The following is a 57671-nucleotide window of genomic DNA, read 5'->3' on the forward strand; positions in this document are numbered from 1 at the left end:
GCCGGTGTGCCCCGGTGGGTGAAGATCGCCGTCATCGTCGCGGTAGCCGCGATCGTCGGTGTGGCGAGCGTCCCGCTGAGTCAGCTGGGCAGCGGAACAATCACCGTGACAGCGCAATTCGCCGATGCCGCCGGGCTCTACAACGGAAATCCCGTGGAGGTGCTGGGAATTCGGATCGGCAAGATCGACAGCATCACGCAGCGTGGTGATTTCGTCGAGGTCCGGATGACCGTCGATCGTGCGATCCGGATCCCCGCGGACGCGAAGGCGGTGACGGTGTCGGATTCGGTGCTGACCGACCGGCATATCGAATTCACGCCCGCCTATCGCGCGGGTCCGGCGCTCAGGGACGGAACCGCGTTGTCCCTCGATCGGACTCGTACACCGGTCGAATTCGACAGCCTGCTGTCCACGGCGGACAGATTGTCCCGCTCGCTCGGGGGTGACGGCAAAGGCGGTGGCCCCCTTGCTAATATGGTCGATCTCGGTGCATCGGTGACCGCGAACAACGGCGGGGATATCAAAGCCGCGCTGAATGAACTGTCCCGGGCGTTGCGCATGGGAGATGACGGCGGTGCGGCGACCGAGAACGCCATCACCCGGATCGTGAACGATCTGAATTCGTTGACGACCACCGCCGCGAACAACGATCAGAAGATCCGTGCGTTCGCCGCCGCCGTGCACCAGATGAGCGATGTGCTCGCCGCCCTGAATCTCGGTTCCGGGGACACCGGGGCGAAACTGGACCAGATCCTTACGCAGACAGCGGATCTCATGCAGCAGCAACGCGGTACGGTGTCCGGCACGGCAGCCGGGGCGAACGTGCTGTTGCGGAGCCTGGCGGATTATCAGGGCAGTATCGGCGAATTCCTGGATCTGTTCCCGCTCGTCACCGACAACGCTTACTACGCGATCGATCAGCAGGCCGGCGCCGGACGCGTGCACGTGAACGTCGACAAGATCGCCCTCGACGGCCAGATGGTGAAACAGGTGTGCAATCTGCTCCAGCTGAAGCAGTTGGGGTGCGCCACCAGGAAGGCGTCGGATATGGGCCCGGATTTCGGAGTGACGGCGCTGCTGGCCGGAATCGCGGGTATGCGGAAATGACGACGACGAATATTCGGAGTCTGCGCCGCGGCGTGACAGCGGCCGCGATGGCCGGAGTGCTCGCGACGACCGCATGTTCGGCCGGGCTGGATTCGCTCCCGCTTCCGGCGCCGTCGGTCGGAGCGCACACCTATACGATCACCGCCGAATTCGCCAATGCGCTCAACCTCCCGACCAAGGCCAAGGTGAAGCTGGAGGGCGCGGATGTCGGCGATGTCGAGGATATGCACGCGCGCGATTTCACCGCGGTGGTGTCGCTGCGAATCCGGTCGGGAGTGCGGCTTCCCGTCGGCACCAACGCCGAATTGCGTTCGGCCACACCGATGGGCGATGTCTTCGTGGCATTGACACCGCCCGCCGCCGCGGGATCGGCTGTGCTGCACGACGGTTCGGTCATTCCGGAGTCCTCGACCTCGGACGCGGCCACGATCGAGGCCGTGCTGAGCCGGGCGGCGCTACTGGTGAACGGCGGTGCGGTCCGCGACTTGGCCAAGGTCGTCAACGGGCTCGGAGCCGATCTGGACGGCCGTGGAAATCGGTTGGCGGAATTGATTTCCCAGACCACGACTCTGGTGCGGACGTTGTCGCAGCGCTCGGATCAGATCCGGGCCGCGATCCGCGACACCGGGACGCTCACCGATACGATCGCCGCCCAGCAGTCGACGGTGAACGCGGCGGTGGCCGCCGCGGAACCGGCCGTGCGGGCCGTGGGAAGCAATACGCAGAACATCGTCGATCTCGCGGCCCGGTTGAGCCGGATCGCCGGGGAGCTCGAGAAATTCCCGTCGGTGAACGGGACCGGGAAACGCAGTCTCATCACGGATATGAACAATCTGTCGGCCGGTCTGAACGCCGCCGCGAACCTGCCGAGAATCGATCTGAACGTGCTGAACGCATCGATCGGGATCGTCGGTGGCAAGGTGGCCTCCTCCGCCGGTGCGGTCGCGGACGCGGATATCGCCAAGATCGCGGTCGGCCCGGTGCCCGATCCGAACTTCCCCGGAAACGAGTATGCCCGGATCCCGGACCAGACCGATTGGGCGAACTTCGTCGGATCGTTGGCATATACCTTGCAGCGCTTGCACGATCGAGTGATCGGACCCGGACGATGAACGCCGCGTTGTCGACACGGGGACCCGGGAAGTGGTCGATGGTCGCGCTCGCGAAGTACGTTTCCAGGCATCGGCTGACCGTCTCGTGGCTGGCGCTGGTGCTGACGACGGTGCTGGGCGCAACCTATCTGATCTTCGGGTCGTTGCAGGCCGATCCGTTCCGATCGACGTACGTGGTTCGCGTCCGGTTCGCGGAATCCGGTGGGCTGCAACCGCATCGGGATGTGACCGTGCGCGGGGTTCGAGTCGGGGAGGTGAAGTCGGTGGATATCGCCGACGGGGTCGTGGTGGCCGTGGCCGCTATCGACAGTTCGGTGAAGATACCCGCCGACAGCACCGCCCGGGTGGCCGCGCTCTCGCCCGCCGGTGAGCAGTACCTGGATTTCGTGCCCCGGACCTCGGCGGGACCATATCTGGCCGACGGCGCGACGGTGAGCGTGGACCGGACCTCCGCGCCGGTGACGCTGGCCCGGCTGCTCGGTGATATGAACGGCGCTGTCGTGCAACTGGATCCGGCGAAACTCGCCTCGATCGTGCACGAGCTGGGCGGTGGTCCGCAGGCCCCGGAGAAGCTGGCGGCGATAATACAGGGCGGCACCTTCATGATCACGACGCTGAGTTCGGTTCTGCCGCAGACGGTCAGCATGCTGCACAACAGCGAAATCGTCCTGTCCACGGTTCGCGACCTGTCTCCCGGCCTCGCCGCCACAGCCGCCGATCTGGACCGCACCGCCACGGGAGTGGACCGCATGACCGGCGGATATCGGACCCTGGTCACCGAGAGCCCGCGGGCCCTGCACGCCATGGATCAGATCATCGCGGACAATTCGCCCACGATGGTGCAGTTGCTCGGCAATCTCGCCACCGTCGCGCAGATGTCGTATCTGCACGTGCCGGCGATGCGGGAATTCTTCTTCCCGCAGCAGCGCCCCGGCTCGTCGATGGATGCGCTGGCGAAGGCATTTCACGACAATTCGGTGTGGGCGATCGTGAATCTGTATCCCCGCAAACAATGCGATTACAACCTGCCCCGGAAACCGATCACCGTACCGAATTACCCCGAGCCGTATCTGTACACCTATTGCACGGATCCGGATCCGAGTCTGGTGGTGCGCGGGGCGCGCAATGCGCCACAGCCGCCCGGAGACGATACGGCTCATCTGCCACCCGGGGCGAACCCGCTCGCGACCACCGACCCGGCGCCACAGGGCAAATGGTCGATCCCCACGCCGTACGGCGGTGTGCCCGAGCCGTACCTTCCGCCCAAATAATCGGCCCGGCAACATATTTCAGGAGTGGACTGATGTCGACATCACAGCTGGAGTCGGAGGTCGCGCAGACCGATCCCGACTCGACCGTCACCGAGAATTCCGAGGCCGACGAATCCGAGAGCGACGAATCCGAGAGCGACGAAATCGTGTCGGAGGAAACAGGATCCGACGAGGTCCCCGGGCAGGGCGGTACGAGACGGTGGATCGTGCGAGCCTGTGCCGCACTGATCGTCGTCATCGCGATCGTATCCTCGGTATTCGCCGGGATTTTCGGCTGGAAACTACGGGAGCGCGGTGAGGTCGATGCGGCGGCCCGGCGGGCGCTGTCCACCGCGCAGACCTATGCCGTGACGCTCACGAGCATCGATTCCCAGCACATCGCTGACGATTACGATCACGTCCTGGCCGGGGCCACCGGCGATTTCAAGAATATGTATTCGCAGTCGAGCGGCCAATTGAAGAAGATGCTGATCGACAACAAGGCTCGCAGTGTCGGGAAAGTCGTGGACGCGAGTGTGCAGAGCGCGTCCACCGAGCAGGTCGTGGTCATGTTGTTCGTCGATCAGGAGATCACCAACAATGTGAGCCCCGATCCGCGGGTCGATCGGAGCCGGATCATCATGACGATGCAATCGGTCGGGGGCCGATGGCTGGCCGCGAAGGTGGAGATGGCCTGATGACGGTCACGGCGACGGATCTCAGAGGCTGGGGACGCGGTTATCTCCGGCGGCATCCCATCGCATCGCTCGACACCGTGGGGGCCCAATTCGTGTTGGGAATTCGCGCGGTCCAATACCTGGTCTCGGATATCGCGACTGGACGGTTCGTATTCCGGGAATTCGTGCAGCAGGCCGCGTTCATGGTGAAGACCTCGTATGTGCCGACCATCGCGGTCGCGCTGCCGATCAGCGCGACGCTGTCCATCCAGTTCGGGCTGATCGCCGGTCAGGTCGGCGCCGATTCGCTCGCTGGTGCGGCGAGCGGGCTGGCCGTCATCCGCCAGGCCGCGCCGGTGGTCACGGCGATGCTGCTGGCCGCGGCCGTCGGGTCGGCGATCTGCGCGGATCTCGGGTCGCGCACGATCCGCGAGGAGATCGACGCCATGACCGTGATGGGGGTCGAGGTGATCCACCGGCTCGTGGTGCCGCGGGTGGCCGCCGGTGTGGTGGTCGCGGTCGGGCTGACCGGATTGAGCGCCTTCGTCGGATTCATCGCCGGATATCTGTTCGACGTCTACGTCCAGGGCGGGACGCCGGGCAGTTTCGTGGCGACGTTCTCCTCGTTCGCGACCATCGGGGACATGTATCTGGCGGTGGTGAAATCCGTCGTGTTCGGGCTCATCGTGACGGTGGTCGCGTGTCAGAAGGGGCTCAGTACCAAGGGCGGTCCCAGTGGTGTGGCGGATTCGGTGAATGCCGCCGTCGTCGCCTCGATCGTGCTGCTCATGGTGGTGAACGTGGGCTTCACCGAGATCTACACTCTGCTGTTCCCGCGAGAGGCGCTGTAGCGATGGCGACACCGTACTATCCGATCGGGCTCGGCGCTCTCGTGCGGGTGAGCGCTGCCCCGCTGCGGCTGGTCATGCGGTTCGGGCATATGGGGCGGTTCTTCGTCCGGGCGGTCGTCTCGATTCCCGTTGTGCTGCGGCACTATCGCAACGAGTTCCTGCGTCTGGTATCGGCCGTGGCCTGGGGAAACGGGTCGCTCATCGTGGGCGGCGGGACCGCTGGGATCATCATCGTGCTCGGCGCCAGCGCGGGCGCGCTGGTCGGCATCGAGGGATACAGCGCGTTGAAACTGCTCGGGTTGGGCCCCGCGACAGGGCTGATCTCGGCGACCGCCTCGACGCGGGAACTCGCCCCGATCATGGCCTCGATCGCCTTCGCCTCGCAGGCGGGGTGCCGGTTCACCGCGCAGCTCGGCGCGATGCGCATCTCCGAGGAGATCGACGCGATGGAGACTCTGGCCATCCGATCCATTCCGTATCTGGTCACCACCCGGCTGATGGCGGCGGTGGCGGCGATCGTCCCGCTGTATCTCGTGTGCCTGGCGATGAATTTCATCGCCGTCCAGATCGCCATCGGCGTCGCGGGCAGCCGGACGCCGGGCACCTACGAGCACTACTTCACGATGGTGCTCAGTGGCACCGATATCGTGTACTCGCTGTCGAAAGCCATTGTGTTCGTGGTGATCACGACGACCATCCAGTGTTATTACGGGTATTACTCCAGCGGTGGCCCCGAGGGGGTCGGAGTGGCCGCCGGTCGCGCGATGCGCGCGAGTATCACGGTGATGATCTGTGTGAATCTGCTTCTCACGCTGGCGCTTTGGGGATTCGACTCGGGCGCGCGGCTCAGCGGTTAGGGAGGGGTGAAAGTCACCTCGGGGCTATCGCGCACAATCGTCACTGTCCGCATGATTCGGGACGGCCGATTGTGGAAGGAGCAACCGATGGGCTCGCGTGTTTTGAGTCAGTGGGAGGAGATCGCCGCGGCGGATCCGATGCATTCGACGCGGTACGCGGAGCGGTTCCGGAAGCTCGCGGCCGAGGGTCAGGACATCTTCGGCGAGGCACGGATGATCGATGCGATGCTGCGGCGAGGCTCGCGAGTGCTCGATGCGGGATGCGGCGCCGGGCGACTGGGCGGATATCTGCATCGGGCCGGACACGAAGTGGTCGGCGTGGACGTCGACCCGGTGCTGATCGACGCCGCCGAACTCGACTTCCCGGGCCCACGCTGGCTGGTCGACGACCTCGCCCAACTGGATCTGCCCGGCCAGGGCGTAGCCGCCGGATTCGACGTGGTGCTGTGCGCGGGCAATGTCATGGGCTTCGTCGCGGTCTCCACACGGCGTGATGTCCTGGCCGGATTCGCCCGCCACATCGCCCCGGACGGCCGGGTGGTCGTCGGATTCGGCAGCGGCCGCGGATACGAATTCGACGCCTTCCTCGCCGACGCCGAATCCGCGGGTCTACACCCCGACATACTCCTGTCCACCTGGGACCTGCGCCCGTTCACTCCGCAATCCGATTTCTTGGTGGCGGTGTTCTCCCGGGCCGCCTGAGCGATCACAGCGAGCCGCGCCGCCGCTGCCTCGGTGCGGGCGATGCGGTGTGGATCAGGTGGTGGCTTGGCGCACGATTCCTTGTCGAACCTGTGGAACAATCGCACCGAGAGTGTCTTCCCGAACTGTTGGTGATCCTTACCTGAACAACATCGATATTCGGTTCGATTACACCTCCTGGAAGGCAGAGTGCCGTGACCCCCACCACGCCCTCGTTCTTCGAGGCACAACTTCCAGCCCTGTTGAGCAGCCGAAGGGACGCACCGGCATTTTGGATGCTCGACCTGCTCTGGATTCCGCTGCTGGAGGCCCATCAAACCGGGGGTCTGTTTTCGGTCACCGAGCAGTTGATGCCGAAAGACTCTGGCGCACATACCAAGCACGTGCACAATGTCGACGAGTGGTTCTACGTCCTGGAGGGCACTGTCGATTTCGAACTCGAGGGCGAAACGTCGTCGGGGCAGGATGGCGACTCGCTGTGGATTCCTCGGGGCACCGTGCACAGTTTCAACGTCACGAGCGATGTCTGCCATGTACTCAACGGCTATACCCCGGGCGGATTCGAGCAAGTGATCAAGGGGCTTGCGAGGCCGGCACCGAAGCGTGAGCTTCCGCCGAGAACCGCTGAGCCGGCACCGGAAGACATCGCGGCGGCACAGTTCCTGTTCAGCAACTACTGGACCGCACGAGCCGAGGACCCCTGGGCGAAATTCTTCACGCGTTGATCCCGCGCTCGGCGTCCAGCCGAACTCCCGGTAGCGCGCGTTCGCACGGCTCGACGGGATCGGAGTTGGGTCACAGTCGCTGATCGGGCTCTAGGTCGTGTCTCCCAATTGGATTTGTTGATCAGCCCCGCTGCGCGGGGCTGATCGGGCATCCTGGTCGTCGTGGTGATGGTGGCTGGTGATCGGTATCGAGTGTTGACGGATAGGCAGTGGGAGCTGTTGGAGCTGTTGTTGCCGAAATCCGAAGGGCGCGTGGGTCGTAACTTCGCCGAGAACCGCCGGGTCGTGGAGGGGATGCTGTATCGGCTGCGCACGAGTGTGCCGTGGCGGGATCTGCCGGAGGTGTTCGGGCCGTGGCAGACAGTGTGGAAACGGCATCGGCGTTATGCCGCCGACGGCACCTGGGACCGCGTGCTGACTGCGTTGCTAGCGCTGGCTGATACTACCGGTGACCTGGACTGGGTGGTGTCGATCGACTCGACGATCGTGCGCGCACACCAGCACGCCGCCGGTGCCCGAGCCCAGGCACGGGAGTGTGATTTATGAACCCGCCGATCACGGGCTGGGCCGCTCGCGGGGCGGGCTGACCACCAAGGCTCACGTGGCCACCGACGGCAACGGCCGAGGTCTGGCGGTGCTGATTACGCCTGGCCAAGCCGCGGACTCGCCGATGCTGCCCATGGTGCTCGAGCAGGTGGTGGTACCCCGCCTCGACGGCGGCCCACCCCGGTGCAACCCTGACACGGTCATCGCTGACAAGGCGTACTCGGCAGCATCGAACCGGACTTTGCTGCGCCGCAAGCATATTCGGGTAGTGATCCCCGAGCGTGCTGATCAGATCGCCAACCGCAAACGCCGAGGACGTGCCGGTGGGCGGCCACCGGGTTTCGACACCGTTGTCTACAAACGCCGCAACGTCGTCGAGCGCGCGTTCAACAAGGTCAAACACTGGCGCGCGGTCGCGACTCGCTACGACAAACTCGCGATCACCTACCGCGGCGGATTCGCGCTGGCCCTCATCGTCGGATGGCTCAAATCATTGGGAGACACGACCTAGGCGGGCGGTGGACAGGTCCGGGAAGACCTGGATGGCTTCGAGGGCGGCGGCGAACTCGGCGTGTTTGATCGGGTTGTCCAGGGCGATGCCGAGGCGTTCCTCCACGCGACGCATCCGGTAGCGGACGGTGTTCTCGTGGCAGTAGAGGGCGCGACCGGCTTCGGCGGCCGAACCGTGTGCCTCTAGCCAAGCCTGCGCGGTAGACAGGAGCGTGCCGCGATCCTCGTCGGGTAGTGCCAGAATTCCGCCGAGGACGCGTCGCACGAAACGGCGAGTCGTGTCCGGGTGACTCAGGACGAGTTCGCCCAATGGGGTGTCGGGCAGTTGTTTCATACCGGTGGATCCGGCGGGCATCGTTTCCAGAGCGATGCTGGCGAATCGCGCGCCCCGGGAGGTTCGGTCGAGGCAGGAGTACTCGGGGCTGACTCCGACCCGGGACGTCGCGGTGGTGGAGATCAGTTCGAGAACGCCCTCGGTGGTGTGGCGGCGATTGCGGTGGACGATGCCGATCTCGCGATCGGGCTGCGAACGCCAGGCCGATCGAATGTCGCGCAGCGAAAGGTGATCCTCCAGGTGCGGCAGGGCGCGGTCGCCGGTCGGCGGGGTTTCCGCGACGACCACGAGGAACGCGCCTTCGAACGGCATATCGAGCAGTTGCGCGATCTCCCAAGGGGTCTGGTGGTCGCCGAGTGTGCCGTCGATGAGCCCGGCGACCAGTGCCGAGCGTCGGCGATCCAGCGCCACGGCCTGTCTGGTCTTCTCTCGGCGGTAGCTCTCGGTCACGGAGGTGGAGAATTCGTCGCTCAGCGCCCAGAGTTCGGCGACCGTATCGATCAGCGCGGTGACCGCGCGATCGTCGCGTTCCCGGGCGGCGAGGAGCATCCAGTTCCAGAAGCAGACGAATCCGAGCCGGAAGGCGCGCAGCACCTCCGGCAGCGCGACATCCTGCGCCGCGCGCTCCTGACCGGTGCGCCGAGCGGCGCTGATATCGGCCTCCTGGCCGAATTCGAGGAAGTTCAGGATGCCCTCGAGGTTGCTGCGCGCCGATCGATGCAGCAGGGCCGTGGGAACCACGGCTTCGTCCCGGTACATATCGATGTTGTCCCGGATCATCGCGACCAGTTCGTCGGCGACCTCGTCGAGCCGTCGTCGTTCCGATACCAGCAGCTCTCGAAGGTCCGGATGTGGTTCACGACGGCGCACGTAGGCGATGCTACCGGCTGCCACCGCGGCCGGGACCTGACGACCGCGATGGCAGCGGCGGGCGTCCGCGTGTGCGAGGCCGCCGACGCTGAATTGTTGCCCCCGACAAAATCCGGCGGATCGAGTTTGTCGGCGTCGATATGGGGTCCGGGCGGCCGGTCCACGAGAATTGAACTCGCACGCGGAGGTCGGCAGAGCACTGAGCCGCCCGGCTGGTCTTCGCGGGCAACGGGTATGTATTTGTGCCGTCGAAACATGTTGGTGTTCAACGGTATCGGCGGGACGTGCGCTGGCCGGGCCCTTATCCGAGGGGCCCGGCCAGCGCACGTTCGGGGGTGATCACGCAGGCGGATTCCCGTAGGCGCGCAGGAACGTGTCGACCGCGCTGTCGGCGAGTCTGCGCAACTCCGCGACCGCGAGTTTGCGGGTACCGCTTCGGGAGCGGATCTGCAGCGGGCCGGTGAGCAGGGCGAGGAACTGTTCGGCGGCCGTGGCGGGGTCGGCCGAACGCAGGCGGCCGGCGAGCATCAGGTGCGCCATTCGATCACTCAGCGCCTCGGTGATCCTTCCGGACGTTCGATCCTGCACGCTGTCGAGCAGGTCGGGGAAGACCGGTGTCTGGGCGGCGGTCAGCGAGCGCAGCGAGCGTGACTGGTCGCTCGCGCAGATCCGCAGCAGCCGGAGTGCCGAATCATTCAGCGCCGCAGGCAGATCCGCGCCCGGATCACGCAGCGGCGCGATCGCGGCCACACATTGCGCCCCGACCGCGTCGCCGACTGTCTCGATGGCGTGCCGGAACAGGGTCTCCTTGTCGGTGAGGTGGTTGTAGACCGTGGGCTTGGCGACCCCGGCCTCGTCGGCGATCTCCTGCACACACGCCTGGCTGTAGCCGCGCCGGGCGAAGACTGTGAAGGCCCCGTCGAGGATGGCCTGCCGCTTATCAATCCGGCCGTGTGCGCCCGCAGCTTTCGTCACTTACACAGATTATCCGCTGGTGCAAACCCTTGAACCAGGCGGTGCAGACCGGCTATCTTCTAGATTGGTTCATAAGAATGAACCAGCAGGTTCAATTCAGGAGGTAGTCATGATCGTCCATCTGCTGCGTTTCGGATTCCGGGACGAGACCAGCGAGAAGCAGAAGGCTCAGGTTCTGGCCCTGATGCGGCGCACCGCCGCCGTCGACTCCGTATCGTTCTCGGCCGTCGGCCAGCACCTCGGCGATCCCGTCGAGGGATACACCCACGGCTACTGTGTCGGCATCGCCGACCTCCCGGCTCTCGAGCGATACATGTACGACCCGATCCACCTCGCGGGCGACCCCGACATCATCCCGCACCTGTCCCGCCTCGCCGTGGGGCCGACCGTATCCGACGACCTCGATCCCGAACTGGGCACGAAGATCATGGCCCTGAATGACCGCAAACTGGCCGACTACCCGGAGTGGGCCCAGCTGATGAAAACCATCCCGGACTTCCGAATCGCCTGATTCCGGAGAACTTCCAGAGGTGGACCGCTGCGGGCAGACAAGCACGGTTGCTGGGTAAATCGAACCGGCCGCTCGTTAATGCCCCCATTCCGGCGGCAATGTGGCTGCCGATATAGCCGATATAGAGGTATGAATGCCCTAGAGCCACAGCGGGTTTGATCAATACGTTGGTCGAGTGAAACTAGGAATCGGTCTGGGCGCTTTCGGGCTTCGCGCTGGTGTGTCGACCCGCGGCATCGGACTCGGCGCGGGCCCGTTCTCGGTAGGGCACTCGTGGCGCTCGGGGCGGCGTGGCGGGGGCGGCTGCCTGACGCTTCTCGGGGCTTTGTTCGTCCTCGGGATAATTGCTGCGTTCCTGTTGTGGCCGTATGAGCTGGGAACTGCTCTCGCGGTGAGCCTCGGAGCGTCGAACCCCTCTGCTGCAAGAACTTTCGTGGGCTGCCTATTCGAATGGCCCTGGCTGACCCTGTTGATTTTTCTGGTCGTTCAGGGGGCGCGGAGCAGGCGGCGAGCGGCCATGATCCCTCCTGTTCCACCGGCGGCATGGCAATCGACGCCACCCCGCGGTCAACTGGCACCCGGACAGATGGGGTGGCCGTCCGGTGGATATCCGCAAGGGATTCACCCGATGCCCGCGGCCAGTAGGAGATCTCGTTCCCCGGGCACCGATTCGTTGTTGATTGCGGCCGCCATCTCGGCGGTGCTGGTGGTCTTCGGTGGGATTGTCGAGTTCAAGCCGAACCACGGTGCCGTGGTGAACGTTGCGGCTGTCCCGATCTCGGCGGCGGACGATGACGCGGTAGCTGAGGCGACGACGGGCCCCGAGTCTGGGATGCGATCGGCTTCCGCTGCTCCGGCCCCCTCTTCGATGGGAAATGTCGATGATCCCGGGATGGACATCGACGGGCAGGGCTTCGTCGCTCATCCGGGAGCCCGCTGCGATTTCACGAATCCGGCGGTGGCCATCGGTCGCACCGCCCGGTCACTCGTAGTGATCTGTGAAACCGGGGTCGGCCGCCTGTATTACAAAGGGTTGCGTCTCGGTACCGGGACGTCGGTCGAGATTGATGACCCGGTGCGGACAGCTACCGGATTTCGTGTGACGAATGCGGGAGTGCAGTACGCGCTGTCTCCTACCGCGCTCGTGATCACCTCGGGTGCAACACAATTAGCGGACGAGCCGATGCTGAGTTACTGGTCGGGGTAGGAGTTCGGACAACCATCTCGAACGGCCGGCGAGCGAGGATCCGGCGGCATGGGCGGCCGCATGTTCGAGGGTGCCGCCACGGCGATCGAAGTCGGCTCGAGGCGGCTGTCGGGCACAGGCCGGTCACCTGGTTATTGTCGGCGGGAGCATCCTGAAGACTCGGTGGCCGAACACCCGGCAGCGGATCGCCGGAGGGGAGGGTCTCGCCAAAGTAGAACGTGTTCCTATAACGTCGGGGTGTGCAGAAAGAACAACGCCCTGCGGTGGCAGATTGGTTCACCGCGGAGGACGGGGCGGTGCGTCTCGTGGGAAGTCGGTGCGAGGTTTGCAGGACGCCGTACTTTCCGCGGAACACGCTGGCCTGCCGGAATCCGCAGTGTGCAAGCCCGAAGGACGGCTCCGAGCTGGCCGAATACCTGTTCTCCACGCGTGGCCGGATCTGGTCGTACGCCGACGCCCGGTATAAACCACCCGCGCCGTACGTCTCGTCCGATCCGTTCGAGCCCTATGTCGTCGCGGCGGTCGAGCTCGAGGTCGAGCAGATGGTGATCCTCGGGCAGGTTGTGCGCGGGCTGACCGTGGACGACCTGGCCGTCGGCATGCCGGTCGAGCTGACCCTCGGCGTGCTGTACGAGGACGAGGAAGCGGAGCACACGGTGTGGATGTGGAGGCCGGTCGATGCCTGATACGAATGCTCGCGACATTGCCGTCCTCGGTGCGGGTATGCACCAGTGGGGTAAATGGGGTCGCAATTTCGTCGAATACGGGCTGGTCGCGGCACGCGCGGCGCTGGCGGACGCCGGGGTGGACCACCGCGACGTCGGCTATATCGCGGGCGCGGACACCATCCGAAACGGGTACCCGGGTTTCGTCTCCGGTGCGACCTTCGCCCAGGCGCTGGGCTGGTCGGGTGCGCGGATCTCGAGCAGCTACGCCGCCTGCGCATCGGGCGCGCAGGCCATCGCCAACGCGCGCGCCCAGATCCTGGCCGGACTGACCGATGTGGCGCTGGTGGTCGGCGCGGACGCCGCTCCGAAGGGCTTCTTCCAGCCGGTCGGTGGCGAACGTCGCGACGATCCGGACTGGTTGCGCTTCCACTTGCTCGGAGCCACCAACCCGATCTACTTCGCGCTGTACGCCCGTCGCCGGATGGCGCTGCACGGCGCCACGCTCGACGATTTCGCCGCGGTCAAGGTGAAGAACGCCCGCCACGGGCTGAACAATCCGTACGCCCGCTACCGGAAAGAGGTCTCGGCCGAAGAGGTCGCGGCGTCGGCGATCGTCTCGGACCCGTTGCGGCTGTTGGACATCTGCGCGACCAGTGACGGCGGTGCGGCGCTGGTGCTGACCTCGATGGAGTGCGCGCGTCGCCACGGCATCAGCGACCCGGTCCGCATCCGCGGGTTGTCGACGGTGACGCCGACGTTCCCGAAAACCGTTCTGGACCTGCCGGATTTCGCGACCGACTCCGCCGTGGCGTTCGAGGCGCCACCGCGCGCATTCCGTTCGGCGATCGCGGACGCCGCGTACGAGGAGGCCGGTCTCGGCCCGGCCGATCTGTCCTTCGCGGAGGTCTACGACCTGTCCACCGCGCTGGAACTCGATTGGTACGAGGACATCGGGCTGTGCGAGGTCGGCGGCGCCGAGGAGTTGTTGCGCAGTGGCGCAACGACTCTGGGCGGTCGCGTGCCGGTGAATCCCAGCGGCGGATTGGCCAGCTTCGGTGAGGCGATCCCCGCGCAGGCGATCGCGCAGATCTGCGAACTCACCTGGCAGCTGCGCGGTCAGGCCGACGGACGTCAGGTGGAGAACGCTCGGGCGGGAATCGCGGTGAACCAGGGCCTGTTCGGCCACGGTTCGGCGATCATCGCCACGCGCTGATCCGCTGCCGACATCGAAAACCCGGGCCCTGCCCGGGTTTTCGGGAATCGGCCACCGTGATCGGCCCGCCGCGCAAAGCGCCGTTCATCGCCGCGGCCACCCTCGCGCAGGTCGATCTGCCGATGTGCCGGGCCGTGGACGACCACACCGTCGAAATCGCCCTGCACACGCCGTCGTTCGAATTTCCGCTGGCGTTGTCCGCGTACGGCACCAAGATCGTCCAGGACGGTGCGACCGACTTCTCGAAACCGGTGGGCACCGGCCCGTTCGTCTTCGAATCGTTCGAAGCGGGTAGGCAGTTCACCGCGCGAGCCAACGAGTGGTACTGGGACGGCCCGCCCGCCGTGCGTCATCTGCGGTTGGTCAGCGCGGATGCGGACGCGCGTCTCGCAGCGGTGCAGAGCGGCCAGATCGACTACGCCGACAACCTGACTCCTTCCGCGGCACGGGTATTGCGCGGGCGGTCGGGTATCTCGGTGCGGTCGACACCGAACAGCGGCATCTACTTCTTCGCGATGAAGACCGATCGCGCGCCCTTCGACAATCCGGACGTGCGGCGCGCGGTGATGCGGATGGTCGATCGCAAGGAACTGGTGAAGGTCGCGCTCGGGGGGATGGTGCGGTCGGCAACGACGTCTTCGGCAAGGGCTACCAGTACTACACCGAACTGCCGCAGCACATCCATGATCCCGACGAGGCGGGACGGCTGCTGAGCCGGGCGGGTGTGCGGGATCTGTCCTTCGATCTGTTTACCGCGCCGGTGGACTTCGGATTCGAAGCGGCAAGGCTTTTCGCCGATCAGGCCGCGACATGCGGTGTCCGGGTGAACGTGGTCATCGGATCCAAGGACAGCTACTATGCCGACGCGCTGAAGACCGGTCAGCTCACCATGGGCCAGTCCGGCCCGCTGGCGGTGCCCAATCACTTCGCCTCGCGGCTGCTGACCAGCTCCCCGCAGAACCGCACGAAATGGTCCGATCCGGAATTCGACGCGCTCTACGCCAGGGCGCAGGCGACGCCGACCGCGGAGGGACGCGCGGCCATTTATCGCACGATGCACGAAATCCTCTACGACCGAGGCGGATTCGTCTTCTTCGGCAGCAGCTACTGGAATACGGCCGTACGCAACGGTTTCCGCGATACCCCTGCAGCGGTGCCGAATTCGCACGAGTGGGCTCGCTTCGACGAGGTGACCGCGTGACGGCAGGGGGCCTGGACGCGCGCATCGTCGGTGTCGACGCGGATCCGCTGTTGCTGGGACCGGCCGATGCCACCCTCGGTAGTGACCGCTGGACCACCGCACCGCACCGGGTGATCCGGGAGCCACTGCGAGCGCTGACGTGACCGCACGCTTCGTGTTGCGGCGGGCCGGGATCGGGGTGGGACAGGTCGTCGTGCTGCTGGTATTGGTGTTCGTGCTGTCGCTGCTGTTGCCCGGTGATGCCGCGGACGTACGGAGCAACGATATCCTCGGCGCGGATCAGCGAGCTGCGGCCCGGCATCTGCTCGGGCTGGATGTCGCACCGGCCCAACGCTTTCTGCAATGGCTCGGGCATGCGGCGACGGGGGATTTCGGGGTGTCCTACGCCAGCGGCCAGGATGTCGGGAGCCTGATCGCGCGGCCGTTCCTGATGACGGGCCTGGTGGCCGTGCTGGCGTTGGTGCTGCTGGCACCCGTCGCGGTGACGGCGGGTTTCGCGGCGGGACTGCGGCCCGGCTCGGTGCGTGATCGGGTCATCACCACGGTCAGCATCGCCCTGGATTCGATACCGGATTTCGTGTTGGCGGTGCTGCTGGTGACCTATGTCGCGGTGGATCTGCGACTGTTGCCCGCGACATTTCTCGGCATCGATCCGCGGACGGTGCCGGCCCGGCCCGAATATCTGGTGTTGCCGCTGATCGTGATGGTCGCCCGGGTGGCCGCGCCGCTGGTGCGGCTGGTCCGATCCGGTGTCGTAGACGTGCTGGACCAGCCATACGTGCAGCAGGCGCGTCGCCTCGGGGTGGGGCGCGGATCGCTGCTGGTCCGGCACGTCGCGCCGAATGCACTGGGACCGGCGCTGCAAGAGCTGGGCCGTACCGGCGATGGACTGCTCTCGGGTGTGCTGATCGTGGAGGCCGTGTTCGTCATGCCGGGGATCGCCTCGCAGCTGATCGGTGCGATCGGCAATCGCGACGATTCGGTGATTCTGGCGATCGTGCTGATCACGGGTGTCATCGCGATAGTGATCAATCTCGGGATCGATCTGCTGGGTGGTCGGATGGTGCCGCGTTCGCGCGAAGGCGTCGGGGGATGAGTGCACGGCGGTGGTTCGCGCTCGCCCTCGTGGCTGTTCCGCTGGTGATCGCCGTGGCGGGTCCAGCCTTCGCGGAGTCCGCACCGGGGGAGCGGCAGACGCCGTTCGGCCCGTCGTCGTGGTCGCCGTTCGGCACCGATCGGCTCGGCCGCGACGTGCTCGCCACGGCCCTCATCGGCGGCCACACCTTTCTTCTGGTCGCCGCGATCACCGTAATCGGCTCTTACACAGTGGGATTCGTACTCGGAGTAGCTGCCGCCGCGGCTCCGCGCGCCTGGCTCGACGAGCTGTTGATGCGGCCGATGGACGTGCTGCTGTGCTTGCCCTCGCTGTTGATCATCATGGTGGCCGCGCTGCGCACCCGCGGGTCGGCGGTAGCGATCGCGATTGCCATCGGTATCGCGCTGGTCGCACCGATCGCCCGTTTCGTGCGCATGGCGGCGCGCCCGGTCGTGCACGGGCCCGTCATGGACGCGCTGCGGACGCAAGGGGAGAGCCGACGGTATCGATACGCGAATTATGCCGCGCGCGAGATGATTCGGCCGATCGCCGCCGATCTCGGTGTGCGATTCACCGCTGCGGTCTACTTTCTGGCCTCCGCGAATTTCCTGGGGCTCGGGTTCGACACCACCTCGGCCGACTGGGCGGTCTCGGTCGCGGCCAACAAGGACGCGCTGACCATCGCGCCGTGGTCGATCGCGCTGCCCGCCGGGCTGATCGTGCTGCTGATGGTCGGGGTCAACCTCCTGTGTGATGATCTGCTCGCCGATCCGCGCTCGGTCGCGGTGCGCGATTCGCGGCGGGTGATCAGACGTGAATGAGGTTGGGGCGGTACTTGTTTCGCTGTGCGGGGTACGCGCGGACGCTGGGGACGCCGTGCTGGTCGAGAACATCGATCTCGAAGTTCGGGCGGGCGAGATCCTCACCCTGTTCGGACCGTCGGGGGCCGGAAAGACGACGATCGCATGCGTTCTGGCCGGTATCGAACGGCCCGGGATCACGGTGTCCGGTGCGATCGAGCGTGGCGACCCCAGGCCGCGGATCGGATTCCTGCCGCAGCACGCCGCAGCCACCCTGAATCCGGCCCGCCGCCTTGGTGCCGCGCTAGGTGAGCTGGCGGAGTTGCATCATGGTCGGTCGGGGTGGTGGCGAGGTCGGCGCGCTGCACGCCGAGAGCTTGTCGCACAAGCGCTTTCGGCCGCAGGGTTCGAGGCGGATACGGCAGGACGCATCGCGCGGCGGTTCCCGCACGAATTCTCCGGCGGGGAACGCGCCCGCCTCGCGCTTGCTCAGGTCCTGGCCTGCGAACCCGATGTGGTCGTGGTCGACGAGCCGACGGTGGGACTGGACCCGATCGCACGGGCCGCACTGCTGAGCGGGCTCGCGGCGCTGCGACGGTCCGGGAAGGCGGTCGTGCTCATCACCCACGACCGGGTCGCCGCGGAACAGATCAGTGACCGGACGGTGTTCGTGCGGGCCGGGCGGCTCGCCGGAGATGAGCCCGCCCTACCGGCCGCACCACCGAGGCCCGAGCGGCCATCGGTCGGTGCGCCGATTCTGCGGATACGCAATGTGTCTGTGACACTGAGGAATTCGGCCATCCTCCACGAGGTCGATCTGGAACTGCGGCGCGGGGAACTGGTGGGTATGATCGGAGCCTCCGGCGCGGGCAAGACGACGATCGCGCACTGCATCGCCGGTCTGGTACGACCGAGCGCCGGTGTGATCCGGCTGGATGAGCGGCCGATCCCGGTGCTGCGCAAGCGTTCTCGCGAGCAGATCGCCGCTGTCCAATACGTGTGGCAGGAATCCGCGGCCTCGTTCGATCCCCGGCGCACGGTCCTCGACCAGGTCGCGGCCACCGCCGTCCGGCTGCGCGGCCTCGACCGGGCAGCCGCACGTGAGCGGGCCGTCGACGCCCTCGCCGACCTGGAGATCACCGCGCAGCAGGCCGCCCGCCACCCGGCCGCGCTGTCCGGCGGGCAACTCCAACGAGCCGCCCTCGCCCGCGCCCTTCTGGCCCGACCGTGCGTGCTGATCTGCGACGAGATCACCACCGCTCTGGATCATCCACTGGCGCAACGTATTCTGGACCATCTAGACCGGCACCGCTACCACACCGGCACCGCCGTACTGTTCATCAGTCACGATCTCGTCGGCCAGCTGAACCGCGCGGACCGCCTGGCGATGGTCGAGCACGGCCGGATCACCGCGACCGGAACCCCGCAGGAACTGCTCATCGATCCGGAGTCCACAGCTCTCGGGCGTCTGATCGCGGCGGGAGGGTCGGTGGATCATGGCGAATGATGCTGTGTAGCTCGCGCCTCCTACCCGACCTGCCTCTCACAGTTGAACAGCGTCGAAGTGCCCTGGATATCGTGCCGCTGCCGGGAACGGCGTCGTGCCCCACAGCGGTAGTCTCTGCGGTAGTCTGTAAGTGTGGCGGTCGAGTGGTACTGGGCACTTGCGCAGGTGCTCATGCACACGGGCGTCGACCAGGACGACGTGTTCGACCTGGTGGATGCGTGGATGAGAGGAAATCGGCGGGTCTGGTTGCGGACAGCCGTCGACCCGGCCACCGGACTGGTGTCCCTGGTGGTCTGGGGCCGGACCGATGACGGCGCACTGTTGTCGGTGTTCGCTCGTCGGCTCGACCGCGATATCGAGGTGTACAGTGCCGCGTACCTCACCGCCGACCAGGCCGCGGACTTCGAGAAGTGGGAGGCGACCCGCAATGATGACTGATCCATTTTCGAATATGAGCCCCGTCGAGGTGGCGGCGATGGCCGAGCGCCTCGAGTTCACCGACGAGCCGATAACTCCGCCGATCGAAACCGGCCCGGCCGCCGAACCGGTCCTGATTCCCCGATCGGTCAAGCTGACCCGTGACCTCGATCAGGCGTGCAAACGCCGCGCTACGAATCTCGGGCTGTCGCAGTCGGCCTATATCCGTTCGCTGATCGAACGCGATGTCGCCGAGGCGGGGACCGGCGAACAACGTCCGGCATGGGTGCGTGAACTCCTGGCCGTGATCGCGCAGCACGAGAACGACGAGCATCGCAAGGCGTCCTGAAACCATCGAGTGATCGGCCTGCGGGGCGGTGGGTTGTTCGAACGTGGTGCCGCTGAGGCAAGAACAGCGTCCGGTGTGTGATCTCGCGCCGTGATCGCGGAGCACAAGAACTATGGCCTGGGGCTGGTGGTGAATGGTAGCGGAACCGAATGGATGTAATTGCGTTGCAGCCGAACGGTTTCCGAACCAACGCAGTCGTTGTCGCCGAGGGTGGCGGATTTCGGATATCGATCGGCTGAATACGGGAAGCGCGCCTCGGGCGAATTGCCGATCGTAGATATGTGAATTCGATTCGGGAGACGATCCGGCCGCGGGATGTCGGTGACGAGGTGGGGCATTGGCGGCGGATGCGGGTGTGGGCTGCGGCGCATGCGGTCGATGATTTCTATCAGGGGCTCGTGCCTGCCGCCGTGCCGTATTTCGTGCTGGAGCGGCATTTCGGTTATGTGGAGGCGTCGGGGCTGGCATTGGCCGCGACGTTGGGCAGTGCGCTGCCGCAGGTGGGGATCGGGCTGCTGGCGGATCGGCATCGACTGCGGTGGATGGCGCCGCTCGGGGTGAGCCTGGCGGGTATCGGGGCCGGGTTGTCGGGGCTGGTGCCGAGTTATCCGCTGGTGTTCGGATTGCTGTTGCTGGCCGGGTTCGGGATCGCGATGTTCCATCCGCCCGCCGGACGCGATGCCCGGCGCGCGGCCGGGGGCAGTGCCACCGCGATGAGTTACTTCGCCGCCGGGGGAAGCGCCGGGTTCTTCATCGGGCCGGCACTGGTGACGCCGGCCCTGGATACGCTCGGGATCGGCGCGACCGCGTTGTTCATCCCGCCCGCGGTCCTCATGGGGTTCATCCTCTTTCGTCATCACGGCCGGAGTGCGAAGACCGCGACCAGGCAGGCCGAGCGCGGCGGCCGGGACCGGATCGGGCTGTTCGCGGGGCTGACCGCGGTCGAGGTCGTGCGGTCCACGATCTCGACGGGACTGAACACGTTCATCTCGCTGTACTGGATCCGGCATCTGGGCGCGAGCAGCGCACTCGGCGGGCTCGCGCTGACGCTGGAACTCGGCGGCGGCGTGCTGGGCACACTGCTGGGCGGCCGGCTCGCCGATCGGATCGGGATGGTGCGCACGGTGCAGATCGGCAATGCCGCGATGCTGCCCGGACTGTGGCTCATGCTGGCCTGCCACGACAGATATGCCGCGCTGCCGCTGGCGCTGGTCGTCGGGCTGATCTCCAATATCCCGTTCGCCGTGCTCATCAAGCTCGGTCAGGACTATCTGCCGAGCCGTCCGGGGACCGCTGCCGGTGTCACGCTCGGTCTCGCGGTGAGTGCGGGCGGACTGTTCATGCCGCTGCTGGGACTGGTCGCCGGGCACTACGGTCCGCGCGGTGCGCTGGCGGTTCTGGCGACGGTGCCGGTTCTCGCGATCGCGATGTCCACGGTCCTGCGGGAGCCGGTGCGCGATCCGGTTTCGTCGAGCAGCGAGTCGTCATGACGTGCCCCGATCGGGCACCCCGAGGACGATCCGCGAGGGCCGACCCGCCGTATTCTGACCGGTGATGATTGCGATCCGCCACACGCCGGTTGCGCCGACGATCTCCGAGGCCCGCGCGGGCGGGGACGTCATCGATCGTCACCGGCACGACGATCATCAGCTGATCTACGTCAGCTCCGGCGTCCTGGCGATCCACACCGAGCGCGGTTCCTGGATCGCGCCGAACGACCGGGCGCTGTGGATCCCGGCGAACACCTGGCACGAACATCGGTTCTACGGCCGCAGCCGATTTCACACGGTCGGGTTCCCGGCCCGGGGGACCGCGCCGCTGCTCGATGTCCGGACGCCGACGATCATCGCCGTCGATCCGCTGGTACGGGAACTGCTGATCGCCCTCACCAGCCCGACGCTCACCGCCGCGGAAACCCGGCACCTCCAGGCGGTGCTGCGGGATCGGCTGCGCTGTGTCGCGGAACAGCCGTTCACGCTGCCCGCGGCGCGGGATCCGCGCCTGGCCACCGCGTGCGGTCTGGTCGAGGCCGATCTTCGGCGGCCGCGCACCCTGGCCGATCTCGCCCATCAGGTGCATACCGGCGAACGCACGCTGTCCCGGCTGTTCCGCACCGAATTCGCCATGACATACCCGCAATGGCGCACTCGCACAAGAGTTTTCGCGGCGATGGTGATGCTCGCCGAAGGCGCGGCGGTCACCGAGACCGCACACGCCTGCGGCTGGGCGACCACCAGCGCGTTCGTGTCCACGTTCGCCCAGACCATGGGGACGACTCCGGGTGCGTACCGCGCGGGCATGCGTGCCCAACCGGACGACTGAACGCACCCGGAGTCGATCGCGGTCACTGGATCGTGGTGGCCTGCACCTTGGGCGTCTCCGGTTCGCGTACCGGTTCCCTCGTGCCGAACAGCATCAGTCCCGCGCCGAGCAGCGCCAGCACGACCATGACCACGAATCCGCTGGCGAACGTCCCGGTGCTCTGCACGATGAAGCCCATCACCAGCGGAGCCACCACACCCGACAGCGCGAAACACGCGTCGGCGAATCCGGCGGCGCTGCCGGGCTGACTCGGTTCGGCGTCGATCGCGGCCACCCACCAGATTCCGCCGGTGACGAATCCGCAGCCGACCCCGATCGAGATGAACACCACGGCCGTGACCAGCGAGGGCGCGGTCACGATCGGAATCAGCGCGGCGCCGGCCAGCAGCAGTGCGATACCCATGATGGTGAAGCGACTGCGAATGCGTCCGGTGCGGGCGTACACCTTGTCGACCAGCACACCGCCGATGAGCGCGCCGACCACACCCGCGGCCCACGGCGCGACGGTGAACGCGCCGACCTGCTTGACGCTGAGGTTGTACGAGGTGGACAGGTACTCCGGCAGCCAGTACATGAACGCCCAGAAGATGTATCCCCAGGCGAAGTAGCCGACGCCGACGATCCACAGATTGCGGTTGGTGAAGATCCGCCGCCAGTTCACCTTCTCCTGACGTTCGGAGGTCTCCTCCGCCAGCTGCCCGGACTCGATGTACGCGCGTTCGGCCTCGGAGACCCGCGGGCAGCCGGCCGGGGTGTTGTACAGGAGCCCGATCGCGACCAGTGCCCACAGCACGCCGAGCGCGGCCAGCACCCAGAACATGCCGCGCCAGCCCAGGCTCGCGATGAGCTGGGTGACGATGGGCCCGCCGATCAGCAGACTGCCCGACACCGCGACGCCGCCGACCAGAGCCAGTGCGAAACCGCGCTCCACACTCGGCAGCCAGCGGCTGATCACGCGTGTGGCGGCGGGGAAACCGGGCGCCTCGCCCGCACCGAGCACGATGCGGATCAACAGCAGACCGGTGAAACCGCCGGAGATCGGAGTGATCGCGGTGGCTACCGACCAGAAAACCATGCCCACCAACAGAATTCGGCGCGGACCGAATCTGTCGACCAGTGGGCCGGCGAGGAATGCGAACACCATGTACCCGATGGAGAACGCGGAACTGATGACGCCGTAATCGGCGGAGTCGATGCCGAATTCGGCCTCGAGGGGTTTCACCGCATACGAGACCGCACTGCGGTCGATGTAATTGATGATGACGAGGACGACGATCATCGCGACTGTCGCCCAGCGGAAATGTTGGCGCATGGTGGTTACCTCATCGTTCCACCGTTCCGCTTGGCGGAACATATTGAATAAAAGGTGCTGAAACTATGCGTCACGAATTGTTTCGGCACAGCGTTTTCGCGTAACTACCCGATGAATTCGGGAAATTGCGCGCATTATGTTCCGCTGATAGGAACGTTCTGGAATATATCGCTCACCGAACCACCCGCGGGCAGCCGCCAGATCGCCTCGGCGAGCCGCTCGGCCGCCTCGGCGGGAACCGACCGCGTCGCATTCGAGGTGAATTTCAGCGTGAGCTCCTGTGCCGACAACGGGTTGGCCGGGCCGCCGCGATTCTGCGAAATCCGTTCCGTGCGTGTGGTTCCGTCGTCGAGACGGGCCGTGAGCACTGCGGGGAATTGCCGGGGGAAGATCCGGGTGCATTCCGCGTCGGCGACGACGTTCACCTTGTCCGCGATCGCCAGCCGCGCCGGATCCCGCACGGCGCTATCGGTGAAATCCTCGTGGAAGACGCCGAGCCCGCCGCCGCCGAGCAATGCCGCCGCGACGGTGTACGGACCGCTGAACGCCCCGTGATAGCCCGAACGCGGTCGCCGCTTCTCCTCGATCGGCTCGCCGATCGTGCGCAGCACAGGCTCGGGCACACCGAGGGTCAATTCGGTGATGCGGGCCGGATCGATACCCGCGCGGCGCAGTCGCAGGGCGGCGTCCACGCCCGCATGGGTGAAGTGGTTGCAGGGATAGGGCTTGAAGAAGATTCCGGGAGTTTCCCAGTGTTCGCCGAGATCTCGGGTTACCTGGTCGATGTCGAATCGGTCGCCACAGAACGCCTGGAGGAATCCGAATCGTCCCTCTAGCACCGTGGGCGGTCCGGTGAGCCCGTGCTGTGCCATCTGCGCGGCGACCACACCGGCGTGCGCGGCCCACCCGCAGTGGACGCGTTTGACGGTGCCACCGGTGCGATTCGCCTCGATCACACCCGAACCCATACTGCACGCGATGCCGATGGCCGAGGTCAGCTGGTCCGCGTCGAGACCGAGCAACATGCCCGCGGCGACCGCCGCGCCGACCGCCCCGCAGATCGCGGTGGCGTGCTGGCCGCGGTCGAAGAACACCGAATTCGCGTTCTCCTCGTCGTAACCGGCCATGCCCAGGCGGCAGGTCACCTCGATGCCGACGGTCGCGGCGTCCAGGAAGAAGGGCCCGCTCGCGCCGGTTCGCTCGGCGACCGCGAGTGCGGCGGGGATCACCGCGGAGGACGGGTGCAGGACCGAGGGCAGATGGGTGTCGTCGAAATCCAGGCTGTGCGCGAGGGTTCCGTTGACCAGTGCGGCCGACGGGGCGGGCAGTGCGCCCTCGATACCGAGTGCGGTGGCGGCCGGGCGTCCGCCCCACTCCGCGACCACCGCGCGGACGACCTCGGCGGGTTTCTCGCCGAGTGCGGCCAGGCAGTTGCCCAGCAGATCCAGGACACGTCCGGCCAGATCGGTACGCAGGTCGGCGGGCAGGCCGTCGGCGTGGACGCGGGCGGCGAGTGCGCCGAGTTGTTGTGCGGGAGTGGGGTTCATGCGTTCACCACCGAGAATGGCTGGATCGGGGAATCGGTCGGCGTGCCGTCAGTGTGGATCGGGGCGGCGAGTTGCGCTGCGGGAGTGGGGGTCATGCGCCGACCACCGCGACGGGACGGATCGGGGAACCGGTGCCGCCCACGATGCGCAGCGGGGCGACCACGAACAGGAATTCGGTCAGCCCCTCGGCGGCGACCTCCTCCAGGTTCAAGTGTTCCATGATGTAGATTCCGTTCTCCACCAACAGAACTCGATGCACCGGGAGCTCGCGGTGCCCGGCCCCGGCGGGGATCTGCTCGTAGGCAGTGGTGTCCGCGCCGGTGGCGACGACGCCCCGTGCGGCCAGCCACGACGCCGCGTCGACGGTCAGCCCCGGGACGCCGGTGTCGTGGCCCAGATACGTTGCGGCGTCGGCGAAATTGCGGGCCCAGCCGGTTCGCACCAGGGCGACGTCACCGGCCTCGGGCCGCACCCCGGCACGGTCGGCGGCGGCGATCAGATCGGCCTCGGTGACCCCGTAACCGGGTTCGAGGGTGTCCACGCCCTTGGTTCCGGCCACGTCCAGCAGGACGCCGCGGGTGATCATCGGCGGGATCTTCTCGGTGCCGTGCTCGCTGAACTTCCCGCCGCGCTGGGCGGTCTCGGCGTCGATGCCGCCGTGCAGCTTCCCGTTGTGGCTCACGTGCGAGAGGGAGTCGATGTGGGTGCCGACGTGTCCGCCGGTGATGATCACCTCGTTGCTGGCCGAACCGCCGTCGGGGCGCATCATGTCGCCGTGTCGGCGGGCCAGCGTCATCCGGAAGCCGGGATGGTTCGGCGAGCAGGGCATTCCGGTGAACAGCGGCTGGCCCAGCTCGATCGTGCGGAGTCCTTGCGCGACGGCTCGAAGCAGGGTGCCGGTGACGGCGTCGGTCATGATGTGGTTCCTAAGGTTGTAGGTGTCCGGGGGCGGCGCCCTGGATGTCCAGAGCGATGGGGTAGCTGATGATGTGGTGCCTCGGTCGAGGCTCGGCGGGACTGGCTGCCCGACTGTTCTGGACATCCGACTGCGCAGCCGAAGTCGTTGCGAGTCTTCGCTGACTGGGTTTCTGTCGGCGAGATTGTTCACGGGCGCAACAACTTCGGCGGTCAGGAGCAGGTGAGTGCCGACTCGTGCCGAGCTGTGGATCGCCGTCGGCGAATCGGCGCGTCACGCATGCGCGGCCCCTTCCGTGTCGAATTGCTCGGCGAGGTCGAGCACCCATCGGCTGCGGGCGACGACGGCCGGGTCGACGAACCGGCCCTGCTCGTCCAGCCAGGCAGCGGAATCCTTGCCGTGCAAGGAGTTCAGGAGTCGGCGGGCTTCGTCGATCTCGGTGTGGCTCGGAGTGAACACGGCGTTGACCGGTTCGATCTGTTTCGGGTGCACCACCGACCGGCCGAAGAACCCGCGGTCGCGGGCGGCGGCGCTGTCGACGGCCAGGCCGTGCAGGTCCGAGACGTCGGTCCACACCGCGTGCGGCGGGCTGGGGAGTCCGGCGGCGCGGTTGGCGGTGACCACGCGCTGTCTGGCCCACTCCAGCGCCGTGTCGTCGCGTACCCGCAGATCCGCCAGCAGATCGGCCTCACCGAGGGAGACCGAGGCGACCAGCGGATGGCAGGCGGCGAGCCGGAACGCGTTCTCCACGCCGAGAGCGGACTCCACGAGTAGGTGCAGGGGAGTGCCGAGGCGGTCCGCGACCCGTGCCACCGCATCGGGATCATCGCATTTCGGCACTCGGATTCCGGCGGCTCCGCGATCGGCGAGTTCGGCGACATCGCTTTCACCCCAAGGGGTTTGCGGGGAGTTGATCCGCACCCAGAGCGGTTTGGGCCAGGGCCGCGACACCGCATCGACGGCGTTCGCGCGGGCGGCGGCCTTGTCCGGTGCGGCGATCGCGTCCTCGAGGTCGTACACCACCGCGTCGGCCGGACCGGCCATCGCCTTGGCGAGGAGCTCGGGGCGGTGCGCCGGGACATACAGCCAGCTGCGCGCCTTGCCGATCACGCCACGCCCTGCTCACGCAGCTCGGCCAGGTGCTGCTCGTCGATGCCGAAGCGGGCGAGGATCTCCGCGGTGTGCTCGCCGAGTTTCGGTCCGGTGGTGCGGATTTCGCCCGGGGTGTCGCTGAGCCGGAACGGGACGTTGGGCATCTTCAGCGGGCCCAGTTCCGGATCCTCGATCCGCAGCACACTGCCCAGCGTGGTGTACTGCGGATCGGCCATGATGTCCGCGGCGGTGTAGATCGGGGCGACCGCGGCCTGAGCCTGCTCGAAGGCGGTGACCACCTCGTCCCGCCCGCGTGCGGCGATCCACGAACCCACCGCGTCGTCCAGTTCGTCGGTGTGTTCGGCGCGCGTACGACCGGCCGCGAACCACGGCTCCTCGATCAGTTCCGGGCGGCCGACGAGGCGCATCACGCGCTCGGCGATGGACTGCGCGCTGGTGGATACCGCGACCCAGCTTCCGTCGTTGCACTGGTAGGTGTTGCGCGGCGCGTTGTTGGTGGATCGGTTGCCGGTGCGCGGCTGTAGGACGCCGAGCTGGTCGTATGCGGTGATCTGCGGGCCGAGCACGGTCAGCAGCGGTTCGATGATCGCCATATCGAGGACCTGGCCGCGGCCGGTGGTCCGGCGGGCGTGCAGGGCGGTCATGATGCCGAACGCGGTGGTCAGCGCCGCGACGCCGTCGGCAAGGCCGAACGGCGGCAGGGTGGGCGGGCCGTCGGGTTCACCGGTGAGCGCGGCGAATCCGCTCATCGCCTCGGCGAGCGTGCCGAAACCGGGCCGCGCGGAATAGGGGCCGAACTGACCGAATCCGGTGACCCGGGCCAGCACCAGACCCGGATTGTGTTCGGCGAGAACGTCATAGCCCAGGCCCCAGCGTTCCAGGGTGCCGGGCCGGAAGTTCTCGACGATGACGTCCGCGTCGGCGGCCAGCTCACGGAACAAGCGCTGCCCCTCGCGCGACCCCAGGTAGAGCGTGAGCGATTTCTTGTTGCGCCCCAACATCTTCCACCAAAGACCGACCCCGTCCTTACTGGCCCCGTGGGTGCGGGACGGATCGCCGCGCGGATGCTCGACCTTGATCACCTCGGCCCCGTGGTCGCCCAGCAGGGTGGCGGCCATCGGCCCGGCGAACAAGGTGGCCACATCGAGCACCTTGATCCCGGCCAACGCTTGCACAGACATGTGATTCCCTTCGTACAGCGGCGTTTTCAGCCGCGATGGCCCATTCGGCGGGAGATGCGCTCGGCGGTGTCCACCACGCGCGGCGCGATCTTCTCCACGAATTCCTCGGTGACCCGGTAGCGCGGCCCGCACACCGAGATCGAGCCGATCACCTCGCCGGTGATGCCGAATACCGGCGCGGCCACCGAACCCGCATCGGGCTGCCGCTCACCGCCCGACTGCGCGAAACCGCGTGCCCGCACCTCGTCGAGTTCGGCGGCGAGGGAATCGGGATCGGTCACCGTGCTGGTCGTCAGCGCGGTCAGCGGCCCGGCCAGCGCCCGGCGCCGGGCGTCCTCGGGCAGGAACGCGAGCATGCACTTGCCGGAACTGCCCGCGTGCAGTGGGAAACGGCGGCCCAGCTCGACGGTCATCTTGATCTCGTGGGTGCCCTCGACCTGGTCGAGGTAGATCCGGCCGTCGGGGACCAGCGCGGTGAGGGTCGCGGTCTCACCGGTTTCGTCGCGCAGTGCCCGCAGCAGGTCCAGGGCGCTCGCGCGCAGGTCAGAGTCGCGGAACGCGCGGGCGCCCAGGGCGGTGGCGGCCGGGCCGAGCCGGTACTGCCTGCTGTCGGGATCCAGCACGACCATGCCGCGGGTGGCCAGCGACTGCAGGATGCGGTGCACCACGGCCTTGCTCAGACCCAGCTCACGCGCGATCGCGCTGACCCCGAGCCTGGATGGCCCGTCGGTGAAGAGCAGCAGAACGTCGGCGACGCGTGCGGCGGCCTCGGTGCCCGGCGTGGGCTCGGTCATGACTCTCCCGGAGGTCGTACCGTTCAGCGGAACGGCTTGGACGTTGTCTGCTACCAGGAAAGCATCAGGTACGGCACTGCTGTCAAGTGGCTAGCTTAGATTTCGCTGCTGACGGTTGACGTTTTCTCACGCTAAGTGTCAGGATCGAAGGCATATGCAGCGGTCCGCTGAGCGGTACGGCTGAAATTCTGGAAGGCGGTGAAGGTCGAAAGATGACCTGTTCGGTTACCGAATCCGTTACGGCACTGGGGGCCTGGGTGTCCGGACTGCGCTGGGACGCCGTGCCCGAATCCGTGGCCGAGCGGCTGACCACGGTGCTGTTCGACGTCCTGGCCGCGAACGCGGCGGGCGCACGCACCGAGGGCCAGCGCGCGTTGCGCGCCGCCTGGCCCGCGCCGCCGGGACACAGCCCGGTCGTCGGGGGCGGCTCACTGACCGACCCGGTCACCGCGGCCTGGCTCAACGGCCCCGCGACGGTGTGCCTGGAACTCGACGAGGGCAACAAGTACGCCAAGGGACATCCTGCGGCGCACGTGTTCCCGGCCGTTCTCGCCCTGGCCGCCGAACTCGACGTGCCCGGAACGGATCTGGCCGCGGCACTGCTGGCCGGTTACGAGGTGGCCGCGCGATTCGGCCGCGCGACGTCGCTGCGTCGCGGTGCGCACCCGCACGGCAACTGGGGTGTGGCCGGTGCCGCCGCTGGTTGCGCCCGGCTGCTCGGCTTGGACCCCGAGCGCACCGCGGCCGCGATCGACGCCGGTTCCGGGTTGCCCGTGGCCGGGCATTTCGATTCGGCGCTGGACGGTAATCCGGTGCGGGATGCCTGGCTGGGCGCGGCCAACGCGTCCGGGATCGCCGCGGCCCGCCTCGCCCTGGCCGGTTCGGCACGCAATACCGGTACCGCTGCCCGCTCATTGGGCGAACTGCTCGGCAGTTTCGCGCCGGAGCGGCTGAGCGAGGAACTGGGCAGCCGCTTCGACATCACCGGGAACTATTTCAAGCGGCATTCGTCGTGTTCCTACACCCATCCCGTGGCGGATCTGCTGATCGACGCCCGCACCGCACTGTTCGGTGTGCGGGCCGATGCTGCCGAAATAGCCTGCGCTACAGTGGGAATCGACGTGGAGACACACGGCCTGGCCGCCGGGCTCGACCGGACGAGCTGGCACAACCAGTTGTCCGCGATGTTCTCGGTACCGTTCGTCGCGGCCACCGCACTGCTGTACGGCGAGGTCACTCCCCGCTACACCGCCCTGCTTCCGGAAGACGCGCCCGATATCGCGAAAGTCGCTGCCGCGGTTCGGATCAGCGAGGATCCGGCACTCACCGCGAAGCTCCCGGACAACCGTGCCGCGCGGATCGCCGTGCGGCTGGCCGACGGTCGCACCCATAACGCCGAGGCCGGAAATCCGGTCGGCGACACCGACTTCCAGCCATTCGACCGCGACCGGCTCGCCGCGCTCTTCACCGGGCTGCTCGATCAGACCGCAGTCCGCACGATCGGCGCGGTGGTGGACGGGATGACCGCCGCGCCCGGCGCCCGCGCACTACTTGCCCCGCTCGCCGCATGACCGCCCCAACGCGCACGAAGGAGTCCTGATGCGCCGCATCTTCTCGGTGACACCGATCCACGTCGACCCCGACGAACTGGACCGCCGACGCCGCCGTTACAACGAGCTGGCCCCGGACGGAATCACCGTGGAACTCGTGGACGCCGGCCCCGCCGCACCCGTCCAGCTGGCCACCGACGCCGATCTGCGAGCTTCGGAAGAAGCCGTCGCGGCCGCATTCGCCACCGCCGAGGGCTACGACTTCCGGTTGCCGGACTGCGTCCTTGATCCCGGTGTGCCCGCGGGGGAGCGCGGCATGTTGCAGGTCGTCGTCGAGCGGCTGGTCGCCGACGGGCACCGGGTCGCCGCGGTCACGCGCAATCGCGTGATCGCCGACGAGTTGACTCGCAAGGTGCGCGAATACGGTTGCGGTGACTCGTTTCTCGGCGTCGCGGTACTGGACCTGGATCTGGGGGCGGTCGCCGACGGCGCACGCTGGAACGCCGCGATGCGGTCCGCCCTGGACGACCTGGCCGCGCAGGGCGCGACGGCGGTGATCAACGGCTGTTCCGCGGTCGAGGTCGAGCCCACCGAGGGCGGCCCGCTGGTGGTCGATCCGGTCGCGGATGCGCTGCGGCTGCTGGCGGAGACGGCATGAGCGACGTCGATCTGGTGGTGGCCGGGGCGGGCGGCGGCCTGGCCGGGGCGCTGCGGGCGGCACAACTGGGCGCACGGGTGCTCGTCGTCGAGGCGAACGAGCACTACCTGCGCGGCAACAACACCTCGATGTCCACCGCGATGATTCCGGGTGCGGGGTCACGCTGGCAGCGCGCCGCAGGAATCGCGGACTCCCCGGAGAAGTTCCTGGACGACATCGCGGCCAAAACCCACGGTGACTACTCGAAGCCCGTTGCCGAGGCGCTCGCGGGAATGAGTGCCGAACTCGTCGAATGGCTGGCCGACCACGTCGGGCTTCCGATCGAGTTGCCCACCGATTTCGACTACCCGGGCCACAGCGCGCAGCGAGTGCACTCCATCCCCGGACGGCACGGCTCGCGGCTGCTGCACCACCTCGCCGACGCGGCGGCGAAGCAGGCGCGGATCGATATGCTGATTCCCGGCCGGGTCGCCGCTGCCCGACGCACCGAGGAGGGGTTGCTGGTCACGGTGTCCTATCCGGACGGCCGTGCGGAGGAGATCTCCACCGGCGCACTTCTGTTGGCCACCAACGGTTATGGCGCGAATCGCGATCTGGTCACCGAACATCTGCCGGAGATCGCGGACGCCGAGTACCACGGCAGTGAGTACTCCACCGGCGACGCCCTGCGCATCGGCGCGGACTTCGGTGCGCAGTCGGCCTATCTGGACGGCTACCAGGGCCACGCCGGCCTCTCGGCCGAGGCGCGCACGCTGGTCACCTGGACTGTGGTGATGCACGGCGGTTTCGTGATCACCGCCGACGGCAGCCGGTTCGGTGACGAATCGACCGGCTACTCCGAGTACGCCGCCGTGCTCGCCGGACAGCAAGGCGCCTCCGGATGGCTGGTCTATGACGAGCGAAGCCACAGGGCCTCAATGGCTTTCGGTGATTACGTCGACGTCGTGAACAGTGGCGCTGTGCGGCACGGCGAGTCGGTCGCCGAACTCGCGGAGATCATCGGCGTTCCCGCGCAAGCCCTGGCCGCCGAAATCGTCGAAGCGTCCGCGGTCGCGCGTGGTGAAAAATCACGAGATCGCTTCGGCCGCACCAGGTTCGAGCAGTCGCTGACCGCACCGCTGTACGCGGTGCGGATCGTGCCCGCGCTGTTCCACACCCAGGGCGGACTCGTGGTCGATGGGCACGCCCGCGTGTTGGACCCCGACGCCCGTCCGATTCCGGGCCTGTATGCCGCCGGCGGCGCAGCCGTCGGCATCTCCGGCCATGGCGCGGCAGGATATCTGGCCGGTAACGGCCTGCTGCCCGCGCTGGGCCTCGCCTACCTCGCGGCCACGCACTCGGTGGCCGAACTCCCCAGAAGTGAAAGGTAAGTCAATGACCAACCACGATCTGATCATCCGCAATGTGCGCGTCGTCCGTCCCGGGGTGGACGACACCCCGCTCGCGGATATCGCGGTGAGCGACGGGAAGGTCACCGAAGTCGGGCCGGACCTCGACGCCTCGGCGGCCCGCGAGGTCGTGGACGGCGGCGGCAAATTCGCGTTCCCCGGCGTGGTCGACGCCCACCAGCACTGGGGCATCTACAACCCACTGGACGAGGACACCCGCACCGAGAGCCGCGCCTGCGCGCAGGGCGGGGTGACCACCTCGCTGACCTACATGCGCACCGGGCAGTACTACCTCAACCGGGGTGGCGACTATTCCGAGGTGTTCCCCGAGGTGCTCGCCGCATCAGAGGGAAAGTCCTTCGTGGACTACGCTTTTCATCTCGCACCCATGCAGTCCTCGCATATCGCGGAGATTCCGGAACTGATCAGCGAGCACGGCGTGACCTCGTTCAAGATCTTCATGTTCTACGGCAGCCATGGTCTGCACGGGGCCTCCAACGACCAGAACTCCTTCCTGATGATTCCCGAAGGTGAGCGTTACGACATCGCGCACTTCGAATTCGTCATGCGCGGGGTGCAGGCGGCGCGCGAGCGCTTCCCGGAGTTCGCCGACTCGATCTCGCTGTCACTGCACTGCGAGACGGCCGAGATCATGACCGCGTACACGAAGATCGTGCAGCAGGAAGGCAAGCTGTCCGGGCTCGAGGCGTACAGCGCGTCGCGGCCGCCGCATTCGGAGGGCCTCGCGGTCACCATCGCCTCGTATCTGGCGCACGAGACGCAGTTGCCGAATATCAACCTGCTGCACCTGTCCTCGGCCAAGGCGCTCGAGGCCGCCATGTTGATGGCGAAAACCTTTCCGCACGTTGACTTCCGGCGTGAGGTCACCATCGGGCACCTGCTCACCGACATCACCACCGCGGACGGCATCGGCGGCAAGGTCAACCCGCCGCTGCGGCCCCGGGAGGACGTCGAGGCCCTGTGGGAGCATCTGCTCGCCGGTGACATCAGCTGGGTGGTCTCGGACCACGCGTGCTGTAAGGAGGCCACCAAGTTCGGCGACGACCCCACGGACATCTTCGCCGCCAAGTCCGGATTCGGCGGCACGGAATACCTGCTGGCCGGTCTGGTCGGCGAGGGTCGCAAGCGCGGCCTGTCGATGCGGCAGGTCGCCGAGCTGACCGCGTGGAATCCCGCGCAACGCTACGGCCTGCACACCAAGGGCGATATCGCCCCCGGTTTCGATGCCGACATCGCGCTGGTCGATCCGGACCGCTCGTGGACCGTGCGCCCCGAGGACTCCGAATCTACCCAGGAGTACAGCCCGTTCCGCGGTCTCGAGGTCGGCTCCACGGTAACCGACACCTTCCTGCGCGGTGCGCGAATCTTCGCCGACGGCAAGGTGATCGGCGAGCCGACGGGTCGTTACGTGCGGCGTCCGGCCACCCGCTGACACTGTGATGTCCCAGGCCGGACGTTCATGAGGGGAACGTCCGGCCGGGGATCATGAATTCGCTTGTGCGTGTCCTCGCGTCATAGTTTCACCGTAACCGCGCGATGGCTGGGATGACGAGGCATGCCGTGCACGCGGAAGCGATAGTGATTACTTGTTGTTTCTGAATTGTGCTGGAGTTATTCGGGTTTCGGTGTCACTGCGTCTTGTTCGCCCTTCGCCCACTCGTCGAGCCCCTCCGCAACACGGATCAGCAGGGCTGCGGACGGCAGCGTTGTGGGGTAGCGGGGAAACCCGGATTCGCCCGGTGTCCGGTGGGGGAGGTCGTCGGTCATGCGGGCGGCTCGCGGTGAGGGAAGCCGTCTCGACCTTGCCCGGCTCGGCGCGGCAGCTCGATCAGCGTCGGCAACTCGTCTCCGGCGCAATACGCGTCAACGCATGCGGCACAACAGAATACGCGACCGTCGCATCTGCGCAATATCCGAATTTCCTTGCCGCACCAATCACACCACTTGTCGTCTGCGGCTATCTCTGTGGAACCCATGCCGTCACCGCCGATGTCCGGGAGAGTGCCGCATGGAATCCCAAGCGGGACGAATGCGCCCCGCGTCGACGAGCGTCATCCAGGCAGCGTCCTTACGCGAGCACTCGACACGGCGGCATGCCCGATGCGATTGCATCACCTGGTGTGCTTGCGCGACGGTGAACGGCGCCTTGGGGGCTTCAACGGGCCACCCGGCAACCCACACACTGGTATCTGACTGGGCTGCTAGGCGTTTCGAGTCTCTTGGGCGGGATACAGGTAGCGAGTACGCGGCGATGGCGAGGGCCGCGAGGGCAGCGGTGAGACCGATCAGGAGCGATGTCGTCAGCATCGGAACCTTCGGGGTTGTGGGGTCGTTGGACTCTCCCGATGCCGAGGGTTCCCGTGCAGGACAGTGCATCCCGGCATCGGGAGCTGATCTCAGCGTGCATGTTCCAGATCGGGCAATAACAGTGCAGAAACGGCGCGAAAGTGGCTAGAAGCAGGTAGTTTTTGGATGCGAACCCACTCATAGCGAGGGAGCAGCCTTATGGTTGGCGTCGAGTGGACACCCGAGCAGATTCGCGCGTTGCGCGAGGCGACCCGTCGGAGTCCACTGGAATTCGCCCGCGCCGTGGGAGTGACGAAACGGACGCTTCAGCTCTGGGAGTCCGGTCAGACCAACACCGTGCGTGCCGCGAACAAACGCCTACTGCACGAGTTGTTGGAGAGCGCGCCCGAAGATGTCCAGACGCGATTTTGGACCGCCATCGCCCACCCGAATGCGGCGCAGGTCACCGATCCGGTTGACATGCTTGTCGCTACCGCCGATGATTCGGCCGCTGCCCTCTCGTGGGCGGAGGCGAGCAACGTGGGACCATTGACGATTGCGGATCTGCGTAGCAACCTGCGTTGGGCGACAAGGGAATACCTAAAGTCGCCGACTCTGCCGTTGTTCCGCCGCGTGGTGGAAACCCGCGACAGCGCGCTGGAACTGCTTCGAGGCAGACAGCGGCCGAGTCAAGCGGCGGAGCTGTACGGGATCGCAGGATGGTCGATGACGATCCTCGGCTGGATGACCACAGACCTCGGTCGTGCGGATGTCGCGGACCGGCATCTGCGCGCTGCATGGGCATTGGCGGACAACACCGAGGACGACGCGCTCAGGGGCTGGATCTGCGCCGCACGGAACACCGCAGCATCGTGGCGCGGTGACTACTACGACGCCATCGAGGCGGCTACCGCTGGCCTTGCGTACGCCCAGACCGGTACGGCGGCGCTGATCTCGGCCAGTGCGCTTGCGATCGACCAGGCCAGAGTGGGGAACGCTGCAGGGTCGAACGCGGCACTGCAGATGGCGTTGGAGACCGCGGATCGCCTGGCGGACACCCCACAGCCGGACACCCTCGCGGGCCCGTTCACCTGCTCCCTCGAGCGGGCTGGAGGGTATTGGGCAGACGCGGCTCTGATGAACGGTGATGCCGCGAAGTCCATCGAGTACGCCGCCACCGCCATCGACGGCTTCCAGCGGACCGTTCCGGTGCTGCGGAATCTGGGTTCGGAGCGGATGGTCCGATGCCAGCAGATCAAGGCTTACCTCACACTGGGCGACATCGACATGGCCGCAGTGCATCTCGCCGAGGTGGTGGAGATGACACCTTCGGAACATCGAATGGGCCCATTGGTGCAGCGCATCGATGAAATCGCCGGGCTCGCGCAGGAGATGGCGCAAACGTCTGCGGCGGCGCTGGAGATCGGCGAGATCGCGGCCGAGTTCCGTGCCGATCTCGATGGACTGCCCGCATTGGCTGCGCAGGCCAGTGGAGAATAGGGAGCGTGTCTGATTCGACCCGTGATCATTGGTGGTGGCGTCCTGGTTGGCGTCTGGGCAGATCGTTCTACACCTGGCATGTGACGTTCGGGGAGAACTCGCCGGTCCATGAGCTCGTGGATCGATTCGCTCCTGTGCTCCAGCAGATCTCGACTATGCAGCCTGTGCCTCGGCAGTGGCTGCACATCACGTTGCAGGGACTCGGGTTCACGGATGAGGTTTCCCGGGCCGACGTCGAGCAGATCGTCGCGGCCGCAGCGAAATATCTGCGTCGGCGCGATTCGTTCGATGCGACGTTCGGGCTACCGGCCGCCGATCGGGAGACGATCGGGCTTGCGGTCACGGCACCGGAGCTGGTCCAGGTGCGCGCAGATCTTCAATGCGCTATCGGGGACGTGTGGGGCGTCGACAATGTGCCGGAGCGGGACGACCGTTTCGGGGCGCATCTGTCGCTCGCTTACTCCACGGGGGAGCGCTCGATATCCGAACTGCAGCAACTGATCGTCCGAGCGAATCTGGACCAGTTGCTTGTGTCGGAGCACATCTCGGCGGTCTCGCTGATCGAGCTCAACCGTGATCACCACCAGTACGAGTGGGCCGAAGTCGCCAGCGTGCTGTTGGGGTATTAGCCGGCAGTGGTCGGCCGGTGGGATCGCCTGCTCGCGCGTTCCAGGAGTTCGGCTGGAATGTGTTGTGCGGCAGAAGGTCAGGGCGGCTGCGGGGCATGGGGTCATCAGTAGACAGCGAATAGAGACCGTGTTCGCCGCCGAACGCGGTCTATGTGCCCGATGTCCAGACCGCCGCCGAGGCGTTGCTGGCCGCGGCGGCCTCTCTCGATGCGCTGGGAGTCACCGTGTACGTTGTGGCGCAACGGGTTTCATCACGAGCTGGGCGCACGTATCGCGGCGGCCGTGGCGACGACCCTCGCGGAGCATCCGGGATGTGAGGGTTGTTGTGCGTCACCGGGGTTCGGTGTTGAGCGGGATCGGCGGCCGGTGGTGCCCGTCGTGGGCGGTAGTATGCGGGCCGCTGTCCACTCCCGACAATCAGCAGCCGAAGCGGGGCAGCCCTAGTGCACGATGCGAGGCTTGTGGTGTTGAGTTTGACCGGCGACGCGTTCTTCTACACGGTCGTCGTCACGGCGGTCGTGGCAGTGGGCGTCACCCTGGTGGGATGGAATCGACTGCGCGGGCCCCGCGCGGTGCGGTGGCTGACGCGGCTGTCGATGATCGTGTGCTGTCAGTGCGCCGCAGTGGTTTCCGTGGCGGTGTGGGTCAACGACGCCAACGGTCTGTACACCTCGTGGAACGATCTGCTGGGGCGGACGCAGGTGCCGGTGGTGACGGCTGCCGACACCACCGTCGACGCGCCGGTGGCCTTCCGTGATCTGGGGGACCGGTTGGTCGAAGCCGACTATCAAGGGCCGGAATCCGGGCTCACCGGTGAGGTATTGGTCTGGACGCCACCGCAATACGCGCAGGCCGCCCACCGTGACCACCGGTTCCCGGTGATCATGCTGCTGCACGGTGTTCCGGGCAGCCCGCTGGCGTGGGTCAGGGGTGGCCGCGCCCCCGAACTGCTCGGGGCGTTGATGCGCGACGGGACGTTGCCGCCCGCGATACTGGTGATGCCGCGCATCAATCCGGGCAGCAATACCGACTGCATCAACGTTCCCGGCGGCGCTCAGACCGCGACCTGGTTGGCACGCGACGTCCCGCGAATGATCAACCGCCACTTCCGGGTTCGCACGGATGCGAAGGGCTGGGCGCTGGCCGGTGATTCCACCGGTGGTTACTGTGCGGCGAAACTGCCGCTGCAATATCCGAAGACGTTCGCCACCGGGCTCGCCCTGAGCCCCGACGACTTCCACGGCGATCCCGCGGTCATCGACGATCCGGTGGTGCGCGCGGCGAACGATCCGACCCAGCTGGCCGCTCGCGGCACAGCGGTATCGATCATGGTGGCCACCAGTACGAACGATCCGTCCAGCAGCCTCGCCAACGCCCGCGCCCTGTTCGAGGCCGCCCGCACGCCCACCCGAGTCGCGGCTCCGGTGATCCTGCGCGACGGCGGGCACAACTGGGGCACCTGGCAGGCGATGTACCCCACCGTCTTCGGCTGGCTCGGCGACAATCTCAGGCCGTCGACGGGCGAGCCGCTCATGAAGCAGGCCAGAACTATCGCCCACGAGAACGCGACCTACCTGTGCCCGTCCGGCATGCAATGCCCCGGCACGCGGTGACCGGTCGTCCGAGCGCCCGGCCTCGGTGCATCGCGGCCTGGACACCGCAGGCGAGTGGTCGGCGCGAAAAGGGTTCCGGTAGTTCAGATATCGGCTATCCCTCGAGGATCGCCATCAATGCTGCGGTGAAAGGCGCGTGGTCTACGTCGCCGCGGACGGCCAGCTGCTGGTTGTAACTGCTGCAGAGGGCCACGAACGCTTCGGCGATCTGTCCGGCGTCTCGGCGTCGGCGTTCGGGTACCAGCTCGGCGACCGCGGCCCGCATGGCGGCGAGCTGTTGTCGGACAACGGCCGCCAGCGGCGGTGACACAGCTGCTTCGGCGTAGATCTGGGCTACCAGCCGAGCGTGGTCCGTCTCCCGGGCCAGCGCGCGCACGTGTTGGAGGAAGCCGTCGACGGCCTCGACCGTGAGTGCCTGCGGCAGCGCGTCACCCGCCTGCTCGCATACCGCGACGACGATCTCGTCCTTACTGGTGAAGTATCGGTAGATGGCTCCGTTGGAGAGCCCGGACTCGGTGACGATGTCGGCCATGGACGTGCGGGCGAAGCCGTGGCTGGCGAACCGGGCGCGGGCGGCGTCCACGATCTGCTGACGACGGGCGTCGAGGTGTGATTGGCTGACCTTTGGCATAAAAGAGTGACCCCTCGATTTTTTTGGTACTGTCGTGAGTCTACCGCGCAACACCAAGTTTCAGGAGCCGCCATGCGTTACCAGACCTTCGGGCGACTGACCGGACTGCGAGTGTCGGAGTACGCGCTGGGGACGGCGAACTTCGCCACCTCGGACGCCGGCGCCGGTCCCGAGGGCTCGCGGCAGATCTTCGATGCCTTCGTCGGGGCCGGCGGCACCACGTTCGACACGTCCAACCTCTACCAGGACGGGCAGGCCGAAACCGTGCTCGGTGGGCTACTCGCGGGCCAACGCGACGACTTCGTGGTGATCACCAAGTACACCGGGACCAGACAGGCTCATCCCCGCCCCGGCACCACCGGCAACGGCCGCAAGATCATGGTCCGTTCACTGGAGGACAGTCTGCGCCGTCTGAACACCGACTACGTGGACGTCTTCATGCCGCATTTTCCCGACGGAACCACCCCGATCGAGGAGATCCTGGCCGGGTTCGACGACCTGATCCGCGCAGGCAAGATCCTGCACGGCGGGCTGTCCAACTTCCCGGCCTGGCGGGTCGCCGGCGCCGCGGTCCGGGCGGACCTGCGTGGTCTGGCCCCGGTGGTCGGCATCGAGACCGAATACAGCCTGGCCGAACGTTCCGCCGAGCGGGAGTTGCTGCCGATGGCACAGGCCCACGGTCTGGGCGTGGTCCTGTACTCCCCGTTGGCGGGAGGGCTGCTCACCGGCAAGTACCGGCAGGGCGGGCAGGGGCGGCTCAGCGCTCGTGGCGACGCGATCGAGGGCACCGCACAGCGCACCGCCGTCGTCAACGCCGTGCTGGCTATCGCCGACGAGGTCGGCGCCAGCGCAGTCCAGGTCTCCCTGGCCTGGCTGCGTCGCCGGGCCGCACTCGCGCGGACGGCATTGATCCCGATCGTCGGCCCGCGCTCCCCGGCACATCTGGAGGAATACCTCAGGTCGGTCCACCTCGAACTCAGCGACCAGCACTACGAACATCTGGACGAGGTCAGCGCGGTACGCCTGGGAACTCCGCACGAGGACGTCGCGGCCGCGCTGAGTCACGGCCTCGACGGCGCTCGCACACTGCTCGAACCTTCCGCTGTCCCCGTCATCTGATCAACGCTTCTTCGCCGTTCTCCGGAGCGATCCTCCGATTCCATTGCTACGGATGTACGTCTCGCAGGGCGCGCCAGCGTACATCTGCGTGGATGCGAGCTCAGCGGCATTGCGTAATCTGTTGTACTGCAACGGATTGCGTGAACTAACGGGGTTGGGCCTGGGGGAGTTTGCGGAGGGTGAACGCCAGGATCAGCACTCCGAGCACGAGTGCGCCGACGTAGATCGTGACGCCGGACCAGCCGTTCGCGCCATAGGCGAGGCCGCCGAGGGACCCGCCGATGCTCGACCCGAGGTAATAGCAGAACAGGTAGACCGCGGGGCCCTGGACGTTCAGGGTCGCCGCGCGCGGGCCGACCCAGCCGCTGGCCACCGAGTGGGCGGCGAAGAAACCGGTCGTGGTGACGATGAGGCCGATCACGACGAACACGATGTTCGACGGGAGCATCAGGGCGATACCGGCGAGGGTGATCAGCGCGGTGACGGGCAGCATGCGCGGGCGTCCGAGCATGTCGACCAGACGGCCGGCGACGGTGGAGGACACCGAACCGGCCAGATACACCACGAAGATCAGCCCGACCACGACCGGGGCCAGCGCGAACGGCGGGCGCAACAGCCGGAAACCCAGGTAGTTGTACACCGTCACGAAGCAGCCCATCAACAGGAAGCCGCAGGCGAACAGCCGGACCAGACCGGAATCGGTGAAGGCACGTCCCACAGCTCCGGCCAGATGCCGCACCCGCGGCGGACTCTGGACGAAATGCGCCGACGGCACGATATTGATCCGGAACACCACCGCGCACAACAGCGCCAGGACGCCGACCACCGCCAACGCCCATCGCCAATTCGACAGGTCCAGAACGAAACTCGCGATCAGGCGGCCCGCCATCCCGCCGATGCCGTTGCCCGCGATATACAGGCCCATCGCGAATCCCAGTGAGCGGCGGTCGATTTCCTCGGCGAGGTAGGACATCGCGGTGGCTTGCAGTCCGGCCAGGGCGAGCCCCTGGAGTGCGCGCAGGATCAACAGGACCGCGAAGGTCGGGCTGAATGCCTGCGCGATCCCGAGCACCGCGGCGGCGAACAGGGAGGCGGTCATCATGGATGTGCGTCCGACCACGCCGGACAGCGCCGTCAGCGGGATCACGCCCACGGCCAGTCCGGCCGTACCCAGCGAGACGGCCAGGCTCGACTCGGCCGGTGTCAGCCCGAATCGCGTACTCAGCGCGGGCAGCAGCGCCTGCACACAGTAGAGGGTCGTGAAAGTCGCCAGTCCGGACGCGAACAGCGCCAGGGTGATGCGGCGGAAACCGGGGGTCCCGTGCAGATGCTGAAGCGCGGTGGACTGGGCAGGCGAACTTCTCACGTGTTAGGACCGTAAGTAGTGGCATATTATTCGTCCAATACGCAGAAATCCCTCCAACCATCCATTGGTGGATTATTTCGATGGACGACGCACTGACCGTGAACCTGCTGTCCCTGGCGCCACGTCTGGCGCTGCTGGACGCCCTGGTCGATGAGAGCAACCTCACTCGCGCGGCCGCGCTCGTCGGCGTCCCGCAACCCACCGCGAGCCGCTGGCTCACCGAGCTGGCCGAGAACCTGGGCACTCCCGTGGTCAGCCGCGTCGGCCGGGGCATCCGGCTGACCCATGCGGGACAGCAGCTGGCCGAATCGGCTCGGCGGGCGTCGGGTGAGCTGCGGTTGGGTCTGCGGGCCGCGCTCTCCGAGGCTGATCCGGAGCAGGGGCACGTCTCGCTGGCCTTCCTGCACACCATGGGAGGTGTGCGCGTCCCCGAACTGCTGGCCGGGTTCCGCGCCGACCATCCGGGCATCCGATTCACCCTCGTGCAGGGTGCGAGCGAGGACCTGTTGCAGCTGTTGAGTGTGGGTGAAGCGGATCTGGTCCTCACCGCGCCGCTGCCGGTCGACGATCCCGGCTTCGAGGTCTCCGCTCTCGCGAAACAGCCTCTGGTAGCGGTGGTTCCGACGGGACATCCGCTCGCCTCCCGCGCGCGGGTCCGACTCATCGAACTCGCCGAATCCGAATTCGTCTCGCTCAAGCCGGGTTTCGGCCTCCGCCGCATCATCGACGATCTGCTCGCTCAGGCGGGCTGCACGCCGCGGATCTCGTTCGAAGGGGAGGAGGCGGACACGTTGCGGGGTATGGTCGCCGCCCATCTCGGCGTCGCGATACTTCCGGAGTCCGAACCGCTGCCCAATCCGGGCACGGTCGAGATCCCGTTGCAGCCAGCGGCTTTCCGGGAGATCGGCCTGGTGTGGTCGGCGGATCGGCCGCTGCCGCCTGCGGTCCGGCTGTTCCGCGACTACACCGAGAGTTCGGCCGATCGCATCTGAGTGTTTCTGGCACAGGAACGTCCGAATGTCGCGGGAGGGCAGCGGCATTCATCGCTCGGATTGCTCTGCCGCCCTGCCGTGGTCCATCTCACGACCGTAGGCTGCTCGCGATTGGGGGCTCCTCGCAATCGAGGGTGTGGTGGTATCCGACGGTTCGAGGTGTTGGTTACGAGACGCGAGCGTCGTAGGTCGCGCGGTGGGTGTGGACTTCGTCCATGTGGCTCTGCGCCCACGATCTGAGTCCGCGGGTCAGGTGATGGAGGGAGCGGCCGAGGTCGGTCATCGCGTAGGAGACGGTGACGGGGACGGTTGGGGTCACGGTGCGGGTGATCAGGCCATCGCGTTCCAGCGACCGCAATGTCTGGGTCAACATCTTCTGGCTGACGCCCGCCAGCAGGCGCGAAATCTCGGAGTAGCGCATCGCCGTGGCAACGCCTGCCGTATCAGGCTGGCCGGAAGCGTCGCCCCCGAGCGCGCACAGAACAAGGACAACCCACTTGTCCGAGATCCGGTCGAGCAGCTGGCGGCTGGGGCATGCCGCCAAGAACGCGTTGTACTCCACCTTGGCCTGCGCTCGTTTCTGAGCGGCGTTTGTCGTACCCAACCTGATCACACCTGTTCCTGAGAGTGAGTTACGCACCTTGGAGTGCCTACTTCCGGATAGGAAGTAACTCCCCAATGATGATCCGAGGTGGCGACACGCGCCACCCGCTGATCAGGGAGCAGAACGAACCACGATGAACGCATCCTCCACTTCACTTCCCGGCGGCACCTGGGCCCTGGGCGACTCGACCGTCACCCGCTTCGGCTACGGCGCGATGCAGCTCGCGGGCCCGTGGGTCATGGGGCCGCCCGCCGACCACAACGGTGCCCTGGCGGTGCTGCGCGAGGCGGTCGAGGCCGGGATCACCCACATCGACACCAGCGCCGCTTACGGGCCACAGGTAACCAACGAGCTGATCCGCGAAGCCCTGCACCCCTATCCGCGGTCGTTGTTCATCGCCACCAAGGTGGGGGCGAACCGTGACGCGCAGGGCGGATGGCCCACAGCCCGGCGCCCCGAAGACCTGCGCAAGCAGGTCCACGAGAACCTCCAGTCCCTGGGCGTCGAGGTACTCGACCTGGTCAACATGCGGATGGGCGATGCCGAAGGCCCCCAGCCCGGCTCGCTCGCCGAGGCGCTCGGGACGCTCGTCGACCTGCGGCAGAAGGGTCTGATCCGCCATCTCGGGGTCAGCAACGTCACCACCGAGCAGGTCGCCGAGGCCCGGAGCATCGGACAGATCGTGTGCGTACAGAACATGTACAACCTCGCCCACCGCCACGACGACGACCTCATCGACCGACTCACCGCCGACGGCATCGCCTATGTACCGTTCTTCCCCCTCGGAGGCTTCACGCCGCTGCAGTCCGCGGCGCTCTCGGGAGTCGCCAACCGACTGCGGGTAGCACCGATGTCCGTCGCACTGGCCTGGCTACTGCAGCGCTCCCCGAACATCCTGCTCATCCCCGGCACATCATCGACGGCGCATCTGCGCGAGAACATCGCCGGCGCCGGCCTCTCCCTCTCCGACGAGGACGTGGCCGAACTGGACAGCATCGGCCGCTGACCAGCCAACGGGAGGCATCGGGAATGCGGTGGGTCAGATGCAGCTCGGCGAGTCTCGTACCGGTGACGAGATCGGGTTCCCCGAGGGGCGACTGCCGAACGCCGAGCAGCTCAACCGAATTCGTTGCGGGACGCCGCCTCGGACTTGTCCCGATGGCCCCGGAGGATCCGCGCACGGTGATCGGAACTGTGGCAACGTCTTCGCTCTGCGGGCGAGACTGAGTGGGTGACCGTCACGAGCCCGCATCCTGTCAGTAAGCGTTATCGCGATCCAGAACTCACCGTTCTGTCGCGGACCAATGCCACCATCGAATTGCAGTTGGCTCATCGGTCGGTCCGTGCGTTCCTGGACGCACCGGTCGGCGACGACGAGCTGACGGCCATCGTCGCGGCGGCTCAGTCCGCGTCGACGTCGTCGAATCTGCAGGCGTGGAGCGTGGTCGCGGTGCGTGATGCCGCACGACGCAACCGGCTGGCGAAACTGGCGGGCGATCAGGATTTCATCCGCCGGGCGCCGCTGTTTCTAGTGTGGCTCGCCGATCTCGGCCGTGCCGCGCGGCTCGCGGCGGCCCAGCAGGCGCCGTTGGACGCGACGCAGTACCTCGAGTCGACCATCCTCGGTTTCGTCGACGCCTCGCTCGCCGCGCAGAACGCGGTGATCGCTGCCGAATCCCTAGGTCTGGGAGCGGTATTCGTGGGCGCCATCCGCAATGCGCCCGACCGGGTGGCCGCGGAACTGCACCTGCCGGATCGAGTGTTCGCGACCTTCGGCCTGGCGGTGGGTGTTCCCGATCCGACCGAATCGGCCGGGGTGAAACCGCGGCTGCCACAGCGGGCCGTGCTGCATCACGAGGTCTACGACGACGGCGGCGACGCCGTGATCGGCGACTACGACGCCCGCCTCGCGGAGTACAACGCCGAACACGCCCGCACCACCGGTTGGATCACGCCGGTTCTCCAGCGACTCGGGAATCGCGGCAGTCTGAAGGGGCGTCACCTGCTTCGCGAACATCTGACTCGGCAGGGTCTTCCGTCGCAGTGATGCAGTGCGGCCCGGCTCGGGATTTGACGCTGGGCAGCTCGGAATATGGTGCTACTCAACCGATTCGGAGGTGGTCGTGACAGTGCGCGTCGGACGCGGTGGGCATACTGTCGATATGCCGGACTACGACGAATTCGGAATGTTCCAGGACAATGCGGCGGAGGCGGGGCTGGCCTGGACCGGGCCGCCCGTGGTGCGGCGTCGGGCGGCGCGGATCGCGCCGGGGCGGCGGGTGAGCGCATTGCAGTGGGGAGAAGGGGATCCGGAGCTGGTGCTGCTGCACGGTGGTGCGCAGAACGCGCATACCTGGGATACCGTGGCGCTGGCTCTGCGACGTCCGCTGCTCGCGGTGGATCTGCCCGGTCACGGTCATTCGGACTGGTGGCCCGAGCACGATTACACCCCGGCGCGACTCGCCGAGGCCGTCGCTGCGGCCCTTACCGAACTGGCTGCAGCCGCGAAGACCGTCGTCGGCATGTCGCTGGGCGGCCTCACGGCGCTGCGACTCGCCGCAGGGAATCCGTCGCAGGTATCGCGGCTGATGCTCGTCGACGTCACGCCCGGCGCCGGTGACGCTCCCGGCAAGACCGCCGCCATCACCGCTTTCGTCAACGGCCCGGCGGATTTCGCGAGCTTCGAGGAGATCCTGGAACGCACTGTCGCCCACAATCCGGGCCGCTCGCCGTCATCGCTGCGGCGGGGTGTGCTGCACAACGCGCGCCCGCGTCCGGACGGCCGCTGGGAGTGGCGCTACGACCGGTTGCGCCCGACCGCCGAGGCCCGGTTCGACTTCAGCGGTCTGTGGAACGACCTGTCCGCGTTGCGGATGCCGCTGCTCCTGGTCCGAGGTTCCCGCTCGCCGGTGGTCGACGACGCCGACGTCGCGGAACTCCGCCGCCGCCAACCCGACGCGCAGGTGGTCACCGTCGAGGGCGCGGGCCATTCCGTACAGGGCGACCGCCCGGTCGAATTGGCCGGAATCATCGATCAATTCGGCTGAGCCCGGTGGTGACGGCGTGCGTGGAGACCCGGAGGTCGCTACGCCGGATTTCCAGAATTCGCCCGTACGGCAACGTCTCCCACTCCCGGCCGGTGGCTACCCCGTTCGAGGTGACCACCGCGCCGATGGGTCCGATGCGGTAGTGCATGCGGAAGAACTCGGGGCCGCGGCGCCGACTCACCTCCGATTCGGGATCCTCCTGCGCGTACGCGTAGAGCGCGCCCTCGGTGAGCAGCAGGCAGTTGAGGCTGCCGAAGGTGGCGCGGGCCTGGATGTCGGCCGCGGTGTGGGCGATGGCGTCGACGGGGTCGGTGTTCTCGCTGCGCAGTCGGCTGAGCACCCGCAGGAAGAAGCGTTCCGAATCGGTGTCACCGGTGGCACCGGCCAGGAGTTCGGGTTCGATCAGATCGTCCAGCGCCTCTCGCGGGGAGAAGAAGCCGTTGTGTGCGAAGGCGAGTGTGCCCGCGACGAACGGATGGGTGTTGCCGGGCCGGATCGGCGAGCCCGGTGAGGCGAGGCGAAGATGCAGCAGGGCCGCGTCCGCGACCGCCTCGGTGGCGGCCCGGTAGGACGGGCTGGCATGGGCGGAATCGGTTCCGCGCGTGATGATCTGCTCGCGTCCGCTGCGCGCGGCGATACCCCAGCCGTCGGCGTGCTCGCGGGACAGCGCGGTGAACGGCTCGAGCAGACCGTCGAGTGCCTCGGTCAGTGGTCGGGGGACGCGGGTGACCACGCCGAGCAGACGACACATTCGCCAGGACCTTTCGTTCGGGTGGCACCGGGCGATCGCCCGGCGCGGGGGAAATCTAGACACGACGTTCGAGCGTGTCCGCGAATTTGGCCAGCGACGCGTTGACCACGATGAACACCGCGGCGGTGACCAGATAGGCGGACAGCACGGTGTGCTCGTATTCGCCGAGTACCTGTGCGCGGTGCAGCAGTTCCAGGAAACTGACCACATAGCCGAGCGTGGAGTCCTTGAGCAGCCGAACCAGCTGACTGACCAACGCTGGGACGAGTCGCCGAATCGCTTGCGGCAGAACGACATAGCGCATCGACTGCCAGCGGGTGAAGCCGAGGCTCTCCGCGGCCTCGCCCTGTCCGGGATCCAGCGCCGCCACGCCCGCCCGGACGAGCTCGGCGACCACGGCGGCGTTGGTCAGCACGATGGGAATCACCAACTGCCAGAACGGCGGCAACCCGATGCCCAGCCGGGGCAGGCCGAACAGGAACAGATAGAGCAGCAGCAGAAGCGGTGTCGCGCGCAGCAGTTCGGTGACGGTGCGCGAGATCCCACGCGGTAAAACGTTGCGGCTCAACCGCATCAGAGCGAGTGCGCCGCCGAGCGGGAATGCCAGCACCGCGGCGACGGCGGTGACCAGCAGGGTGTTCGCGGCCCCGGTCAGCAGGTATCGGACGATCGGGGCGAGGGTGTACACCCGCCACTGGTCGGCCGAGAGCTGGCCGTGCGCGGCGAACTGGTGAATCACGAACGCGGCCAACGCGATCAGCAGGATCGTCGCGACCGCCGTGGCGATCCGGATCCGGCGGCGTCCCCGAGGCCCCGGTGCGTCGAAAAGCGTGTCGTCGGAGCGGGATTCGCGCACGTGCGGCCGCTTGCGTTCGGTTGCGAGTGTGGTCATCGGTGAATCGCCACCCTTTCCTCGATCCGGCCGGCGATGAGCCCCGCGGCCAGCGCGATCACCACGTAGATCGCCCCGACCACCACGAAGGAGGTCAGCGGACTACCGGCCTGATTGGCCTGCTGCTGATACCAGAACGTCAGTTCGGAGACCCCGGCCGCGGCGGCCAACGCGGTGGCCAGGGCAGATCCGATGAATATGTTGGCCAGCGGTTGGACCATCGTGCGCAGTGCCTGCGGCAGGATGATCAGCCGCAGGCACTGGCCGAGGGACATGCCCAGCGCGCGGGCGGCTTCCACCTGCCCGCGCGGCACGGTCCGCACGCCGCTGCGCACCACTTCGCAGACGAAGGCGGCCCAGTACAGCGCCATCGCCAGCGCGGCGTTGTAGTAGAGCGGGACGAGCAGTCCCACGGTGGGCAGACCGAAGGTGAACAGCACCAGCAACACCAATAGGGGCACGTTGCGGAAAACCGTGACGTACGTCGTGGCCGCGGCGCGCAGTGGCGGCACGGGACCGATTCGGCATATCGCCAGGACTATGCCGAGCGCGAGTGCACCCAGATAGGTCAGTACCATCAGGCCGAGCGTTCGTTCCAGGGCCGGGCCCAGATCCGCCCATATCACCTCGGGTCTTCCTTTCCGCTTCGTTCTGTTCCGCCTTGCGCCGGAACGGGTTTCGTCGGTCAGCTGCCCTGCGCCGAGCCGATGGCCGGCGGCGCGGGGGCGGGGCCGGGCACGATCGCGCCGACGGTGGCCTGCCACAGGGCCGCCCACTCGCCGTCCGCCTCGATCTTCTTCAGCCAGTCGTTCACGAAGGTCTTCATCTCCGGGTGGCTCAGCGCCAGGCCGATGCCGTAGGGCTCGGTGGTGAAGGGTTCGCCGACCACCTTCACCTTGTCCGGCTCCCGGTACGCGTCGCCGAGCAGAATCGCCTGGTCCAGCACGTACGCATCGGCGCGGCCCTGCTGGACGGCCTGCACGCACTCGGAATTGGTGTCGAACAGGACCAGCTCGGCCGAGGGCGCGTGCTCCTTGATGTCCTGGGCCGCAGTGGAACTGGACTCGGTGCAGACCTTCCTGCCGTTGAGATCGGACACCTTGCTGATCGAGTTGTCGGCCTTCTTCGTCAGGATCGCATCGCCGGAGGAGTAGTACGGACCGGCGAAGGCGACGATCTGGGCGCGCTTGGGGGTGATGGTGTAGGTCGCGAAAACGGTGTCCACAGCGCCGTTCTGGAGCAGCGCCTCCCGGTTGGCGACCTGAACCTGGGTCAACTTCACGTCGGTCTTGCCGGTGATGTACTTGGCGAGCATCGCCGCCAGTCCGGCGTCGAAGCCGGTCGTCTTGCCGGTCATCGGGTCGGTGAGGGAGAACACCGCCGCGGTATCGGTGCCGCCCACGATGAGTTGTCCGCGGGCCTTGATCGTCGCCATCAGGCTGCCCTCGGGGATCTGCGCGGGGTCGGCGACCGGCGCCTTGTCGAGTATGCGTTGGTAGGCACCGGAATCCGAGGTACCGCCGGATCCGTTGGCGGCGGGCAGTGACGAGGCTCCGCAGGCGGTCATCAGCAGGGCGGTGGCGGTGGCGAGGATCGCGGCAGGCAGGGCGCGGCGCGGCACGGATGTGCTCATGGGTGTGCTCTTTCGATGGTTCGGCAGGCGAAATATGTTCAGCGGGTGAAGAATTCAGTGCGTGAGGATCTTGGAGAGGAAGTCACGAGCGCGATCGGTGCGTGGCCCGGCGAAGAAGTCCTGCGGCGGTGCGGATTCCACGATCCGCCCGGCGTCGAGGAACACCACCCGGTCCGCGACGCGGCTTGCGAAGCCCATCTCGTGGGTGACCACGAGCATCGTCATGCCCTCGGCCGCCAGTTCGCTCATCACGTCCAGGACCTCGTTGGTCATCTCGGGGTCCAGGGCGGAGGTCGGCTCGTCGAACAGGAGTACCCGCGGGTCCATGGCCAGCGCTCGGGCGATCGCCACGCGCTGCTGCTGGCCGCCGGACAGTTGCGCTGGATACGCGGATGCCTTGTCGGCCAGGCCGACTCGGGCCAGTAGTTCGTGTGCTCGTTCCTGGGCCCGGCGTACCGGTACGCCCCTCACGCGTACCGGGGCCAGGGTGATGTTCTCCAGTACCGTCTTGTGTCCGAACAGGTTGAAGGACTGGAAAACCATGCCCACCTGCGCCCGCATCCGCGCCAGCTCCCGGCCCTCCGAGGGAACCGGGACGCCGTCCAGCAGGATCTCCCCGGAGTCGATCGTCTCCAGTCGGTTGACGCAGCGGATCAGTGTCGATTTACCGGAGCCGGAAGCGCCGAGCAGTACGACCACCTCACCGGCGCGCACCTCGAGATCGATGCCGTGGAGCACCTGATGCGCCCCGAACGATTTGTCGACTGCGGCGAGGCGAAGCAGCGGGTGTGATGCGGAATCGGCAGGCATGGAAAAAGCATGACGAGCCGGGAACCATTGGTCCAATGAAGGTTTCGTCGCCTTCGTGTGGAATTTGTTTATGAATCCACTTAGCCTGGGCCGATGTATGACCCGCGGCAGCTTCAGGTCCTGGTCGAGGTCGCCCGCAGCGGCACCTTCACCGCCGCGGCGGAGGCACTGGGATACACCCAGCCCGCCGTCAGCTATCAGATGCGAACCCTGGAACGCGCTGTCGGAGCGCCACTTACGAGCCGCTACGGACGCCGGGTGCGCCTGACGCCCGTCGGCGCGGCACTTGCCCGGCACGCCGAGACCGTCCTCGCCACCCTGCGTACCGCGCAGAACGAACTGGCCTCCCTGGTGTCGGAGGGTGGGGGGCAGGTGCGGATGTCCGCCTTCCAGAGCGGCTGCGTCGGCCTGGTGCCCTCGGCGCTGGCCAGGCTGCGGCGCACCCATCCCGAACTCGAGGTCGTGGTGACCCAGACCGAGTGCGCGATCTCGCATCGGCTGGTGCTCAGCGGCGAGGTGGACCTCGCGGTGGTCTGCGATCTGGACGATGCGGAGAATCCGCCCGATCCACGGCTGCAACGCATTCCGCTGCTGAGCGACCATCGTTGCGTCCTGCTGCCCGCCGATCATCCCGCGGCGAACGCGGCCTCGGTCTCGCTCGCCGAACTCGCGGGGGAGCGCTGGATCCTGGAGACCGTCCGCACGCGCTTCCTGGCGGCGTGCCGGGAGGCCGGTTTCACCCCGAGGATCGCGGCGACATCGGATGATCAGCTCACCATTCATTCCCTGGTGGCGCACCGGATCGGGCTGGCCATCATGAACGAACTGGGCATCGCCGCGCACACGCATCCGCAGGTCGTTGCCCGGCCACTGCGCGGCTGGCCCACGCGTCGCATCTACGCGATGCTGTGGCCGGATCTGACGCGGTCGGCGCAGGTTTCCGCGATGCTGTCCGCGCTCGGGTCGGCGGCGAACGCGTTGGAACCGGCTGTCGCACGCTGACCAGGGTGGTGACTTCAGTCACGTTGGGCCCCATGAACTTCGGGAGATCGGGGCTGCTAGAGTCATTCGACGAGATTGCGTCTAGGGTTCCGTCGCCGTCCCGGGTGATCAGGGTCGGCGAGTCTGGACCGAGCGACGCCACGTATCGCACCGCCCCGGTGCGGTGCGACAACTGACGGGATAAAAGCCCTGAGGTTTCCGAATGCTGTCCTGATCATCAGGACCAACGCACAGGAGGCCTGCAGGGTGAGATTTCGTATCAGCCCGTCGGCGATGTCTTCCGGCCTGGAGTCGGCGAAACATCTCACGTCCGGCAGTGTGCCGGTGGGGGTATTGCTCGGTGTCCTCGTGGCGGCGTGTGCGCATGCGGCCTGGAATGCGATCGCACATCGCATTCCCGATAAACTCGCCTCGATCACCCTGGTGAATATCGGATGTCTGCTGTGTGCCGTTCCGATCGTCGTGATCGCCGGTGTGCCGAGCGGCCGCTGCTGGGGATTCATGGCCGCATCGGTGGTATTGCACATCGCCTATTACGGATTGTTGATGCTGTCCTACCGAATGGGCGATTTCAGCCAGGCATATCCCATCGCTCGCGGTACATCACCGCTCGTCGTCACCATCGTGGTCGCCATCGCCGCTGTTCGGATGCCATCGGCGGGACAGATCATCGGGGTGGCGCTCATCTCGGGCGGGCTGGGGACACTCGTGCTGCGGGGACGTCGCACGCAGCCGACCCGGGCGGCTACGGTGTGCGCGGCCGCGGGTACCGGACTTCTGATCGCGGGGTATACGGCGGTCGACGGCTTCGGTGTTCGTCTCGCACACAACACCTGGGGTTACGTCGGCTGGTTGATGCTCCTCCAGTCGGTGTTGATACCGGCCGCGGCCCTGATGTGGAAACAGCGCGGACTCGTCCGGGCGATTTCTCCGGTATGGCATATCGGTGTGATCGGCGGGGCATTGAGCATCTGCGCCTACGGTTTGGTGCTCTGGGCCCAGACGCGAGCCGAATTGGCCACCGTCGCCGCTCTTCGTGAATCCAGTATCGTCGTCGGGGCGCTCATCGGAACGCTCATGTTCGGCGAGAAATTCGGGTCGGCACGCATCGTGATGTCGATCTGTGTGGCGGCGGGGATAGTCACGCTCTATTTGTTCTGAGCGCGATTGTCCGGCGTCCTGAATCGCGCCGCCATTGTCCTGTCGGTGACCGAGTGATTAGATTATTTGATGGGCGAGGAGGGGTTGCGACGGCCGACGATGCCGCGAAATAGAGCTATGACGATGCTCGTGCGCCTCCTCGCGGTGCTCGCCGCGCTGGCTGGCCTCACCTGCGCACCGCGGGCATCGGCGGCTCCCGCCGCGCCGGGGTGTTCCGCCCTGCCTCCGACCGTGCCCGGAACCACGGTCGGACTGTCGCTCACCTCCGGTGGCCGGAACCGGAGTTATCTGCTGCATGTGCCAGCGGGATATGTTGCGGGACACTCTTTTCCGCTCATCATCGCCTTCCATGGCCGCGCCCAGACGGACCGGATGATCGAGAACTACTCGAACCTGGACGCGCTGCCCGCGATCATCGAATATCCGCAGGGCACCGACACCGGTAAGGGTGAACTCGGATGGCAGGGCGCACCGTATTCCGCGCCCGGCGTCGACGATGTGCTGTTCAGTCACGACCTCATCGATATGACGCGGCGGCAGCTGTGCGTGGATTCGAATCGCATCTACGCTACCGGAAAGTCCAATGGCGCAGGGTTTGTCGGCATACTGGGCTGCCGCATGTCGACCACATTCGCGGCCATAGCGCCGGACGCCGGCGCCTTCTATCGCACGGGCGCGCCCTGCGCGCCCCGACGACCCATTCCGGTGCTGGACTTCCACGGAACCGCCGATCCCGCCATCCCCTACAACGGCAATCCGCGGCGCCGCCTGCCCTCTATCCCGGACTGGCTCGCGGGCTGGGCCGGCCGCGACGGCTGCACCGTCGGCCCCGCCCGGTTCTTCCAGCGCAATGACGTCGTCGGCGAGCGGTGGACCGGTTGCCGCGGCCACAGCACGGTTCAGCACTACCGCATCGACGGCGGCGGGCACACCTGGCCAGGGGCGACGAGCCGGAGCGGGCCGGGCAGCACCACGCAGACGATCTCCGCGACACAGGTGATGTGGCAGTTCTTCACCGCTCATCCGCTGACCGGGTCATAGCGACTTTCGACTCATGCCGATCGAGACCGCTGACGGTCCAGAGCATTTGGTCGAGAATCAGTCCATCGATAGTCGGACGTAACCGGTTGAGCAGGTTCGGCAATCTTGGTTCACGGGTCTGGGGGCGTGACCGGGATCGACGGCGGAGGCCTTTCGATGGCGGATGTCATCGGTGGTCTCGGTGGCCGAAACGATCGGTTCGCCGAGCGCCAATTACCCTGCGCTGTAAGTAGTTTCAGTGACAGTTGGTCCTCGCTCCGGCTGGTGCACAGACACCCAACCACGCGTTTCGTTGCGACTGTTCGGGATTCGGCTCAGCGTGATCGAGACTGCTGACGCCCCAAAGGTTTTGCACAAAGATCATCTTCTGGTCATGCAGATGTAACTGGCTGACGATCTCGCGCAACTCGCTGCGACCCGGCTGACCGAATCGGGGGCCATCGCCGGGGACGAAGGAGGGTGGTCTTTCGATGTTGTTCGGCGGCAATGACTTCAGCGCCTGGAGCGAGCGCCCCGGTCGAAGGGGCGTTCTTCGTTCTCGGCGGACAACTCCGGCCGAGATGTGAACGATGTCCCTGGAGATGCCTCAGGGCCTGCGTTGGCTCAGTTATCTCGCGGGTACGGCGTGGCCCGAGGGCGACGAGGACAAGTTGTTCGCGCTGGCCCAGGACTGGCATACCGCGGCCACGGATCTGCGGGCTCTGATATCGGCGGTGCAGACCGCGTGTGACACCGCGCTGGACAATTATTCGGGCAGCGGCCGGGATCAGATGGCGTCCCAGTTCGAGGCGCTGCTCTCCGGTGATCAGTCCGTCGACGCGATCGCCAGGAATCTGCAGCAGATAGGCGACAGTGTGCAGGACTGCGGCACTCAGATCGAGTACACGAAGCTGCAGATCATCAGCACCCTGGCGATCATGGCCGCCGAGATCGCGTGGGCGTTGGCGACGTTGTGGGGGGCCTTCGCGGTGCCCGCGATCGAGGCCGAGGGTGCGGGAATCCTGCGGATCATCGGTCGTGCGCTGACGAATCGGCTGATCGCGCACGCGGCGAGAGTCGCCGAGATGCCGTTGTGGAAGCTGGCGGCGATCGAGGTCGCCGAGCAGGCCGGTATCGGCTTCGCGCAGGATCTGGCCATTCAGGGGTATCAGAAGAACGAGGGGCATCGCAGCGGGATCGATTGGAAGCAGACGCTCACCACTGCGGCGGTGGCCGGCATCTCCGCCGGTGTCGCGACCCCAGTGGGGCACTATCTCGGTGCGGGACTGGGTAATTGGGTCGGCCCCGACTCGATGACCTGGTGGAAGTCCAGCGGCATCGCGGTGGCCTCGGCCGTGCCGGCGGGCCTGGCCGGAGCCGGAGCCGGGATAGTGGCCAATGGCGTGATCACCGGTGAGTGGGAATTCGATCCCGCGGCGCTGCTGGGCGGTGTCGGTGGTGGCCTGGTCGGTGGTGTGCACGGCGTCATCGGCCATGCCACTCAAACCCGCCTGGGCTCGCTGTCCCTGGGCGGCGGGCACACGGACGGGAGTGCCCCGAAGGTCGACGAGTCGGCAGGCGGCGTGTCGGATTCGTTCGGCAGCGAAGAGAAGTGGGGTGGCGGCAAATTCGTGGCGGGACGCTCCGGTGACTGGGACTCCGAGCCCGGTCCCGGCGCTGGTGATCGGTCGGGATCCGCGACACACGCCTCGGCGAGCACGTTCAGCCCGCTCGAGCCGGAAGGCGACGACGGGACGCGCCCGGCGTCGGCGATGTCCACACGTCCGGCGAGTGGCGACGGCACTCCCGAGGTAGTGCATTCCACACGGGTCTCTCCGACGCCACCGAAGTCGTCGGTGTCCTTCGCGTCGACGAACACCCGTAGTGCGCCGGTCCCTCCGCGCTCTCGAAAAATCGATGAAATATCTTCGCGGACATCGGCTTCCGCGTCTCGTACGAGCGTTGGTGCGACGCGTTCGCAGTCGCCGCTGATTGGTCGTAGCCGATCTGTTGATGAGACGTCGTCGCAGTCGTCGGTAGCCGGGGTGCGTACGGGTATTGGTGAGACGCGCTCGCAGTCGTCGCTGACTGGAGGTAGCCGAGGCGTTGATGAGACGGCGCTGCGGTCGTCGATATCCGCGTCGCGTACGAGTGTCGGTGAGGCCCGCTCGCAGTCGTCGCTGATCGGTCGCAGTCGGAGTGTTGACGAGACGTCATCGCAGCCGCTGGTATCCGCACGCCCGGAAAATTTCGGCGGGACATCCCACGGACGTTCCGCGAGTATCACCCGGACTTCGTCTCAACCGTCGACGTCCTCGCGTTCGGTCAGTGCCCAAGACATGCCGACTCGGGGGCCGTCGTCCGTACGCATATCGGATTCCAACGAGACGTTGACGTCGCTCCCATCGAAAGCTGCACGTAGCGCGGATATTTCGGGATCACCGCGTGACGCACCTCGTTCAGGGGTACGGACCACGCCGCGGGCGGATATCTCGGCGAACGGCGGTGACGGGTCCTCGGTGCGCACGGCACCGGTGACGGCTGCGCAGACCCGGCCGCAGCCTGTCATCTCGTCGCGCGGCACCGACTTGCCGGTCACGGAGTCTGTGCTGAAATCCGCTGCGACAGGAAGGGTCTCGGACCCTACGGCCGAGTCCACCGAGATCACCCGGCCCATGGGGAGATCCGACGGTGCCGGACCGGCCCGCACCGCGAGCCTTACGCCCGACGCACAAGGCAACCCGCGGCGAGCGGGTCTCGCCGATGTCGGAAATGACTCGGAGATAAGGGGTCTGGGTACCGGATCGACGGTTCGCGACAGCGCGGACCGGTTTCCGGCGTCGGAACCTGCACCGGTGCAACACCTTCCGGCGGACCACGATCATCAGTGGCGGTCAACTGACGACGAGAGTGTGGTGAACCTCAACGCGTGCGGACCGCTGGCTCTGGCGAAGATCGTCGAGTTGACCGGTAGCACCACGGCTCGGGTGCCCGAGAACGAAGTCGGACGCAGCGGCATGAGCGCCCTGGAACTCGAGGACGCCGCGGGAGCGCCGCTACACCGTTTCGACGACCACGACAGCATCGTCGACCATCTGCTGGACCTCGGCCCAGGCTCGGTCGCGCTCGTCGTGGACGCGTACCACGGCCCCACCGACAGGTACGGCGTCGGTGCGCACGCCTACCTCATGCACAACAGTGACGGTGAGATACGGGTCATCGACTGGGCCGCCGAGCAGCGGCATCCGCGGGCGTCGTCGGACGTCCGGTCCACCCACGCGATCCTGTACACCGGCGGTGGCGCACCGCATCTGCAGCCCGAGCAGCGCACGAGCCACGCCGAGGATTTCGGTCCGGTCCGCATCGGCACGCACCGGACCGATGGCGACGACGTCGTCGAACAGGGGCCGGAAGATGCTCCGCGCGAACAGGAGAGCACGGTCGAGCGGCTCGATGGTGAGGAGAAGCCGGACACCATTGTGGCGGAATATGATCGGCAGCAAACGGACGGCCGACCGAAGTCCGACAAGGAGTCGCCGCTCCTTTCCGACCGGCCCGTTCGTGATCCGTATGAGCTGGACTCCGTTGCACCGCGAGAGGATTCGACCGCACCCGAGGTGAAGCCCGAGGCGAAGAGAGGGCGGCGTCAGGAGGCGGAGTCGGAACCGGAGAAGAAGGCCGATCCGAAGGAGAGGCCGGAGTCGAAGAAGGAGAAGGAGCCGCAACCGGAGACCGAGCCGGAGAGGGAGAAAGAGCCGGAGCCGAACAAGGAACTGGAACTCGAGAAGGAGCCGGAACTCCCCTGGGATATTCCTAAAATTGTGATCACGCCGCCGGGAGACGATCTTCCCGTTGCGGTGCGGGAATTCGGTTCCCGACGTGACGGCGCCAAGGACTTGACCAATATCGTCCCGGTCCCGCAGGAAACAGTGGACTGGCTGCACGAGCAGATATTCCATAGGGTCGAGGGCGATCGTGGTGTGGACGAGGAATTCCGGAAATCTGTCGGCCGGGTGCTGACCCAACGTCTGCTCTCCAGCGATGCGAGTGCATGGCCCCAGTTGATGAGTGCGACGGGTATGCCGCTGCGCGTGAAATACAAGGGTCGTCGATATCCTGTCTCGCTGCGGGTTTCGCTGCGCGCCATCGGCCCCTCGAAGGAGCAGATCGCACCACTGTCCGACGGGCCGCCGGTGGGGATTCAACAGTGGGCATTCGGCATCCTGGCAACCGCCGATACCAGCAGCAACGGCGATTACAGGGCTTTCTCCTACGCCTATACCCACACCTTTCCCGCGGATCATGGCGCACTGACCTACGTCGCTCTG

The 57671-nt window shown here is 66.8% G+C and carries 55 protein-coding genes (1 of these 55 running past the window's edge); 39 read left to right on the forward strand and 16 right to left on the reverse strand.

Annotated features, from left to right (window positions below):
* From NM2_RS15410 to NM2_RS15455, 9 genes are all read left to right on the forward strand, one after another.
* The coding region (locus tag NM2_RS15410) for an MCE family protein (RefSeq protein WP_369690316.1) at window positions 1-1107 on the forward strand (1107 nt) is incomplete at its 5' end.
* A complete protein-coding gene (locus NM2_RS15415) occupies window positions 1104-2219 on the forward strand; it encodes an MCE family protein (RefSeq protein WP_067669092.1) in 1116 nt (371 codons plus the stop codon). The genes NM2_RS15410 and NM2_RS15415, both read left to right, overlap by 4 nt.
* A gap of 38 nt (window positions 2220-2257) precedes the next feature.
* Window positions 2258-3490 carry an MlaD family protein gene (locus NM2_RS15420; RefSeq protein ID WP_245718046.1) on the forward strand — a complete coding sequence of 411 codons (1233 nt, stop codon included), beginning with the start codon at window positions 2258-2260 and terminating at the stop codon, window positions 3488-3490.
* A 32-nt stretch (window positions 3491-3522) separates the two neighbouring features.
* On the forward strand, window positions 3523-4167 hold the full coding sequence (locus tag NM2_RS15425) for an Rv1363c family protein (protein WP_067669096.1): 645 nt from the start codon (window positions 3523-3525) through the stop codon (window positions 4165-4167).
* Window positions 4167-4997, forward strand: a complete 831-nt coding sequence (locus NM2_RS15430) for an MlaE family ABC transporter permease (RefSeq protein ID WP_157121108.1) — start codon at window positions 4167-4169, stop codon at window positions 4995-4997. Before NM2_RS15425 ends, NM2_RS15430 begins: the two co-directional genes overlap by 1 nt.
* A 2-nt stretch (window positions 4998-4999) precedes the next feature.
* Complete coding sequence (locus tag NM2_RS15435; protein ID WP_067669100.1) at window positions 5000-5854, forward strand: ABC transporter permease; 855 nt, start codon at window positions 5000-5002, stop codon at window positions 5852-5854.
* A gap of 87 nt (window positions 5855-5941) precedes the next feature.
* Complete coding sequence (locus NM2_RS15440; protein WP_067669348.1) at window positions 5942-6556, forward strand: class I SAM-dependent methyltransferase; 615 nt, start codon at window positions 5942-5944, stop codon at window positions 6554-6556.
* Between the two features lie 194 nt (window positions 6557-6750).
* On the forward strand, window positions 6751-7281 hold the full coding sequence (locus tag NM2_RS15445; protein ID WP_067669102.1) for a cupin domain-containing protein: 531 nt from the start codon (window positions 6751-6753) through the stop codon (window positions 7279-7281).
* A 168-nt stretch (window positions 7282-7449) separates the two neighbouring features.
* A protein-coding gene (locus NM2_RS15455) for an IS5 family transposase (RefSeq protein WP_439956877.1) occupies window positions 7450-8338 on the forward strand; the annotation gives its coding sequence in 2 pieces (ribosomal slippage) (window positions 7450-7823 and window positions 7822-8338; 891 coding nt in all).
* Here NM2_RS15455 and NM2_RS15460 read toward each other — a convergent pair.
* Together NM2_RS15460 and NM2_RS15465 are read right to left on the reverse strand one after the other, a co-directional pair.
* Complete coding sequence (locus NM2_RS15460; protein WP_084531037.1) at window positions 8318-9565, reverse strand: PucR family transcriptional regulator; 1248 nt, start codon at window positions 9563-9565, stop codon at window positions 8318-8320. The two genes, NM2_RS15455 and NM2_RS15460, sit on opposite strands and share 21 nt — an antisense overlap.
* Before the next feature lie 315 nt (window positions 9566-9880).
* Window positions 9881-10516 (reverse strand): TetR/AcrR family transcriptional regulator, encoded by a 636-nt coding sequence (locus tag NM2_RS15465; protein WP_067669106.1) that lies wholly within the window; start codon window positions 10514-10516, stop codon window positions 9881-9883.
* 109 nt (window positions 10517-10625) lie between these two features.
* Here NM2_RS15465 and NM2_RS15470 point away from each other — a divergent pair, with 109 nt between their 5' ends.
* The 14 genes from NM2_RS15470 (at window position 10626) to NM2_RS15530 (ending at window position 21807) form a co-directional block, all read left to right on the forward strand.
* Window positions 10626-11027, forward strand: coding sequence for a Dabb family protein (locus NM2_RS15470; RefSeq protein WP_067669108.1), 402 nt, complete (start codon window positions 10626-10628; stop codon window positions 11025-11027).
* 628 nt (window positions 11028-11655) lie between these two features.
* Window positions 11656-12234 (forward strand): hypothetical protein, encoded by a 579-nt coding sequence (locus NM2_RS49040; RefSeq protein WP_157121109.1) that lies wholly within the window; start codon window positions 11656-11658, stop codon window positions 12232-12234.
* Window positions 12235-12473: 239 nt separating this feature from the next.
* Window positions 12474-12920: a Zn-ribbon domain-containing OB-fold protein gene (locus NM2_RS15480; protein WP_245718047.1), complete on the forward strand. Its 447-nt coding sequence runs from the start codon at window positions 12474-12476 to the stop codon at window positions 12918-12920.
* The gene (locus NM2_RS15485) at window positions 12913-14115 is read left to right on the forward strand and encodes a lipid-transfer protein (protein WP_067669114.1); all 1203 of its coding nucleotides are present in this window, start codon (window positions 12913-12915) and stop codon (window positions 14113-14115) included. The genes NM2_RS15480 and NM2_RS15485 overlap by 8 nt, the downstream gene beginning before the upstream one ends.
* Window positions 14116-14171: 56 nt before the next feature.
* On the forward strand, window positions 14172-14828 hold the full coding sequence (locus NM2_RS15490; RefSeq protein WP_067669116.1) for an ABC transporter substrate-binding protein: 657 nt from the start codon (window positions 14172-14174) through the stop codon (window positions 14826-14828).
* 11 nt (window positions 14829-14839) lie between these two features.
* Entirely contained in the window at window positions 14840-15316 is a 477-nt protein-coding gene (locus NM2_RS15495) for a periplasmic substrate-binding domain-containing protein (RefSeq protein ID WP_067669118.1), read from the forward strand.
* Window positions 15313-15459 (forward strand): hypothetical protein, encoded by a 147-nt coding sequence (locus tag NM2_RS49045; protein ID WP_157121110.1) that lies wholly within the window; start codon window positions 15313-15315, stop codon window positions 15457-15459. The genes NM2_RS15495 and NM2_RS49045 overlap by 4 nt, the downstream gene beginning before the upstream one ends.
* Entirely contained in the window at window positions 15456-16412 is a 957-nt protein-coding gene (locus NM2_RS15500) for an ABC transporter permease (protein WP_067669120.1), read from the forward strand. The genes NM2_RS49045 and NM2_RS15500 overlap by 4 nt, the downstream gene beginning before the upstream one ends.
* Window positions 16409-17233 (forward strand): ABC transporter permease, encoded by an 825-nt coding sequence (locus NM2_RS15505; protein ID WP_067669122.1) that lies wholly within the window; start codon window positions 16409-16411, stop codon window positions 17231-17233. The genes NM2_RS15500 and NM2_RS15505 overlap by 4 nt, the downstream gene beginning before the upstream one ends.
* Entirely contained in the window at window positions 17226-18719 is a 1494-nt protein-coding gene (locus NM2_RS15510) for an ABC transporter ATP-binding protein (RefSeq protein ID WP_067669124.1), read from the forward strand. Before NM2_RS15505 ends, NM2_RS15510 begins: the two co-directional genes overlap by 8 nt.
* 132 nt (window positions 18720-18851) lie before the next feature.
* Window positions 18852-19157, forward strand: coding sequence for a hypothetical protein (locus tag NM2_RS15515; RefSeq protein WP_157121111.1), 306 nt, complete (start codon window positions 18852-18854; stop codon window positions 19155-19157).
* A gap of 13 nt (window positions 19158-19170) precedes the next feature.
* Window positions 19171-19485 carry a hypothetical protein gene (locus NM2_RS15520; RefSeq protein ID WP_067669128.1) on the forward strand — a complete coding sequence of 105 codons (315 nt, stop codon included), beginning with the start codon at window positions 19171-19173 and terminating at the stop codon, window positions 19483-19485.
* 347 nt (window positions 19486-19832) lie between these two features.
* Window positions 19833-20975, forward strand: a complete 1143-nt coding sequence (locus NM2_RS15525) for an MFS transporter (RefSeq protein ID WP_067669354.1) — start codon at window positions 19833-19835, stop codon at window positions 20973-20975.
* A 64-nt stretch (window positions 20976-21039) separates the two neighbouring features.
* Entirely contained in the window at window positions 21040-21807 is a 768-nt protein-coding gene (locus tag NM2_RS15530; protein WP_067669130.1) for an AraC family transcriptional regulator, read from the forward strand.
* 22 nt (window positions 21808-21829) lie between these two features.
* Here the strand turns inward: NM2_RS15530 and NM2_RS15535 are convergent, their stop codons facing one another.
* The 6 genes from NM2_RS15535 to NM2_RS15560 all read right to left on the reverse strand — a co-directional run bounded on the left by NM2_RS15535 (window position 21830) and on the right by NM2_RS15560 (window position 28670).
* Window positions 21830-23119: an MFS transporter gene (locus NM2_RS15535; RefSeq protein ID WP_067669356.1), complete on the reverse strand. Its 1290-nt coding sequence runs from the start codon at window positions 23117-23119 to the stop codon at window positions 21830-21832.
* Between the two features lie 134 nt (window positions 23120-23253).
* Window positions 23254-24666 carry an MmgE/PrpD family protein gene (locus NM2_RS15540; RefSeq protein WP_067669132.1) on the reverse strand — a complete coding sequence of 471 codons (1413 nt, stop codon included), beginning with the start codon at window positions 24664-24666 and terminating at the stop codon, window positions 23254-23256.
* 91 nt (window positions 24667-24757) lie between these two features.
* Complete coding sequence (locus tag NM2_RS15545; RefSeq protein ID WP_067669134.1) at window positions 24758-25582, reverse strand: cyclase family protein; 825 nt, start codon at window positions 25580-25582, stop codon at window positions 24758-24760.
* A 273-nt stretch (window positions 25583-25855) separates the two neighbouring features.
* Entirely contained in the window at window positions 25856-26692 is an 837-nt protein-coding gene (locus tag NM2_RS15550; RefSeq protein WP_067669136.1) for an HpcH/HpaI aldolase/citrate lyase family protein, read from the reverse strand.
* The gene (locus tag NM2_RS15555; RefSeq protein WP_067669138.1) at window positions 26689-27876 is read right to left on the reverse strand and encodes a CaiB/BaiF CoA transferase family protein; all 1188 of its coding nucleotides are present in this window, start codon (window positions 27874-27876) and stop codon (window positions 26689-26691) included. The genes NM2_RS15550 and NM2_RS15555 overlap by 4 nt, the downstream gene beginning before the upstream one ends.
* Window positions 27877-27902: 26 nt before the next feature.
* Window positions 27903-28670, reverse strand: coding sequence for an IclR family transcriptional regulator (locus tag NM2_RS15560; protein WP_067669140.1), 768 nt, complete (start codon window positions 28668-28670; stop codon window positions 27903-27905).
* A 212-nt stretch (window positions 28671-28882) separates the two neighbouring features.
* Here NM2_RS15560 and NM2_RS15565 point away from each other — a divergent pair, with 212 nt between their 5' ends.
* The 7 genes from NM2_RS15565 (at window position 28883) to NM2_RS15595 (ending at window position 38315) form a co-directional block, all read left to right on the forward strand.
* The gene (locus NM2_RS15565) at window positions 28883-30241 is read left to right on the forward strand and encodes an MmgE/PrpD family protein (RefSeq protein WP_084531038.1); all 1359 of its coding nucleotides are present in this window, start codon (window positions 28883-28885) and stop codon (window positions 30239-30241) included.
* Window positions 30242-30269: 28 nt separating this feature from the next.
* Window positions 30270-30878 (forward strand): aspartate/glutamate racemase family protein, encoded by a 609-nt coding sequence (locus tag NM2_RS15570; protein WP_067669144.1) that lies wholly within the window; start codon window positions 30270-30272, stop codon window positions 30876-30878.
* Window positions 30875-32248 carry an FAD-dependent oxidoreductase gene (locus tag NM2_RS15575; protein ID WP_067669146.1) on the forward strand — a complete coding sequence of 458 codons (1374 nt, stop codon included), beginning with the start codon at window positions 30875-30877 and terminating at the stop codon, window positions 32246-32248. Before NM2_RS15570 ends, NM2_RS15575 begins: the two co-directional genes overlap by 4 nt.
* 4 nt (window positions 32249-32252) lie before the next feature.
* Window positions 32253-33719 (forward strand): dihydroorotase, encoded by a 1467-nt coding sequence (locus tag NM2_RS15580; RefSeq protein ID WP_067669148.1) that lies wholly within the window; start codon window positions 32253-32255, stop codon window positions 33717-33719.
* A gap of 1073 nt (window positions 33720-34792) precedes the next feature.
* On the forward strand, window positions 34793-36073 hold the full coding sequence (locus tag NM2_RS15585) for a helix-turn-helix domain-containing protein (RefSeq protein WP_067669150.1): 1281 nt from the start codon (window positions 34793-34795) through the stop codon (window positions 36071-36073).
* Between the two features lie 5 nt (window positions 36074-36078).
* On the forward strand, window positions 36079-36702 hold the full coding sequence (locus NM2_RS15590; protein WP_157121112.1) for a 2'-5' RNA ligase family protein: 624 nt from the start codon (window positions 36079-36081) through the stop codon (window positions 36700-36702).
* A gap of 467 nt (window positions 36703-37169) precedes the next feature.
* Window positions 37170-38315, forward strand: a complete 1146-nt coding sequence (locus NM2_RS15595) for an alpha/beta hydrolase (RefSeq protein ID WP_157121113.1) — start codon at window positions 37170-37172, stop codon at window positions 38313-38315.
* A 94-nt stretch (window positions 38316-38409) separates the two neighbouring features.
* Here the strand turns inward: NM2_RS15595 and NM2_RS15600 are convergent, their stop codons facing one another.
* The gene (locus tag NM2_RS15600) at window positions 38410-38946 is read right to left on the reverse strand and encodes a TetR/AcrR family transcriptional regulator (RefSeq protein ID WP_067669157.1); all 537 of its coding nucleotides are present in this window, start codon (window positions 38944-38946) and stop codon (window positions 38410-38412) included.
* 72 nt (window positions 38947-39018) lie between these two features.
* On the opposite strand from NM2_RS15600, the gene NM2_RS15605 reads away from it, so the two are divergent.
* Complete coding sequence (locus tag NM2_RS15605) at window positions 39019-40065, forward strand: aldo/keto reductase (RefSeq protein ID WP_067669159.1); 1047 nt, start codon at window positions 39019-39021, stop codon at window positions 40063-40065.
* Window positions 40066-40210: 145 nt separating this feature from the next.
* Here the strand turns inward: NM2_RS15605 and NM2_RS15610 are convergent, their stop codons facing one another.
* On the reverse strand, window positions 40211-41431 hold the full coding sequence (locus NM2_RS15610) for an MFS transporter (RefSeq protein WP_084531042.1): 1221 nt from the start codon (window positions 41429-41431) through the stop codon (window positions 40211-40213).
* 80 nt (window positions 41432-41511) lie between these two features.
* On the opposite strand from NM2_RS15610, the gene NM2_RS15615 reads away from it, so the two are divergent.
* Window positions 41512-42423 carry a LysR family transcriptional regulator gene (locus NM2_RS15615; protein WP_067669161.1) on the forward strand — a complete coding sequence of 304 codons (912 nt, stop codon included), beginning with the start codon at window positions 41512-41514 and terminating at the stop codon, window positions 42421-42423.
* A gap of 166 nt (window positions 42424-42589) precedes the next feature.
* Here the strand turns inward: NM2_RS15615 and NM2_RS15620 are convergent, their stop codons facing one another.
* Complete coding sequence (locus tag NM2_RS15620; RefSeq protein WP_067669360.1) at window positions 42590-43027, reverse strand: winged helix-turn-helix transcriptional regulator; 438 nt, start codon at window positions 43025-43027, stop codon at window positions 42590-42592.
* 133 nt (window positions 43028-43160) lie between these two features.
* Here NM2_RS15620 and NM2_RS15625 point away from each other — a divergent pair, with 133 nt between their 5' ends.
* The 3 genes from NM2_RS15625 (at window position 43161) to NM2_RS15635 (ending at window position 46074) form a co-directional block, all read left to right on the forward strand.
* Complete coding sequence (locus NM2_RS15625; RefSeq protein ID WP_067669163.1) at window positions 43161-44033, forward strand: aldo/keto reductase family oxidoreductase; 873 nt, start codon at window positions 43161-43163, stop codon at window positions 44031-44033.
* Window positions 44034-44258: 225 nt separating this feature from the next.
* Window positions 44259-45074: an NADPH-dependent oxidoreductase gene (locus tag NM2_RS15630; RefSeq protein WP_067669164.1), complete on the forward strand. Its 816-nt coding sequence runs from the start codon at window positions 44259-44261 to the stop codon at window positions 45072-45074.
* A gap of 115 nt (window positions 45075-45189) precedes the next feature.
* Complete coding sequence (locus NM2_RS15635; RefSeq protein WP_067669166.1) at window positions 45190-46074, forward strand: alpha/beta fold hydrolase; 885 nt, start codon at window positions 45190-45192, stop codon at window positions 46072-46074.
* Here the strand turns inward: NM2_RS15635 and NM2_RS15640 are convergent.
* From NM2_RS15640 to NM2_RS15660, 5 genes are read right to left on the reverse strand one after another with little or no spacing between them, the layout of a single operon-like run.
* The gene (locus NM2_RS15640; RefSeq protein WP_067669167.1) at window positions 46055-46825 is read right to left on the reverse strand and encodes a class II glutamine amidotransferase; all 771 of its coding nucleotides are present in this window, start codon (window positions 46823-46825) and stop codon (window positions 46055-46057) included. The two genes, NM2_RS15635 and NM2_RS15640, sit on opposite strands and share 20 nt — an antisense overlap.
* Window positions 46826-46880: 55 nt before the next feature.
* Window positions 46881-47717, reverse strand: coding sequence for an amino acid ABC transporter permease (locus NM2_RS15645; RefSeq protein WP_067669169.1), 837 nt, complete (start codon window positions 47715-47717; stop codon window positions 46881-46883).
* Window positions 47714-48343: an amino acid ABC transporter permease gene (locus tag NM2_RS15650; protein WP_218025920.1), complete on the reverse strand. Its 630-nt coding sequence runs from the start codon at window positions 48341-48343 to the stop codon at window positions 47714-47716. Before NM2_RS15650 ends, NM2_RS15645 begins: the two co-directional genes overlap by 4 nt.
* A 59-nt stretch (window positions 48344-48402) precedes the next feature.
* Window positions 48403-49350 (reverse strand): glutamate ABC transporter substrate-binding protein, encoded by a 948-nt coding sequence (locus tag NM2_RS15655; RefSeq protein ID WP_067669170.1) that lies wholly within the window; start codon window positions 49348-49350, stop codon window positions 48403-48405.
* A 54-nt stretch (window positions 49351-49404) separates the two neighbouring features.
* Complete coding sequence (locus NM2_RS15660) at window positions 49405-50160, reverse strand: amino acid ABC transporter ATP-binding protein (RefSeq protein ID WP_067669172.1); 756 nt, start codon at window positions 50158-50160, stop codon at window positions 49405-49407.
* Between the two features lie 93 nt (window positions 50161-50253).
* On the opposite strand from NM2_RS15660, the gene NM2_RS15665 reads away from it, so the two are divergent.
* The 4 genes from NM2_RS15665 to NM2_RS15680 form a co-directional block, all read left to right on the forward strand.
* On the forward strand, window positions 50254-51162 hold the full coding sequence (locus tag NM2_RS15665) for a LysR family transcriptional regulator (RefSeq protein ID WP_067669174.1): 909 nt from the start codon (window positions 50254-50256) through the stop codon (window positions 51160-51162).
* Between the two features lie 246 nt (window positions 51163-51408).
* Window positions 51409-52323 carry an EamA family transporter gene (locus tag NM2_RS15670; protein WP_218025921.1) on the forward strand — a complete coding sequence of 305 codons (915 nt, stop codon included), beginning with the start codon at window positions 51409-51411 and terminating at the stop codon, window positions 52321-52323.
* Window positions 52324-52446: 123 nt separating this feature from the next.
* Window positions 52447-53364, forward strand: a complete 918-nt coding sequence (locus NM2_RS15675; RefSeq protein ID WP_157121114.1) for a CE1 family esterase — start codon at window positions 52447-52449, stop codon at window positions 53362-53364.
* A 569-nt stretch (window positions 53365-53933) separates the two neighbouring features.
* A protein-coding gene (locus NM2_RS15680) for a WXG100-like domain-containing protein (RefSeq protein WP_067669179.1) crosses the window boundary here: on the forward strand, window positions 53934-57671 show its start. Its footprint extends 8283 nt past the window's final position; 3738 of the gene's 12021 nt are visible here — the first part of the coding sequence; it begins with the start codon at window positions 53934-53936; its stop codon lies off the right edge, out of view.

Source organism: Nocardia miyunensis NBRC 108239 (genome assembly GCF_001613065.1).
In the GTDB taxonomy this organism is placed as follows: Bacteria; Actinomycetota; Actinomycetes; order Mycobacteriales; family Mycobacteriaceae; genus Nocardia; species Nocardia miyunensis.

Bases quoted from the DNA above. Each gene is read 5' to 3' on its own strand.
- NM2_RS15415 (WP_067669092.1), top strand. From the start codon at position 1,104: ATGACGACGACGAATATTCGGAGTCTGCGCCGCGGCGTGACAGCGGCC.
- NM2_RS15420 (WP_245718046.1), top strand. From the start codon at position 2,258: ATGGTCGCGCTCGCGAAGTACGTTTCCAGGCATCGGCTGACCGTCTCG.
- NM2_RS15425 (WP_067669096.1), top strand. From the start codon at position 3,523: ATGTCGACATCACAGCTGGAGTCGGAGGTCGCGCAGACCGATCCCGAC.
- NM2_RS15430 (WP_157121108.1), top strand. From the start codon at position 4,167: ATGACGGTCACGGCGACGGATCTCAGAGGCTGGGGACGCGGTTATCTC.
- NM2_RS15435 (WP_067669100.1), top strand. From the start codon at position 5,000: ATGGCGACACCGTACTATCCGATCGGGCTCGGCGCTCTCGTGCGGGTG.
- NM2_RS15440 (WP_067669348.1), top strand. From the start codon at position 5,942: ATGGGCTCGCGTGTTTTGAGTCAGTGGGAGGAGATCGCCGCGGCGGAT.
- NM2_RS15470 (WP_067669108.1), top strand. From the start codon at position 10,626: ATGATCGTCCATCTGCTGCGTTTCGGATTCCGGGACGAGACCAGCGAG.
- NM2_RS49040 (WP_157121109.1), top strand. From the start codon at position 11,656: ATGCCCGCGGCCAGTAGGAGATCTCGTTCCCCGGGCACCGATTCGTTG.
- NM2_RS15485 (WP_067669114.1), top strand. From the start codon at position 12,913: ATGCCTGATACGAATGCTCGCGACATTGCCGTCCTCGGTGCGGGTATG.
- NM2_RS15505 (WP_067669122.1), top strand. From the start codon at position 16,409: ATGAGTGCACGGCGGTGGTTCGCGCTCGCCCTCGTGGCTGTTCCGCTG.
- NM2_RS15520 (WP_067669128.1), top strand. From the start codon at position 19,171: ATGAGCCCCGTCGAGGTGGCGGCGATGGCCGAGCGCCTCGAGTTCACC.
- NM2_RS15525 (WP_067669354.1), top strand. From the start codon at position 19,833: ATGCGGGTGTGGGCTGCGGCGCATGCGGTCGATGATTTCTATCAGGGG.
- NM2_RS15530 (WP_067669130.1), top strand. From the start codon at position 21,040: ATGATTGCGATCCGCCACACGCCGGTTGCGCCGACGATCTCCGAGGCC.
- NM2_RS15535 (WP_067669356.1), bottom strand. From the start codon at position 23,119: ATGCGCCAACATTTCCGCTGGGCGACAGTCGCGATGATCGTCGTCCTC.
- NM2_RS15540 (WP_067669132.1), bottom strand. From the start codon at position 24,666: ATGAACCCCACTCCCGCACAACAACTCGGCGCACTCGCCGCCCGCGTC.
- NM2_RS15545 (WP_067669134.1), bottom strand. From the start codon at position 25,582: ATGACCGACGCCGTCACCGGCACCCTGCTTCGAGCCGTCGCGCAAGGA.
- NM2_RS15555 (WP_067669138.1), bottom strand. From the start codon at position 27,876: ATGTCTGTGCAAGCGTTGGCCGGGATCAAGGTGCTCGATGTGGCCACC.
- NM2_RS15560 (WP_067669140.1), bottom strand. From the start codon at position 28,670: ATGACCGAGCCCACGCCGGGCACCGAGGCCGCCGCACGCGTCGCCGAC.
- NM2_RS15565 (WP_084531038.1), top strand. From the start codon at position 28,883: ATGACCTGTTCGGTTACCGAATCCGTTACGGCACTGGGGGCCTGGGTG.
- NM2_RS15570 (WP_067669144.1), top strand. From the start codon at position 30,270: ATGCGCCGCATCTTCTCGGTGACACCGATCCACGTCGACCCCGACGAA.
- NM2_RS15575 (WP_067669146.1), top strand. From the start codon at position 30,875: ATGAGCGACGTCGATCTGGTGGTGGCCGGGGCGGGCGGCGGCCTGGCC.
- NM2_RS15580 (WP_067669148.1), top strand. From the start codon at position 32,253: ATGACCAACCACGATCTGATCATCCGCAATGTGCGCGTCGTCCGTCCC.
- NM2_RS15585 (WP_067669150.1), top strand. From the start codon at position 34,793: ATGGTTGGCGTCGAGTGGACACCCGAGCAGATTCGCGCGTTGCGCGAG.
- NM2_RS15600 (WP_067669157.1), bottom strand. From the start codon at position 38,946: ATGCCAAAGGTCAGCCAATCACACCTCGACGCCCGTCGTCAGCAGATC.
- NM2_RS15605 (WP_067669159.1), top strand. From the start codon at position 39,019: ATGCGTTACCAGACCTTCGGGCGACTGACCGGACTGCGAGTGTCGGAG.
- NM2_RS15615 (WP_067669161.1), top strand. From the start codon at position 41,512: ATGGACGACGCACTGACCGTGAACCTGCTGTCCCTGGCGCCACGTCTG.
- NM2_RS15625 (WP_067669163.1), top strand. From the start codon at position 43,161: ATGAACGCATCCTCCACTTCACTTCCCGGCGGCACCTGGGCCCTGGGC.
- NM2_RS15635 (WP_067669166.1), top strand. From the start codon at position 45,190: ATGCCGGACTACGACGAATTCGGAATGTTCCAGGACAATGCGGCGGAG.
- NM2_RS15640 (WP_067669167.1), bottom strand. From the start codon at position 46,825: ATGTGTCGTCTGCTCGGCGTGGTCACCCGCGTCCCCCGACCACTGACC.
- NM2_RS15645 (WP_067669169.1), bottom strand. From the start codon at position 47,717: ATGACCACACTCGCAACCGAACGCAAGCGGCCGCACGTGCGCGAATCC.
- NM2_RS15655 (WP_067669170.1), bottom strand. From the start codon at position 49,350: ATGAGCACATCCGTGCCGCGCCGCGCCCTGCCTGCCGCGATCCTCGCC.
- NM2_RS15660 (WP_067669172.1), bottom strand. From the start codon at position 50,160: ATGCCTGCCGATTCCGCATCACACCCGCTGCTTCGCCTCGCCGCAGTC.
- NM2_RS15665 (WP_067669174.1), top strand. From the start codon at position 50,254: ATGTATGACCCGCGGCAGCTTCAGGTCCTGGTCGAGGTCGCCCGCAGC.
- NM2_RS15675 (WP_157121114.1), top strand. From the start codon at position 52,447: ATGCTCGTGCGCCTCCTCGCGGTGCTCGCCGCGCTGGCTGGCCTCACC.